This is a genomic window from Sulfurospirillum sp. HTRB-L1 (genome assembly GCF_059415125.1).
In genome coordinates, this window is record NZ_JCAHZR010000002.1 from 457,792 (window position 1) to 513,298 (window position 55,507).

General features: G+C 45.8%; 62 protein-coding genes and 5 tRNA genes (2 of these 67 running past the window's edge). 17 read left to right on the plus strand and 50 right to left on the minus strand.

Annotated elements, in window-relative coordinates:
- Positions 1–854: the 3' portion of a malate synthase G gene (locus AC5SLM_RS05025; RefSeq protein WP_495249837.1), read on the plus strand. Its footprint begins 1,276 nt before the window's first position; only the last 854 of its 2,130 coding nucleotides appear in the window; its start codon lies beyond the left edge, outside the window; it ends in the stop codon at positions 852–854.
- Here the strand turns inward: AC5SLM_RS05025 and AC5SLM_RS05030 are convergent.
- Positions 851–1,297: a rhodanese-like domain-containing protein gene (locus tag AC5SLM_RS05030; protein ID WP_495249838.1), complete on the minus strand. Its 447-nt coding sequence runs from the start codon at positions 1,295–1,297 to the stop codon at positions 851–853. The two genes, AC5SLM_RS05025 and AC5SLM_RS05030, sit on opposite strands and share 4 nt — an antisense overlap.
- Positions 1,298–1,490: 193 nt before the next feature.
- Between AC5SLM_RS05030 and AC5SLM_RS05035 the strand changes: the two genes are divergently transcribed.
- A complete protein-coding gene (locus AC5SLM_RS05035) occupies positions 1,491–1,997 on the plus strand; it encodes a ferritin-like domain-containing protein (RefSeq protein WP_495249839.1) in 507 nt (168 codons plus the stop codon).
- A 23-nt stretch (positions 1,998–2,020) separates the two neighbouring features.
- Here AC5SLM_RS05035 and AC5SLM_RS05040 read toward each other — a convergent pair whose 3' ends face one another.
- The 11 genes from AC5SLM_RS05040 to AC5SLM_RS05090 all read right to left on the minus strand — a co-directional run bounded on the left by AC5SLM_RS05040 (position 2,021) and on the right by AC5SLM_RS05090 (position 9,736).
- Entirely contained in the window at positions 2,021–2,320 is a 300-nt protein-coding gene (locus tag AC5SLM_RS05040) for a c-type cytochrome (protein WP_495249840.1), read from the minus strand.
- 10 nt (positions 2,321–2,330) lie between these two features.
- On the minus strand, positions 2,331–2,672 hold the full coding sequence (locus AC5SLM_RS05045; protein WP_495249841.1) for a hypothetical protein: 342 nt from the start codon (positions 2,670–2,672) through the stop codon (positions 2,331–2,333).
- Between the two features lie 235 nt (positions 2,673–2,907).
- Positions 2,908–3,243, minus strand: a complete 336-nt coding sequence (locus AC5SLM_RS05050; RefSeq protein WP_495249842.1) for a hypothetical protein — start codon at positions 3,241–3,243, stop codon at positions 2,908–2,910.
- Positions 3,222–4,403 (minus strand): sensor histidine kinase, encoded by a 1,182-nt coding sequence (locus AC5SLM_RS05055; RefSeq protein WP_495249843.1) that lies wholly within the window; start codon positions 4,401–4,403, stop codon positions 3,222–3,224. Before AC5SLM_RS05055 ends, AC5SLM_RS05050 begins: the two co-directional genes overlap by 22 nt.
- On the minus strand, positions 4,360–5,028 hold the full coding sequence (locus tag AC5SLM_RS05060; RefSeq protein ID WP_495249844.1) for a response regulator transcription factor: 669 nt from the start codon (positions 5,026–5,028) through the stop codon (positions 4,360–4,362). The genes AC5SLM_RS05055 and AC5SLM_RS05060 overlap by 44 nt, the downstream gene beginning before the upstream one ends.
- On the minus strand, positions 5,028–5,243 hold the full coding sequence (locus tag AC5SLM_RS05065) for a DUF1104 domain-containing protein (protein ID WP_495249845.1): 216 nt from the start codon (positions 5,241–5,243) through the stop codon (positions 5,028–5,030). The genes AC5SLM_RS05060 and AC5SLM_RS05065 overlap by 1 nt, the downstream gene beginning before the upstream one ends.
- Positions 5,236–6,309 carry an AI-2E family transporter gene (locus AC5SLM_RS05070; protein WP_495249846.1) on the minus strand — a complete coding sequence of 358 codons (1,074 nt, stop codon included), beginning with the start codon at positions 6,307–6,309 and terminating at the stop codon, positions 5,236–5,238. The genes AC5SLM_RS05065 and AC5SLM_RS05070 overlap by 8 nt, the downstream gene beginning before the upstream one ends.
- Positions 6,299–6,901: an ABC-type transport auxiliary lipoprotein family protein gene (locus tag AC5SLM_RS05075; protein ID WP_495249847.1), complete on the minus strand. Its 603-nt coding sequence runs from the start codon at positions 6,899–6,901 to the stop codon at positions 6,299–6,301. Before AC5SLM_RS05075 ends, AC5SLM_RS05070 begins: the two co-directional genes overlap by 11 nt.
- A 2-nt stretch (positions 6,902–6,903) precedes the next feature.
- Positions 6,904–7,896, minus strand: a complete 993-nt coding sequence (locus tag AC5SLM_RS05080) for an MlaD family protein (protein ID WP_495249848.1) — start codon at positions 7,894–7,896, stop codon at positions 6,904–6,906.
- A 2-nt stretch (positions 7,897–7,898) separates the two neighbouring features.
- A complete protein-coding gene (locus AC5SLM_RS05085; RefSeq protein ID WP_495249849.1) occupies positions 7,899–8,621 on the minus strand; it encodes an ABC transporter ATP-binding protein in 723 nt (240 codons plus the stop codon).
- On the minus strand, positions 8,618–9,736 hold the full coding sequence (locus tag AC5SLM_RS05090) for an ABC transporter permease (protein ID WP_495249850.1): 1,119 nt from the start codon (positions 9,734–9,736) through the stop codon (positions 8,618–8,620). Before AC5SLM_RS05090 ends, AC5SLM_RS05085 begins: the two co-directional genes overlap by 4 nt.
- 122 nt (positions 9,737–9,858) lie before the next feature.
- Here AC5SLM_RS05090 and msrA point away from each other — a divergent pair, with 122 nt between their 5' ends.
- Complete coding sequence (gene msrA / locus AC5SLM_RS05095; RefSeq protein WP_495249851.1) at positions 9,859–10,386, plus strand: peptide-methionine (S)-S-oxide reductase MsrA; 528 nt, start codon at positions 9,859–9,861, stop codon at positions 10,384–10,386.
- On the opposite strand, the gene AC5SLM_RS05100 is transcribed toward msrA, so the two are convergent.
- Positions 10,383–10,829, minus strand: coding sequence for a bacteriohemerythrin (locus tag AC5SLM_RS05100; protein WP_495249852.1), 447 nt, complete (start codon positions 10,827–10,829; stop codon positions 10,383–10,385). The genes msrA and AC5SLM_RS05100 overlap by 4 nt on opposite strands.
- A gap of 102 nt (positions 10,830–10,931) precedes the next feature.
- Between AC5SLM_RS05100 and AC5SLM_RS05105 the strand changes: the two genes are divergently transcribed.
- Both AC5SLM_RS05105 and AC5SLM_RS05110 read left to right on the plus strand, forming a co-directional pair.
- A complete protein-coding gene (locus AC5SLM_RS05105) occupies positions 10,932–11,426 on the plus strand; it encodes a bacterioferritin (protein ID WP_495249853.1) in 495 nt (164 codons plus the stop codon).
- Between the two features lie 328 nt (positions 11,427–11,754).
- Entirely contained in the window at positions 11,755–12,927 is a 1,173-nt protein-coding gene (locus AC5SLM_RS05110; protein ID WP_495249854.1) for a tyrosine-type recombinase/integrase, read from the plus strand.
- Positions 12,928–12,970: 43 nt separating this feature from the next.
- Here the strand turns inward: AC5SLM_RS05110 and AC5SLM_RS05115 are convergent, their stop codons facing one another.
- The 8 genes from AC5SLM_RS05115 to AC5SLM_RS05150 form a co-directional block, all read right to left on the minus strand.
- Positions 12,971–14,278 carry a hypothetical protein gene (locus AC5SLM_RS05115; RefSeq protein ID WP_495249855.1) on the minus strand — a complete coding sequence of 436 codons (1,308 nt, stop codon included), beginning with the start codon at positions 14,276–14,278 and terminating at the stop codon, positions 12,971–12,973.
- Positions 14,279–14,286: 8 nt separating this feature from the next.
- The gene (locus tag AC5SLM_RS05120; protein WP_495249856.1) at positions 14,287–16,242 is read right to left on the minus strand and encodes a DNA cytosine methyltransferase; all 1,956 of its coding nucleotides are present in this window, start codon (positions 16,240–16,242) and stop codon (positions 14,287–14,289) included.
- Between the two features lie 847 nt (positions 16,243–17,089).
- Entirely contained in the window at positions 17,090–17,683 is a 594-nt protein-coding gene (locus AC5SLM_RS05125) for a YagK/YfjJ domain-containing protein (RefSeq protein WP_495249857.1), read from the minus strand.
- Between the two features lie 490 nt (positions 17,684–18,173).
- The gene (locus AC5SLM_RS05130) at positions 18,174–18,488 is read right to left on the minus strand and encodes a DUF2958 domain-containing protein (protein WP_495249858.1); all 315 of its coding nucleotides are present in this window, start codon (positions 18,486–18,488) and stop codon (positions 18,174–18,176) included.
- Between the two features lies 1 nt (position 18,489).
- The gene (locus AC5SLM_RS05135) at positions 18,490–19,140 is read right to left on the minus strand and encodes a Rad52/Rad22 family DNA repair protein (RefSeq protein WP_495249859.1); all 651 of its coding nucleotides are present in this window, start codon (positions 19,138–19,140) and stop codon (positions 18,490–18,492) included.
- 10 nt (positions 19,141–19,150) lie between these two features.
- Positions 19,151–19,735 (minus strand): siphovirus Gp157 family protein, encoded by a 585-nt coding sequence (locus tag AC5SLM_RS05140; RefSeq protein WP_495249860.1) that lies wholly within the window; start codon positions 19,733–19,735, stop codon positions 19,151–19,153.
- Between the two features lie 10 nt (positions 19,736–19,745).
- Complete coding sequence (locus tag AC5SLM_RS05145; protein ID WP_495249861.1) at positions 19,746–20,561, minus strand: DUF932 domain-containing protein; 816 nt, start codon at positions 20,559–20,561, stop codon at positions 19,746–19,748.
- 116 nt (positions 20,562–20,677) lie between these two features.
- Entirely contained in the window at positions 20,678–20,884 is a 207-nt protein-coding gene (locus AC5SLM_RS05150; RefSeq protein ID WP_495249862.1) for a hypothetical protein, read from the minus strand.
- A 462-nt stretch (positions 20,885–21,346) separates the two neighbouring features.
- On the opposite strand from AC5SLM_RS05150, the gene AC5SLM_RS05155 reads away from it, so the two are divergent.
- A complete protein-coding gene (locus AC5SLM_RS05155; RefSeq protein WP_495249863.1) occupies positions 21,347–21,565 on the plus strand; it encodes a helix-turn-helix domain-containing protein in 219 nt (72 codons plus the stop codon).
- A gap of 33 nt (positions 21,566–21,598) precedes the next feature.
- Entirely contained in the window at positions 21,599–22,429 is an 831-nt protein-coding gene (locus AC5SLM_RS05160; protein ID WP_495249864.1) for a hypothetical protein, read from the plus strand.
- A 37-nt stretch (positions 22,430–22,466) separates the two neighbouring features.
- Here AC5SLM_RS05160 and AC5SLM_RS05165 read toward each other — a convergent pair whose 3' ends face one another.
- From AC5SLM_RS05165 to AC5SLM_RS05190, 6 genes are all read right to left on the minus strand, one after another.
- On the minus strand, positions 22,467–23,642 hold the full coding sequence (locus AC5SLM_RS05165) for a hypothetical protein (protein ID WP_495249865.1): 1,176 nt from the start codon (positions 23,640–23,642) through the stop codon (positions 22,467–22,469).
- 187 nt (positions 23,643–23,829) lie between these two features.
- Positions 23,830–23,914 (minus strand) — tRNA-Leu (locus tag AC5SLM_RS05170).
- Positions 23,915–23,938: 24 nt separating this feature from the next.
- Positions 23,939–24,015 (minus strand) — tRNA-Arg (locus AC5SLM_RS05175).
- Between the two features lie 23 nt (positions 24,016–24,038).
- Positions 24,039–24,115, minus strand: a tRNA-Arg gene (locus AC5SLM_RS05180).
- 19 nt (positions 24,116–24,134) lie between these two features.
- Positions 24,135–24,211 (minus strand) — tRNA-His (locus AC5SLM_RS05185).
- A gap of 22 nt (positions 24,212–24,233) precedes the next feature.
- Positions 24,234–24,311, minus strand: a tRNA-Pro gene (locus AC5SLM_RS05190).
- Positions 24,312–24,539: 228 nt separating this feature from the next.
- Here AC5SLM_RS05190 and phsA point away from each other — a divergent pair.
- The 3 genes from phsA to nrfD (AC5SLM_RS05205) are packed head-to-tail and all read left to right on the plus strand — an operon-like array spanning position 24,540 to position 28,368.
- Entirely contained in the window at positions 24,540–26,828 is a 2,289-nt protein-coding gene (gene phsA, locus AC5SLM_RS05195) for a thiosulfate reductase PhsA (protein ID WP_495249866.1), read from the plus strand.
- A gap of 14 nt (positions 26,829–26,842) precedes the next feature.
- Positions 26,843–27,418, plus strand: coding sequence for a 4Fe-4S dicluster domain-containing protein (locus tag AC5SLM_RS05200; protein WP_495249867.1), 576 nt, complete (start codon positions 26,843–26,845; stop codon positions 27,416–27,418).
- The gene (gene nrfD, locus AC5SLM_RS05205) at positions 27,415–28,368 is read left to right on the plus strand and encodes an NrfD/PsrC family molybdoenzyme membrane anchor subunit (RefSeq protein WP_495249868.1); all 954 of its coding nucleotides are present in this window, start codon (positions 27,415–27,417) and stop codon (positions 28,366–28,368) included. Before AC5SLM_RS05200 ends, nrfD (AC5SLM_RS05205) begins: the two co-directional genes overlap by 4 nt.
- A 66-nt stretch (positions 28,369–28,434) precedes the next feature.
- Here nrfD (AC5SLM_RS05205) and AC5SLM_RS05210 read toward each other — a convergent pair whose 3' ends face one another.
- From AC5SLM_RS05210 to cytX, 10 genes are all read right to left on the minus strand, one after another.
- Complete coding sequence (locus tag AC5SLM_RS05210) at positions 28,435–29,223, minus strand: thiazole synthase (RefSeq protein WP_495249869.1); 789 nt, start codon at positions 29,221–29,223, stop codon at positions 28,435–28,437.
- Between the two features lie 38 nt (positions 29,224–29,261).
- Positions 29,262–30,605, minus strand: coding sequence for an MATE family efflux transporter (locus tag AC5SLM_RS05215; protein ID WP_495249870.1), 1,344 nt, complete (start codon positions 30,603–30,605; stop codon positions 29,262–29,264).
- 20 nt (positions 30,606–30,625) lie between these two features.
- Positions 30,626–31,198, minus strand: a complete 573-nt coding sequence (purN, locus tag AC5SLM_RS05220; RefSeq protein ID WP_495249871.1) for a phosphoribosylglycinamide formyltransferase — start codon at positions 31,196–31,198, stop codon at positions 30,626–30,628.
- Complete coding sequence (locus AC5SLM_RS05225; protein ID WP_495249872.1) at positions 31,180–32,559, minus strand: NAD(P)H-hydrate epimerase; 1,380 nt, start codon at positions 32,557–32,559, stop codon at positions 31,180–31,182. The genes purN and AC5SLM_RS05225 overlap by 19 nt, the downstream gene beginning before the upstream one ends.
- Before the next feature lie 10 nt (positions 32,560–32,569).
- Positions 32,570–34,078: a YifB family Mg chelatase-like AAA ATPase gene (locus AC5SLM_RS05230; RefSeq protein WP_495249873.1), complete on the minus strand. Its 1,509-nt coding sequence runs from the start codon at positions 34,076–34,078 to the stop codon at positions 32,570–32,572.
- Between the two features lie 2 nt (positions 34,079–34,080).
- Entirely contained in the window at positions 34,081–34,596 is a 516-nt protein-coding gene (gene def / locus AC5SLM_RS05235; protein ID WP_495249874.1) for a peptide deformylase, read from the minus strand.
- An 11-nt stretch (positions 34,597–34,607) separates the two neighbouring features.
- A complete protein-coding gene (locus tag AC5SLM_RS05240; protein WP_495249875.1) occupies positions 34,608–35,669 on the minus strand; it encodes a GGDEF domain-containing protein in 1,062 nt (353 codons plus the stop codon).
- Positions 35,670–35,690: 21 nt separating this feature from the next.
- Positions 35,691–36,278 carry an ATP-dependent Clp endopeptidase proteolytic subunit ClpP gene (gene clpP, locus AC5SLM_RS05245; RefSeq protein WP_495249876.1) on the minus strand — a complete coding sequence of 196 codons (588 nt, stop codon included), beginning with the start codon at positions 36,276–36,278 and terminating at the stop codon, positions 35,691–35,693.
- Positions 36,278–37,582 (minus strand): trigger factor, encoded by a 1,305-nt coding sequence (gene tig / locus AC5SLM_RS05250; protein WP_495249877.1) that lies wholly within the window; start codon positions 37,580–37,582, stop codon positions 36,278–36,280. The genes clpP and tig overlap by 1 nt, the downstream gene beginning before the upstream one ends.
- A 69-nt stretch (positions 37,583–37,651) precedes the next feature.
- Positions 37,652–38,878, minus strand: a complete 1,227-nt coding sequence (gene cytX / locus AC5SLM_RS05255) for a putative hydroxymethylpyrimidine transporter CytX (protein ID WP_495249878.1) — start codon at positions 38,876–38,878, stop codon at positions 37,652–37,654.
- Between the two features lie 107 nt (positions 38,879–38,985).
- Here cytX and folE point away from each other — a divergent pair, with 107 nt between their 5' ends.
- The 5 genes from folE (at position 38,986) to AC5SLM_RS05280 (ending at position 44,045) form a co-directional block, all read left to right on the plus strand.
- On the plus strand, positions 38,986–39,564 hold the full coding sequence (gene folE / locus AC5SLM_RS05260) for a GTP cyclohydrolase I FolE (RefSeq protein ID WP_495249879.1): 579 nt from the start codon (positions 38,986–38,988) through the stop codon (positions 39,562–39,564).
- Complete coding sequence (gene fliI, locus AC5SLM_RS05265) at positions 39,565–40,890, plus strand: flagellar protein export ATPase FliI (RefSeq protein WP_495249880.1); 1,326 nt, start codon at positions 39,565–39,567, stop codon at positions 40,888–40,890. It abuts the gene before it with no gap.
- 94 nt (positions 40,891–40,984) lie between these two features.
- Entirely contained in the window at positions 40,985–42,175 is a 1,191-nt protein-coding gene (locus AC5SLM_RS05270; protein ID WP_495249881.1) for a NifS family cysteine desulfurase, read from the plus strand.
- A 10-nt stretch (positions 42,176–42,185) separates the two neighbouring features.
- Positions 42,186–43,175: an iron-sulfur cluster assembly scaffold protein gene (locus AC5SLM_RS05275; protein WP_495249882.1), complete on the plus strand. Its 990-nt coding sequence runs from the start codon at positions 42,186–42,188 to the stop codon at positions 43,173–43,175.
- Positions 43,176–43,193: 18 nt separating this feature from the next.
- The gene (locus AC5SLM_RS05280) at positions 43,194–44,045 is read left to right on the plus strand and encodes a cache domain-containing protein (protein WP_495249883.1); all 852 of its coding nucleotides are present in this window, start codon (positions 43,194–43,196) and stop codon (positions 44,043–44,045) included.
- Here AC5SLM_RS05280 and AC5SLM_RS05285 read toward each other — a convergent pair.
- The 13 genes from AC5SLM_RS05285 to rpsU all read right to left on the minus strand — a co-directional run bounded on the left by AC5SLM_RS05285 (position 44,042) and on the right by rpsU (position 54,253).
- Complete coding sequence (locus AC5SLM_RS05285) at positions 44,042–45,232, minus strand: sensor histidine kinase (RefSeq protein WP_495249884.1); 1,191 nt, start codon at positions 45,230–45,232, stop codon at positions 44,042–44,044. The two genes, AC5SLM_RS05280 and AC5SLM_RS05285, sit on opposite strands and share 4 nt — an antisense overlap.
- Entirely contained in the window at positions 45,213–45,884 is a 672-nt protein-coding gene (locus tag AC5SLM_RS05290; RefSeq protein ID WP_495249885.1) for a response regulator transcription factor, read from the minus strand. Before AC5SLM_RS05290 ends, AC5SLM_RS05285 begins: the two co-directional genes overlap by 20 nt.
- A 31-nt stretch (positions 45,885–45,915) precedes the next feature.
- Positions 45,916–46,887, minus strand: coding sequence for an NrfD/PsrC family molybdoenzyme membrane anchor subunit (nrfD, locus tag AC5SLM_RS05295; RefSeq protein WP_495249886.1), 972 nt, complete (start codon positions 46,885–46,887; stop codon positions 45,916–45,918).
- A complete protein-coding gene (locus AC5SLM_RS05300; protein WP_495249887.1) occupies positions 46,880–47,443 on the minus strand; it encodes a 4Fe-4S dicluster domain-containing protein in 564 nt (187 codons plus the stop codon). The genes nrfD (AC5SLM_RS05295) and AC5SLM_RS05300 overlap by 8 nt, the downstream gene beginning before the upstream one ends.
- A gap of 19 nt (positions 47,444–47,462) precedes the next feature.
- Positions 47,463–48,749: a coproporphyrinogen III oxidase family protein gene (locus AC5SLM_RS05305; protein WP_495249888.1), complete on the minus strand. Its 1,287-nt coding sequence runs from the start codon at positions 48,747–48,749 to the stop codon at positions 47,463–47,465.
- A gap of 119 nt (positions 48,750–48,868) precedes the next feature.
- Entirely contained in the window at positions 48,869–49,735 is an 867-nt protein-coding gene (locus tag AC5SLM_RS05310; RefSeq protein WP_495249889.1) for a radical SAM/SPASM domain-containing protein, read from the minus strand.
- The gene (locus AC5SLM_RS05315) at positions 49,735–50,025 is read right to left on the minus strand and encodes a hypothetical protein (RefSeq protein WP_495249890.1); all 291 of its coding nucleotides are present in this window, start codon (positions 50,023–50,025) and stop codon (positions 49,735–49,737) included. Before AC5SLM_RS05315 ends, AC5SLM_RS05310 begins: the two co-directional genes overlap by 1 nt.
- Positions 50,025–50,522 carry a YajQ family cyclic di-GMP-binding protein gene (locus tag AC5SLM_RS05320; protein ID WP_495249891.1) on the minus strand — a complete coding sequence of 166 codons (498 nt, stop codon included), beginning with the start codon at positions 50,520–50,522 and terminating at the stop codon, positions 50,025–50,027. Before AC5SLM_RS05320 ends, AC5SLM_RS05315 begins: the two co-directional genes overlap by 1 nt.
- Positions 50,500–51,456: a D-2-hydroxyacid dehydrogenase gene (locus tag AC5SLM_RS05325; RefSeq protein WP_495249892.1), complete on the minus strand. Its 957-nt coding sequence runs from the start codon at positions 51,454–51,456 to the stop codon at positions 50,500–50,502. The genes AC5SLM_RS05320 and AC5SLM_RS05325 overlap by 23 nt, the downstream gene beginning before the upstream one ends.
- Positions 51,453–52,637, minus strand: a complete 1,185-nt coding sequence (locus tag AC5SLM_RS05330) for a glutathionylspermidine synthase family protein (RefSeq protein WP_495249893.1) — start codon at positions 52,635–52,637, stop codon at positions 51,453–51,455. The genes AC5SLM_RS05325 and AC5SLM_RS05330 overlap by 4 nt, the downstream gene beginning before the upstream one ends.
- 1 nt (position 52,638) lies before the next feature.
- Positions 52,639–53,238 (minus strand): UPF0323 family lipoprotein, encoded by a 600-nt coding sequence (locus AC5SLM_RS05335; RefSeq protein ID WP_495249894.1) that lies wholly within the window; start codon positions 53,236–53,238, stop codon positions 52,639–52,641.
- Positions 53,235–53,900: an integrase gene (locus AC5SLM_RS05340; RefSeq protein ID WP_495249895.1), complete on the minus strand. Its 666-nt coding sequence runs from the start codon at positions 53,898–53,900 to the stop codon at positions 53,235–53,237. The genes AC5SLM_RS05335 and AC5SLM_RS05340 overlap by 4 nt, the downstream gene beginning before the upstream one ends.
- A gap of 140 nt (positions 53,901–54,040) precedes the next feature.
- Positions 54,041–54,253 carry a 30S ribosomal protein S21 gene (gene rpsU / locus AC5SLM_RS05345; protein ID WP_495249896.1) on the minus strand — a complete coding sequence of 71 codons (213 nt, stop codon included), beginning with the start codon at positions 54,251–54,253 and terminating at the stop codon, positions 54,041–54,043.
- 191 nt (positions 54,254–54,444) lie between these two features.
- Here rpsU and AC5SLM_RS05350 point away from each other — a divergent pair, with 191 nt between their 5' ends.
- Both AC5SLM_RS05350 and ccoG read left to right on the plus strand, forming a co-directional pair.
- Entirely contained in the window at positions 54,445–55,125 is a 681-nt protein-coding gene (locus AC5SLM_RS05350) for a recombinase family protein (protein WP_495249897.1), read from the plus strand.
- Positions 55,122–55,507: the beginning of a cytochrome c oxidase accessory protein CcoG gene (gene ccoG, locus AC5SLM_RS05355; protein WP_495249898.1), read on the plus strand. The gene runs 997 nt beyond the window's last position; 386 of the gene's 1,383 nt are visible here — the first part of the coding sequence; its start codon is at positions 55,122–55,124; the stop codon falls past the right edge of the window. Before AC5SLM_RS05350 ends, ccoG begins: the two co-directional genes overlap by 4 nt.

A 55,507-nucleotide genomic window follows, 5' to 3' on the forward strand; every position in this document is an offset into this window, starting at 1 on the left:
GCACCAGTGTCAACCTTGGCCATTGCGTCAACGCAGCTAAAGAGCGGGTCTTTTTCATCAACACAGGCTTCCTTGACCGCACGGGCGATGAAATCCACACCTGCATGAAACGCGGCCCTGTGCTTTCCAAAGAGGGGCTAAAAAAAGCCTCTTGGCTAGGTGTCTATGAAGCGCAAAATGTCGCCATAGGCCTTGCTAGCGGCTTTGGAGGACGGGCGCAAATTGGCAAAGGCATGTGGACGCTGACTGAAAAAATGCGGCGCATGGTGGAAGAGAAGATTGCCCATGTCCAAAGCGGGGCCTCCACCGCGTGGGTGCCTTCCCCTGTGGCGGCTTGTTTGCACGCGCTCCATTACCACGCCGTAGAGGTATCGCACGTGCAAAAAACCCATAAACACGGTGGAGACTTTTTAGAAGCCTTGCTCACGCCGCCCCTATTGGAGAGCCCTTTAAGTGAGGAGGTTAAACAACATGAGTTAGAAAATGCCGTTCAAAGCATCCTAGGCTACGTGGTACGGTGGGTGGATCAGGGTATCGGGTGCTCCAAAGTTCTTGACCGCAATAACGAAGCCCTCATGGAAGACCGTGCCACCTTGCGCATCAGTTCCCAACTTCTTGCCAACTGGCTCCACCATGGGCTCATTTCCACATCCCAAACCGAAGAAGCCTTTGAGAAAATGGCAGTCGTCGTGGACGCACAAAACGCGAATGACCCCAAGTACCGCTCATTGCTTCGGCCCAACGCCTTTGCCATGCACGCGGCCAAAGCCTTGGTGTACGAGGGTGTCACTCAGCCCAATGGCTATACCGAGTTTATCTTGCACGCGTGGCGAAAACGGGCCAAGGGCGTCTAAAAGGGTTTATGGGTTGGATACCCTCTTCCAACCCAACCGTCCATCCCTTTATCGAGCACCAGGACGTGCTTAAACCCGTACTCTTTCAAGGTGGTTGCTACCAAAAAAGAGCGGATGCTGTTGCGGCACATCACCACCACCTCATCCTCCACATCCAACCCCAGCCCCACCAAGGCTAGCTCCAACCTTCCACGGCTTACATGTAAATACTTTTCCCATACTGGCGCCCCTGTGTATTCCACCTCTTCTTTATCGCGCACGTCCAAAAGGACGAAGGCTTCGTTGTGTTGCATTTTTTGAAATAAAGCGTCTGTGGAGAGGGTTGTTGCTTGGGCGCGGGCCTCTTTGAGTTTGGCTTGAAAGATGCGGTCAAAGGCCGTATCATCCGCTAGCACACCGCTAGTTGCCAACAACACCACTAGCATCATTATTATTTTGCCCATAGAGACTCCTTAAAATAGGATGCTTTCATGGTAATCTACTCCTCCTAAAAAGGGGTTAAAACGCACAGGCAATGCGTACAAATCACTCACTTTTTTGAAATTTTAGGCATTTCTCAAACAGGGGGTAAGTATATCAGGCGGTTATCATGATTTTCCTATACAATCTACCATATCACGCCAAAGGGGGACCACGATGAATGTTTACGAATATGCCATGAAAGTTGAAAAAGAGGGCGAAAAGTACTATCGAGATTTGGCCCAAAAAACAGAAGACATGGGGTTGAAACAGGTGCTGAGCATGCTAGCAGACGAGGAAGTAAAGCATTACGCGACTTTTGAGGCCATGCTAGGGCGCGCGCCACTGCCTTCCACACCCTCGGTAGACATCTTCAAAGGGGCAAAAACCATTTTTCAAAAGATGAAAGCCTCCAACCCTACGGTTGCCTTTACCAAAGAACAAGTTGACTTTTACACCCACGCTTTAGCGCTTGAAGAAAAAAGTTACGCGTTTTATGTCGAAAAGGCGGAGCTTTTAGAAGACGCCGAAGAAAAGGCGGCGTTTTTGCGTATTGCTGAAGAAGAAAAACAGCATGCCACGTTGCTTGAAAACCTCATCGACTACATCACCTATCCAGAACGCTGGATTGAAGATGCAGAGTTTAACCGTTTGAGTGAAACCCGTGCGCCCCTGTCCCTGTAGACACTAACACGGGAAACCCCGTGTTAGTTTTTTAACCCGACCACATACTCAGATACCGCTTGAATTTGCTCGTCTGAGTACGTGGCGATTTGGCCTTTCATGAGGGCTTTCATGGGGCCACCGTAGGTGCCGTCTTTGTAGCCTTTCAAGGCGGCCACATTTTTCTCAACACTCCAATTTGCAATCACTTCACTTTTTCCCAAGGCCTTCTTTTCCGCATTTGCCCCATGGCAAGAGATGCATTTTTGATACAACGCCGCGCCATCGGCCGCCATCAACGAAACACTTGCCAAAAGTCCTAATGTCATTATCCATCGTTTCATCGTTTCCTCCTTAGCGTTCAATAATAATCGTTTTACGTGTGTAGGGTTCGTAACGGTCGTAGTGGCGGTCATACCGACGCTCATTGTAACGGTCGTTAGCATAACGGCGTTTTTGCGGCGCACGCTCCACATACACCACCTCTTTGCGCACCACGGGCTCGTGATGCACTACGACGGGCTGGGTATTTTGCGCGCCAAACAGGTTTCCCATGTTTTGGCCAAGTGTTGGCAAGAGCAATAAAATGCCCGCCCCCATAAGGGCTCCTTGTTCGCGTTTTCCAATCGCATTGGCATTGACAACTGCCAAAGAACTCACTAATAACATCGCTAACGCGGGTTTGAAGAGTTTCATCGCTTCCTCCTTAGGTTTTGATTGTTCGCAGTCTAACACGCCATTGTGAAGTGATTGTGAAGTGGTTACGTAAAATTTACGCACACGCGGTAAAGTTACACCACTTTACATGTAAGGAGTGAAAATGGAGCTTATTATTGGATTGTATTCGGGAGGATTTGCAGGGCTTGTCATCGGCCAACGTCACGCGGTAGGGCTTGGTTTTTTGATGCTTAGTCTCGCGACTGCGCTAACCCTATTTTAACCGCCCCATAAAGGTGTAGGTTTCCCAGTAGGTATCAATCGCCTCTTCTAGGGCTGCTTCGCCAAGGGTCCACGGGGCTTTGATGCCGTATTTCTCCACCAAGCCTTCGGGCAAAAGGGTTTTCTCCTTCATGGGATACATGAGATAATCTTTGAGTGCTGCTTTCACTGACACTTCGGAACTAAACACCAACACATAGCGGTAGAAAAATTTATCAATCCCTACATCTAATTCTTGGTGGCACCCCACACACTCTTTTTCATACACGGTTGCCCCAAGGCTTACATGTAAGGCCAATAGGAGGCCTACCACAAAACGCGTACGCATGTTCCCTCTCCTTTGGTGGATTCAAGGGCAAGGGCAAGCCCGTACTCTTTAGCAATCATCCCCACAATATTTAGCCCGATGCCAAACCCGCCCGCACTCTCATGGCACCGCACGTAACGGTCAAACACACGCGCTAGTTTGGACGCGTCAATCCCAATACCCGTGTCTTTGATTTCCAACACACCCGGTGCAACCCTTACATGTAAGCTTCCGCCCACGCGGTTATATTTGATAGCGTTTGAAAGCAAGTTATCCACTAAACGCGTCAATGCCCCTTGGTCAATCCACAACACCGCAGGGGCTGCGTCCACCTCCCAAGTGATTTTTTTCGCCTCCAGACTAAGGGCAAAATACTCCACCCGCTCTTGCGCTACCACGTCTACTTGCACCTCGCTCTCATGGCGCGCTTGATAGTGTCCAAGGGTCAAATAGGTCAAATCTTGGTACAGGTGCGATACACTCTGCGCGCCCAAGCGAATGCGTTCAAGTTTGCGCGCGGTTTTGGGCTCTAGGGTCTGCAAAGGAATCATCTCGATGTTTGATAAAATGGCGTGAATAGGCGTGTTTAGCTCATGGGTGGTGTCTTTGATAAAGCGGTCCAAAAGCGCGATGGCCTCACGCATAGGACGCAACAACAAGCGCAATAAAAAATACCCTCCAACTGCCAAAAAGAGAAAAATCCCACCGCTAAACCACGCGATGTTCCGCAAGGCTTCGTGGTGCCACGCCCCATCATCTTCCACTTCCAAGACCAAGTATTGCGTCCCTAGATAGTGGGCTTCAGGCTCTTTGATGTAGTGAATCACCCCCTCTTTGAGGTAAATGATGCGCGAGAGCAAGGGGCTTACATGTAAGAGGGAAAAAATCTCCACTGCCGCTCCATCAAAAATCCCTGAGCGAAATGCCTCATGGCGCGGGTATTCTTGGGTTTTATCGAAGGCAACGTGCAAGGCGCGCAAGGCTTTGACGTGCTCATTTGCCAACGCATTAAGCTCACCCCGTTTGAGGCTTAGCATCGCTTCTTTTTGGAGGGCATAATACCCCGCGCCAAACAACCCCAAAATAGTACACGAGAGGGTTAAATACAGTGCCAAAAACGCCACAAGGGTGCGTCTTTCACGCCGTTGTAAGTTTGTATCCCAGTTTTTTGAAACTGACAATTTTTTCTTTTCCAATCAATTTTCGCAGGTTTTTGATGTAGGTGCGAAGGGCCGCCTCACTAGGCGTTTCCTCGTACGACCACAGGGCTTCTTGCAAAGCTTCGTGGCTTAGCACTTCCCCACGGCGTTTTAAAAAATAAGCCAACAATTGAGCTTCTTTGCGCCCAAGGGGATGGATCTGACCCTTTACATGTAAGGCATTTCCCACCGTGTCAAAAGCCACTTCTTCATCCAAAGCCACCACTGCACTGCCCACATGTCCAAATTCACGGCGCAACAAACTGCGAACCCGTAGCAACAACTCCTTAAGGGCAAAGGGTTTGCGAATATAGTCATCGCACCCACTAGCAAACCCGCTCTCCACATCCTCAAGCCCATCCCGCGAAGTGATAAAAATCGCAGGGGTAGCCACCGCGGCCTTTCTTGCTTCCTTTAGGAGGGCAAACCCGTTGATATTGGGCACATTCACATCCAACAACAACACATCAAACTGCTCTTCGTATAAGGCTTCTTGGGCCGCTTCGCCCTCGTACACGCACACCACCTCAAACCCCTCATCCTCCAAAAACTCGCACAAGGTTTGGGAGAGGTTCATGTCATCTTCTAGCAACAATAGCCGTGCCACTAACGCTTCTCTTTCATGGCGCGCTCAAATTGTTGGCGCTCATTGGGCGAAAAGGTGGGCTTGCGGCTTTCGAGTTCTTTTAAAAGCAAGGGGCGCTCATTTGGCTTGACGTACCCGATGAGGGCGATGAGCTCTTGGTTGCTAAGGGCCGAGAAATCTGTCCGCGCCCCAAGGCATCCTAACACCAAGAGGAGTGCTAAGAGGAGTTTACGCATCGTTTTTTAACTTTTTAAGGGGAATCACCGAACTCTCTTCGGCTTTAGCCGCCGCCGTTTCCCCACGGTAATCACTCAAAATCATCGCAATCCACCGCGTACGTGGGTTGGCATCAAGGGCGATTTTCACGCTCATGGTCAACGGAACCGCCAAAAACATCCCCGCTGGCCCCAAAACCCATCCCCAAAAGAGCAATGACATCACGACCACCAAGGTAGAAATCCCAAGTCCACGCCCCAAAAAACGCGGTTCGATGAAATTACCAATGGCAATATTGACCACCACAAACACCGAAAGCACCCACAATGCTGCGCCCACGTCCAATTCTACCAATGTCACCAACACCGCAGGAATCGCCGCTAAAATCGACCCAATGGTAGGGATGTAGTTGAGCAAAAAGGCCAGTAAGCCCCACAACAGTGCGTACTTCACGTCCATCACAGAAAGCACGCTCCCAATGAGCACTCCTGTGACAAAACTCGCCACGGTTTTAATGGCAAGGTAACGTTTGAGGTTTTGGATAAACGTCTCGGCAATGTGCAAGTTTTCAGGATTTTTTTGGGCAAAAAAGCTCACCTTTGCACGCATACTCACCGTCTCAAACAACATAAAAGTCACCATCAAGAAAATCAAAAAAGAGTTGGAAAGAATCTGACTCATAGAGCGCAAAAAGGCTCCCGCTGTCGTGATGGCGCTAGAGGGGTCAAACCCCTGCGGTGGCGCGCTCATGTCGATAGGAACGCCCATGCTCTTTAGCCACCCAATGCCATCATTGACCACAAAAGAGAGTTTGCGCTGAATCTCGGGCAAGGAACTTAAAAAGCCGTTCATGGAATTGCCCACAATCATCCCCACCCCCATCATAATCCCTACCACACCCGCAAGTACAATCAAAAAAGACAAGATGCGTGGCATCCCAAGTTTTTCAAGCAAAAGCAACAAAGGGGCACTAATGATGGCAATAAACACCGCCAATAAAAACGGCACCATAATCACCTGCGCCGCCTTCACCCCTGCAATCACAATCACAAATGCCGCCAACGCCATCAAAGCACTAGGACGCATGGGGTTCTCCTAAAGACGCTAACCATATTGTCAGTTCTCTCACCCACAGTTCAAAGGCACGGTTATACGCCTCCAGTGCACCCGTGGGTGTTTGAACAAGCACAGGCATTTCAATGCGAAACACCCGATGGGCAACCGAAGTATTTTCTGCAACATCCACCACCCGCGCCCTTACATGTAAGCGCACCACAGAGGTGCCATCTTGCAGTAAATACTGTTCAAAGGCGGATACACTGTTTTCCAATACACGCTGTGGGCGTACCTTACTTGTGGTACTCACCACATCTTCAAACAGTTCACTTTGGGCCAGTGCTAGCACCACTAAGCGTTGCATTTGCCTAGAAAGCGGCTCTTCCCAACGGTGATAAGCATACGCATGACGTAAGCCTTCTTGTGTTTGGTAGACCAATTGGGTGGAATCCACATTGCCCGCCATGGGGCGCACTTGGAGTACGTAGGGAAGAGGCTTGGCAAGCACACGCATCGCGTCCACTTCCCCAAGGCGCATTTGCGCCGTGGGCTGGGCAAGGGTGGGCTTTAACGCACAGCCTGTCATAAACAGCACGAGACTCAACACAACAATCCAACGCATGGTCACTCTCCTGGTCCTAGAGGTCTTGGGGCAGAACGGTAGAGCAAATCTGAGGGGCTTTCTTCTAGGCGCTGTGCCAATTGGCGCAACTGTACCATCACGAGTTCAAGTTCATACAAGGTGTGCTGGGCTGGCATGAGGGCATCTTTAACGATGCTTCCCACATCAAACATCCCCGCGCTGGCTTTTTGGTCGATTTTTTCCATCACACCTTGGACACTTTGGGCTGAAGTGCTCACTTTTTCCATCATTGCTACCCCTTGGTTTTCCACCACTTGCGCAAGGGCGTCTGATGCCATCCTTACCCCCTTGGCCGCGTCAATCACTTCTTCTTCAAGCACCACCCCTTGGCGAATCAAGGTGGCAAGATGCTCACGCTCTTTGGCCAACTCTTGCGTAATCGCCGCTAAGGCCTCGGTGCTCTTTGCACTGTTTTCAAGCATTTGTTGGATGTGGCGTATGTTTGTTTCATCAAGCAAAAGGTTGGTTTTTTCCGCTACGCTAGTGGCGTATTCTAAAATGGTTTCTACCTTTTCCATCACCCGCCCAAAAGATTGGTCCACCCGTGAAAACAACGAAGGTTTTGTCAAAATGACACCCATGGTTTTTTCTTCATTGCCCGTGGGTAAAATCGGTGCTTCGCGGGTGCCTCCCTCTAACTGCAAATAGCTAAGTCCCGTAATTCCCTGAGGCTCAATCAGCGCGTACGTATCTGTTTTAATGGGGGTATCGGCTTTGATTTTGATGATGATGCTTACTTCTTCGCTGTTTTGCGGGTTAATAAACAGCCGTTCCACTTCGCCCACATTTACCCCACGAAGCTTCACGGGAGCTTTGTCGTTTAACCCCGCAACAGACTCACGGGTATTGACTTTGTAGTGATCAAAGGCGTCGCCTTGGGCATATTTTCCTTGCCACAAGATAAACCAGACCCCAGCAATCCCTACGCCAAAAACAAACAATCCTAACAGCAAATAGCGTACGCGGTGTTCCATGATTACTCCATAAATCGTTGCATAAGGGCAGGATGCGTGTGCATAAGATCGGCATAGGACCCTTGCGCTTGCACTTTCCCTTCGCCCAAAATCACAAACCTATCTAACACGTGTTCAATCGTATCTTTATCGTGGGTCACCATCACAATCGTCACCCCCAAAAGTTCTCGAAGTTCCAACACCAACGCGTCAAACGCTCTGGCACTTGAGGGGTCTAGCCCCGAAGTTGGCTCATCCAAAAAGAGCAGCTTTGGGTCTAGCGCCAACGCCCGCGCAAGTCCCGCACGCTTTTTCATCCCGCCACTTAGTTCTGCGGGCCACAAGGAGGCGGCGTGCTCGGGCAATCCTACCATCCGAAGCTTCATCCGCGCCATCTCTTCGATGAACGCACGGGGCAGCGGGGTGTATTCTTGCAAAGGAATCATGACATTTTCAAGCACAGTAAGCGAACTAAATAAGGCGCCAAATTGAAACAACACCCCCCACTGAAGACGCAAGGCTTGCTTGGCCGCCTCATCAAGGGAGGCAAGCTCTTCCCCAAGGACACGGATTTGCCCGCTTTTAGGACGGTTGAGCAAAATCATTTCGCGCATCAAGACGGTTTTTCCACTTCCGCTTCCGCCCAAAAGTCCAAAGATTTCCCCTTTCTTTACATGTAAACTCACCCCATCGTGTACCACATGGCTTCCAAAGGCAGTGACCACGTTCTTTACCTCAACCATCATATCTCAAGCTCCGTTAAAAGCACTGAAAATAGGGCATTAAAGGCGATGACCCAAAAAATTGCATCCACAACGCTAATGGTTGTGTATTTTCCCACGCTTTCAGTAGAAGAGCTAATCTCAAACCCCCGATGGCACCCAATCAGCGCGATGATGATGCCAAAAATTGGTGCTTTAACAAGGCCAATGACAACGTGCTTGAGCGCAACCGTCTCTTGAAAACGGTCCACAAATTCTACAAAACTGATTCCAAGTTCTGCGCGCGCTACTAGCATGCCTCCAAAAATGGCCACCGCGTCCCCTAAAAGTACCAACAAAGGCAAGGCTATAATTAGGGCGATTACCCGAGGAAGAACCAAAAACTCCCAGGGGCCAAAGCCCATGGTTTTCATCGCATCCACCTCATCGGTGATTTTCATCACCCCAATTTGGGCCGTAAAGGCCGAAGCACTCCGTCCAGCAATGACAATGGCAACGATCATAGGCGCAAGCTCACGCGTAGCGGCGATACCCACCATCTCCACGATAAAAATATTGGCCCCAAATTTTTCTAACTGCACCGCCCCTTGGTAGGCGATTACCACACCAATAAGCAATGCGGTGATGATGATGATAGGAAGCGCGTTTAAGCCGCTTTGCTCCAAATGGTACAAGGTGGCACGAAAACGGATTTTCTTTGGCGCACGTAACGTTTGCACTAGAGCGTACATGGCGCCTCCTGCAAAGGAAGCAAAGAGTAAAAATGCCCTCCACATGCCCTCCACATGTTTTCCCAGCGCCACAAACGTTTCACTTAGCATGCCAAAAGAAGCCCTAGAAGGCGCCTCCTTATGGAAGTGCGTTTTGCACAAATCAATCAATTTTTCCATCGTGGTTTGCATGCCTACCACCTCGACATGTACCCCCGCCGCTTCAAGACGCGCCTTTACATGTAACCATGCCAAGGCCCCAGCCGTGTCCATGGAAACCACCTGTGAAAAATCAAAGGTTGCTTTTGCTCTCACATGCTTCCATGCCTGCGCGTCAAGCACCGAAGCCACAAACCCATGGGTCCACGCACCTTGACATGCAATACGGTAGCCTGAAGGGGTGGGATGTGAGACAAAAAGCTTTTGCATAAACCGTCTTTTTTGGGATTTGAAAGTATTTTAGCATATTTTAAATCCCGCCATACTATGATGCAAAAGGCTAACGCGTGCTTTTTGTGTAGGATGGTTGACTTTACCTAAAAGGACACTTCATGGATTGCGATGTTATCACCCTGGGGGGTGGCTGTTTTTGGTGCCTTGAGGCCGTTTACGAAGACGTGATTGGTGTCCATGAAGCGCTCAGCGGATACATGGGCGGTACCCAAGAAGAAGCCACCTACGCGCAAGTAAGCACGGGCCAAACGGGGCATGCAGAAGTGGTGCAAGTCTCCTTTAACCCTGATGTCATTTCCCTCGAAAAGATTCTCGCGATTTTTTGGAACATCCACGACCCCACCACACGCAACCAACAAGGGCACGATACAGGCCCGCAATACCGCTCCGTCATCTTCTACCACGACCCACGCCAATACGAATGCGCGCTACGCTCAAGAGAAAAGGCCCAAGGGAAATTTTCAGCGCCCATTGTCACAGACATCGTCCCTGCTATGCCTTTTTACGAGGCAGAAGCGTACCATCGGCACTATTTTAAAAACAATCCCGACGCAGGGTATTGCCGTGCTGTTGTTGTACCCAAAGTGAAAAAGTTTCAACAAACTTATCCCGATTTGCGGCGCTAAAGAGGTGTAATCTCCTCGTCGATAACACCCTTAACCTTAGCGGCTTCTCGACGCTTTTCTTTGCGCCACGCCTCATACTGCATATCGTGCACCAAAATATGCTCCACCAACCATACCCGCACAATCTTTCGCATGGAGGCTTGCATCTCTAAAAACGAGTGGCTTTGTTGCAAAAGGCCGTTCATGGCTTCAATAATGCTCCCGTGTAAAAGACAATGTTCTTCAAACCCCACATAGCCAATCTCTTGCATGTACGCTTCTTCTTCTTTAAAGTGTTTTTGCATGTACATGTAAAAATTTTTAAGCAAGGTACGTATGTTTTCTTTGGTAGCCCGCTGCGGACTAAGGGTGTACACATCCAATGCCAAACGAAACAATTCTTGGTGTTGGGCGTCGAGTTCGGAGTGGTTGACACTGTATTGGGGCTTCCAAGAGGGGAGCATGGGATTCCTTTTATTGGTGAGACATCCTAGAGTATTGTGGGTAAATTTCGCCTTAGAGAGATTATGCTACACTTGCTTGATTACACCCTCAAGGAGACTTCTATGCATAAAAAAAGTATTGAGTTACTCAACGCCGCCGTTGCGGATGAGCTAAGTGCTGTACACCAATACATGTACTTCCACTTCCACTGTGACGACCAAGGTTACACCCTGCTTTCTAACTTATTTAAACGCACTGCCATCGAAGAGATGCTACATGTTGAAAAGTTAGCAGATCGTATTTTATTTTTAAAAGGGGACGTTAGCATGGAGCCCAAAGACCCCGTAAAGCGCATCCAAGACGTTAAAGAGATGCTTGAAATGGCCGTTGTTATGGAAGAAGCCAGCGCGAAAGATTACAATAAAATGGCACAAGCCTGTGCCACGAACGCTGATTCGGTTTCAAAAAAGATTTTTGAAGAGTTGGTTGCCGATGAAGAGCGCCACTACGACGCATACGACCGCGAACTTGACAACCTCAAACGCTTTGGCGACAAATACCTTGCCCTCCAATCCATGGGCGGTGGCACCGAAGCCCCCACTGGACGTCCGCAATAAGCCCCTTGGGTGCCTTACATGTAAGGCACCCAAAAAGACCCAAACACAAATGTAACATAAAAAAAGATTGGTTTTAAAAAGAAGTTTTGTGGTCACCTTTTAAAAAAAGGTGGTGCGGATGAGAGGACTCGAACCTCCACACCGTCAGGCACCAGATCCTAAGTCTAGAATTTAAAGTAATTACAAGTAGCTACAACTACCTATAAAATCCCTATATATTGGGGTTTTATAGGCTTCTATTTATTTCCTCTAAGCTACAAATAGGTACAATTATTTATAAAAATGTGCACCCTAATGTGTACCCTAATTCACTTAGAGAAGGTTTCATATGGCTGACAAGTTTATTAAAGTCAATCTACCCAAAACCGACTGTAGAAATATATACTTCATAGACAATGATGACCTCTTTGGTGGAAGTGAAATTCAGAAAGCCCCTACTTATATTTCAAGAGACTTTAAGCTCGCTCTCCGTGTTACTCATGTGAACAGAAGCGGTGTTAGAATTCAAACCAAAAAGACATTCAATTTTTCTAAAAAAATTACTTTCCTTCAGGCGCTAAGAGAGGTTTCTTCAAAAAGAGAAAGCCTACTTAAAAATCTACAAGAAGGACTGCATAAAGAGACTAAAATCAAAATCCCCACACTTCAGCAAGCATGGGATGATTTTGTGGAAATAAAAAAGAATCAACTTTCTGCAAACACATTAGAGTCATATGTTCTTTCTGTCAACAAATGGATTTTATCAAAACCCGCCCTTGCAAAAGCCTCTATAGATAAAATCACAACTAAGCAACTTCAAAACATTGTTAACGAGATGTTGGACATCGGAAAAAGCCCTCGTACTGCGAAGTCCATCAAGGAGACAATGCGCCCTTTATTTAAGCGCTATGTGCTGGATGGCACTATTGCCATAAACCCTGCGGAGCTTATACAAATACCAAAGTTTGATAACCAGATGAGCATTGACCTTACGGATGAGCAGACAAAGAAACTATACGATGTGCTGTTTAGCTATCCTGTGGAGCCTTTTAGAAGTATATTTGTTTGGCTATCTCATGGTAGAAGGCTAAATGAGGTACTAAGCCTACAGTGGAGTGATATTAATATTGATAATCATACTTATACTATTAGATTTGAGAATAACAAAGTTAGAAAACCTATGACCTATAAACTTAGTGATGACTTGATAAAAACGCTCGAAACCATGGGTATCCAAAAAAGCGGCTTCATTTTTCACGGTTTAACAAATAAAGATAAAAAAATGAACAAAGGAACTGTGAGAAACCACTGGGAGAAAGTGTTAGAAAAAGTAGGAGTTCCTGTGCGAATTCACGACTTGCGCCACATTATAGGAGGGACACTTGTGTCTAATGGAAAAACTTTGGAGCAAGTGGCATCCGTGCTTGGCCACACCTCCATCGGTGTGACCAAGCGCTATTCTAAAGTCCGACAAGAAGTTGCCGCTGAGTCATTGGATGATTTTTTTAAGAGGGTTAGATAATATAAGTTGCGTAGCTGATTTTACTTGCTCAAGTCGATGGAAATTATTCTAGTTCAATTTTAAGCAATTCGCCTAATTCCTTCACCCATAGATGACAAGGCTCGTCAATGGGCGCAATATCTCGCCTTATCTGAGCCAACGACTCTGCATATGCTGTAAACCACTTTCTCCCAAAAACATCAACAGAGCCCCCAGACTTATTAGAAGCATTACAAAATCTATCTATCCAGTCTTTAAATGAAAGAAAACGCACTTCAACCCCGTGAAGCTCAGATATATCTTTGGCTCTGGTCACTATCTCAGAATTCACATCTGGCGATACCGAGGAAACAAATCCTATGAGATTTACCGAGTGATGCAGTAGTATCTTCTCGGCTATTTCCTCAAGCTCATCGCGAAGATAACTTTTTCCATACTTAGCATCCCAGGCCTCTACAATTTCATGTCCATCCAGCAGTTCAATATCTGCAATATTTCCATGCTTCTTATTTGCTGATCTCATTTGCGACAATTGCCTCAGTTCCAATCCAGCAAGTAGATTTTCTTCAATAGCTGCTTGACAAGCAGCATGCATAGCAACTTCGAATAATCTCGCAGAGTAATTTGACTTTGAAATGTGTTTTTCGATTAGTGAGTACACTTTCAAAAAATTGGGAGTGCTATCGTTAAATTGCCTTAACAATTCTAATAATAAATCAACGGAATTGGTGAAATCTTCTGCACTATTAATCAATAGCGAAAGAACATAAGATAGTGTACTCTTTGAATCAAAACCATCTGACTCCATGAGTTCAACTAGTTCTAGCCACTCATCTCTAGCTCCTCGCAATTGCGCCTTGTAAAGTTTTGAATACGGATAATTCTCCGCCAAGCTCCTTGTCATCATAAAACCGTCTGCATTTAGCCTAAGAAGTCCGTATTTTCTTAGAATAGGTGTGACAAAATTCTTGTCCAGCACTCTCATTGAAATACCATCTTTCCATGAAAAATGACCTCTCGAACTGCTCCCTTTGTGCAATCTTATGCTCTGTGCTGGCTCAATTGACTTGATGGTTAGCTGCATAACCGCCAGTGCCACCAATGCTCTGCCAACCTCGCTTGTAATGGAGCCAACGAGAGAATCTATAAGTCCCCTTGTATGGATATTTAACCGAGAGACTGTGACTCTGTTTAACAAAAGGTCATTAATTAGATTATCGAGGTATCCGGAGCTAAATGCATCCTTTATCGTTTTTGATCTAGCTCTAGCATCTTCATCAACAGCACCCTCTCTAAAAACTTCAGTTCTGTCGTTGCGGACAAGTTCCGATCTATCTTCAAATACCTTAAGAAAAATCAAATCATTACTCATTTTGCACCTTATAATAGTTTCGTCTTTCTCTGAAGACTTCTTTTATTGAGTGTCGGGAATACATAAGGGATAAGAAAATAACCCCTATTAATCTGTGGATTTGTGTTATTGCTTCTGATTTCAAAGGCAAGTGCTTTTAGCCTAACAAGTGTTAAATAAAGGCAATCCTTATTAACTTGAAAAATGGATGTAAGATCATCTTCATGAATCTGTTGGCCAACACCTAGCCCCTCAGATAGCCGTCTGACAATGCGCCAAAACACATCAGAATCGGACTCAAGGTGTTTGGAAATATTGCACTTAACAGAAAAACTTCCTCTGTGTTGATAATAACCGAATAGCTGCACCAAATCTTCTTTATACGCATGCTTACTAACAAGATATTCTAGCGACTTCCACAATAAAGTCAACACTTCTGAACGGTCGCACTTTGCTGATAAATAAATATTGTCAACACCAAGGATAGAGGCTATTTCTTTGGAAACAGAAATAACTAGTTCCAAATCGCAGTCCCCATTCTCAGTAGTTGAAATATACAACTTCTTCTTGTCTCGTCTGCAAAACATGGCAACAGAACCCTTGTACTCAGTATTGAGTACTTTAAAAGAAAAGTCATTGGCGAAAGAGACCCATAGAGTTTCTTTCTTAAAAGATGAAAGACTTTGTTCCACATCAAAGCGACCACTAGACTTTAGCTGCTCCAGCTTTTGTGCAGCTTTTTTAAAATAGAGTTTTGTTAAACTAGACTTTCTAGCCCTAAATCCGAGTTGTGTTCCTTCTGCAAGATATTCGATTTTAAACGGAAGTGGAACACTGAAGACTTGATTGAGAATTGACAATGCAAGAATTCTTCCAAATTGTGGCGGAACTGAGTTGCCAAGCTGGTGAATTGCCGTTTGTCGATTTCCAGATAATTCATAATCATCGGGAAATGTTTGGAGTCTCTTTAGCTCATCTAGTGAAAAATGTCTGTTCTTCCAGCTAAATGGGCCAGTATACTGACCGCCTTGAGCCTTGAGCGTGCGAATGGGCATTTTTGGATCAGCCTTATACAGATAATCAGAAAATTTTGTTCTCCAGCCAAAAATAGGATTCGGATGTCCAAGCTTTTCTGTATAGAAACTGTAGTTCAAGCCTGGCGGAATATCTTCCAGGAGATGACCATGTCTTCCATTAATCGCGGGTACTTTTCTCGGATTCGGAATATCCATGATAGCATCTCCAGCTGTATAGTATGGACGGTTGTCTTTTGAATCTGGGCCGTGTGTTGGATACGGGAACTTGTAGTCGCCATCCATGATGCCAACAATAATTAATCTTTCTCTATGTTGAGGAACACCAAAGTCTGCTGAGTCTAGAATCCTCCAAAATAAATTGTAACCAGCACCATTAAAAGCACTGCGAATTAGCTCCCATGGCTTCCCGCCCTGTGCCCCAACTATACGATAAACGTTTTCAAACAGAAAACCTTTTGGCTTGAGGGCCTTTAGTAACCTTACATACTCTTCAAACAGTGTTCCTCGATTGTCATCTAGGGCACACACACCCGCCGCTCTAGCACCCGCCGCAGAAAAAGTCTGGCAAGGCGGTCCGCCAATAATAAAATCGATATCGCCAGCATAGCAACTATAGTCACGAATATCTACACAATTTATGACACTACGACCAAGTCGACCACTCTCAACGTTTTTCTTCAGGGTCCTTACAAACTTCTCTTCTATTTCAACACATTCAACAATGGAAAACCCCATGTCATGAAAAGCGATGTCAAGGCCTCCACCACCGCTAAACAGACTTAAAGTCTTGATTTCTTTTTTGACCGAAGAAGAATACCAATTTCTAAATGCCTCTCCAAAAGCGTCAGGCCATCCGCTGCTCTCGGCGATGTTAAGATAGTCTAAAGCACTAGAGAACCAGCTCTTGTGGTCGCACTTAAACGGTATCGGACTTTCCCTATAGCTCATTAATACTACTCTTAATATATTTATTCAACTTCGTATAACTAATTTCTAATCCACTTACCTTAATAATTTTTCCTACATTAGCCGCATCTACCTCTGCTCCTAATAGCCTCATTTAAATACCTTTCATCTCTTTTATCTCCTCGACCATCTCGAGTCTCTTTATTAAAAATCAAGCGGGACTATTTAATAGGTCAATAAATTTTTGTAACAGTTATTCAAGATTCTCCACCTTCTGATGGCTATATAGATATTCCAGCTATTCTACTTAACTCTACATCTCTCATGCCGCAATACTAACTTATAAAATCCCAATAATATGTAATTTTGTTTTATGGTAACATATCTTTAATAAAATCTCTATTTTTGGACATTAAACCTTAAAGAATTTTTTACTTTTTATCGACCCAATTTTTTGGTTTAAATATTAGTCTTCTAAAAATATCTACAGCCATACTGCGCGCAAGAGTCATGCCCCAATATACTAATACCATCTATGAGCAAACGCTTCTAAATGAAATTATCTATCTTTTTTGTGTCTGATGAAGTCTACGGGTATTTCACTCCTGTCGCTCTCTTATTCTTCCTCGAAATAGCCCCTCGCACAAACGCTCTATCTTTCTCGCTCGTTTTTATCGGGTCAATGCTTTGCTCTTCTTTGCACAAGCAGAGTATAGCCTTCTCATAAAGAATATTTCGCTGAGCATTTATGCTTTACTTAGGATTTCAATAGCCGCCAGAATAAGCTTGGAATAGCCCATAGAAGACCTTATTTATAGGCTTTATTCCACTTTTATCAAATTTGTATTTTCTGTAAAATAGCCCACTTAAAGGCTATTTATAGAACATATTACTTGCCTCTTGGTCTTCCTGCTTTCTTCTTCTCCTTTGGCATAGTTCCTCTTACAAACGCCCTATCTCTACTGTTGCTTTTTACAGACTCAATACTTTGGTTTTCATCGTCTTTACAAAGATACGATAGTACATATTTATCTAAAACCTCTCGCTTTTGCACATCTGTGTGATTTAGCATACCCAATCCCTCATACTCGTATTTTTGGCGATTACAATTAAAGTAGCTGCCTTTGTCGTTCGTTAAGCCTCTCCAGTAATCACCAATCCTATCCCCTAAATAAGCATCCTTTTGCACTTTGTTACCATCGTACAAGAACACTGTATGGAAATGAATACCTTTATCTTCTGTTTGTTCTTTTAAGCACATATAGCCAACTTGATCCTCAAAGAGCAATGGCTTACCTCTTCGATTATTGAACATCCTGTTAAGATCCCTATTGGCCTCATCCAATGTAATACTATCGCTATATGGTTTTTTATAGCTTAAATCCACACGCAACACAAGCAGCTTTGAGTACTTAGCTTGTAGTGCTTCTAGGTACCCTTTTGTGCTTTCTAGTCTTTTATTAACCATTTTACTGTTTGACATTTCATATCCTTTTGTTTTATTTCAATAAAAGGTATGTATACAGATATTTTTATTTGAGCTATTCATGAATGAAGGTCTCAAGGCTATCTCTATGCAATACTCTAAAGAATATATCTACGATAAGTCATTGCTCTATATCTATGATTTATCTATTATTAATTATTTAATAATATTAATAACCTAAAATGGATGATTTTGAATATGGCCAATAAACTGTGTATACAGAATTTAAATAGTTCTGATTTTACGATGATTTATAGTGGGATAAGATATACAAAGTTAGGGAAAAAACAAACACACAGCTAGCCACCCTTGGCAAAGAATCACTTCTTCGCCAAGAGCAGTATGCGTTGTGCTTTTTTCCTAAGTTTTCTGCTAAGTCTTTCTTGAGAGAGCAAAAACTCCAACCCCTGTTCCGTCCATCCGTTGAAGTCCTTTTTTGCCTCTTGTGCAATGTAGTGATAAAAGGCTGTTTTAGTAGAGAGGGTATTCATGGGTGAGTGTGCTTAGATAAAAGAAGAGATAAGGGAGTGGGCGTAAAAGCGGTGTCGTACTCAACAGCCAAGCCAAACAGTCCTCTAACCCCGCCTATCTCTTTGAGGCTAAAATAGCCCAACTCATTTTCAAGTCCTTGCACATAGCCATAGCATGTGTCCATATCATCTTTAAAAAGCTCGATGATAAACCATGTCCAATTCCCATCAGGGGTAAAGAGCTTGACATGGCACAGGGGGTTTTCTTGGTCTTGGGTATCGTAAAGGTTTGGAATGGTGCTAAGGAGCGCTTGTGGTATGAACTCTTTCATCTTAGGCTGCTTGCTGTTCTTTGGGTTTATACCAAAGCCTAGAGACACCATCCCACTTAAACCCGCACGCTTTAATGGTGTCTCTTTTGCTAAAGATATCCTCTCCAATAACCACTAGGTTTTGTCCTTGCTCCATGACGGTTAAGCCAAGGTTGGTAAGCTTTGTGTGCTCTTGTGGGACAAGAGGGCGTGTGTGGTTGGAGGGTTGCGTTTGGGTGTGGTGGTGTTTGCTTTTATCGTAGAGGGAATTCCCAAACTGTGCGCCAAAGCTACGCAAGGCTCTTTTGATGGCATCGGTGACGGCTTCTTTGGCTCCGCCCTCGTGGGCATCACTGAGCATTTTGGCAATACCTGTACCAAACCCCACATCTTCCCTGTGGATGGATGCTACATGCTCTTCTTCCCATACGGTTACTCGCACCACTGCTTTGTAGCACACAACGGTGTTGGCATTAGCATTGGGTTCTTGGGAAACTTCCTCTAGGGATGTTATTTTATAGCTCCAGTTGCCATGGCCAAAGATTCTATTGGCAGTGTCTATGATGTCAAACCCCTCCAAATAGGAGAGGTCAACATTTCCTTTTGAGCGGGTTTTAATACGTGATGCATCAAGCTCTTGGCGCAAGATGCTGTGTTGGGACTGGGTAAACATCGATTCTCCTTTAGGCTGCTTGGGTAAGGCGCAACAGTTCGTCTGCTTGGGTGGTAGCACTGGTGCGTTTTACATTGACTTTAACACGAGCGGGTGTTGTGGCGGTGGTTGTCTCTACGGAGACATAAGCTCCTAGCTCTTCCATTCCTTCTTTTTCCATCACCGCTTTCTTTACTGCCTCTAAGTCTGGTTGGTACTTAATGTATCCAAGGCGCATGATTGCTTCTTGGTCAAGCACCTTGATAGAGGTTTCTGTTTTTACCGATTCTTTGGCAAGGGTGAGCGAGCTGATGATGTTGCCATCTATGCGGTCTATGCCGTTTTCCACAAAGAGGGTGGCAATGAGTTCTCTGGCGGTATCAAAGGAGTCTGATAGCCTCTTTTTGAGCTGTTGTAACTCTTTGATATCCTCTTGCAAGGCATCTATTTTTTCTTTTAGCTCCTGTAGCGACAACCCCACATAATCAGCCCTTCGGTAGTAAGGCTTGGAGGTGTCTTGGAGGATGGAGCGCACATAGTCGGTGAAGAACTGGGTGGACTTGCTTCCCGATAAGCTCTCAATGTGGGTTTGGAGTTGGTAGTTGACCAATTTCATATACGCCTCCTTATGCAGCCATCAAAGGCAGTGTTTTTAGATTAGCCATCATTTGCGCTGTGAGAAAGAGTTCTTTGTTGATTTTCAAATTAGCATCAATAGCGGTAATGGGCTTTGAGGTAAAGGGGCGACCTGTGGTCTTGTTGCTTCCTTTTACGCCACCTCTAATGACTGCCTCTTGAACACGGTTAAAGACACTCCACAAGGAAGGGTTATCATCCTCTTCCCGTTGTACACGCAACAGCTCCATGAAATCTACGGTGTGAATATCCCTATCAAAACGAATATCCACAGCAGCCTTTGCGAAAGAATGCTGTTCGGAATTGGAGAGTTCAATGGCTTTAAACTGGGCAATCTCTTTGTCCATGTGGGACATATGGGAAGTTACTTCCTCAATGGCAAGATGGACTTTTTCGAGGTTAAATCCTGCATGGATGATGGAGTGGTGGGAAAAAGTGTGTGAGGGCACGACCATCATATTAGCGCACACTATACGAAAAATAGCAAGATCAACAATGAATGAGGATGTTCTGTTGTGGGAATTGGTAAGCACTATATCTGCGTACTCTTCCTTGGCATCTGGTCGTAGGAGATTATCAAGGCTACGAAACTGCACGATGTGTTTTTGGTAGCCTTGGTTGAGGCTATTGCGCACTCGGCTTTGGCTTGCCATGATGGGGTAATAGCCCGCATTTCTGAATGTATCTAACACTGAATAGGTGGGTACAAAAGCATACCTGTCCGACACACCCTCAATGGGTGTCTCGGAGAAGATTGAAGGAGCGCAGCCATAGAGCTGTTCGTTTGTTAAGGGGGTAATTTGCATGGTTTAATCCTTTTGCATGGGGTGCAAAAACAGCTACTTGCCATTTTTTTCAAGGGCTTCTTTTAAGATAGCAACAACAGCCATTACCGCAGATAATATGACCGACATAGGAACCATTATGCCTCCTTGAGGGGACAGTAATCTGTGGTATTTGAAGGGGAGAGTGGGAGAGAGCGTTTGTCTTGAAGGGACATTTTAAACTCTTGCTCCATATACATAATCTCCTCTTCGCTAGGCGCATCAAGGGAGTCAAGCCAATCCTCAAGAGGAATATTCCTCTTGGGCTGGTTTACATGTAAGGGGTGGTGTAAGCAATTTTCCATCTTTAACGCCTCCAGTGGGTGAGCTTTGTTTGGAAGTACCTCACAAAACGAATCCACATAAACTTCCATGTAGGAACTCTAAAGGGAAGCTCATTACGGTGCTGTATTCTCTTTCTCCAATCCATTGTATTTCCTCCTGTGGGGATAGTCTAAAGCGGGGGAACTGCCTTAGCTATAGTTGTAATATGTGATTGAAAAAAGTTGGGATTAAAAGACGAAGGCGATGAGGAACTCTAGTCAAAGAATCGGGTAAATTTGTAAGCTTATCTTATATGCTGGCCTTAGAGTATGTGTCTTGGTGGCCCAGTTTTTCTTTTTAACTAGTTCAATCTTCTTTTTAACTAGTTAAAACAGACTTTTGGGTGATTTTATGAATGAGAAAAAAATCACCCCCTTTTTTTTCCTACTCGAAAATATGAGTCTTTGTATAATTCTTCCAGTAAACAGAAAAGGAGTTTGCAAATGAAATCAACATATGAAGAAATTATTCCTCAAGGCGTATTATTTAATTTAAAAGAAATTGAGGAGATGCGTTTAATAAAAGTAAGTACGGCTAAAAAACTAATATCTAGCAACAAGCTGGCAATTATTAAAATAGCATCGAAAATACATATTGCTAGAAATGAGCTTATTAGATATTTGGAAGCTAACACTATATCGAGCGTATTTAAAGAGAACTAAATTTATTAAAATCTATCTAGGGAGCATGAGCACATGAATGAATTGTGTAAAAAAATTTCAAATAAAGGCGAGTATGATTTAATGAAAAATTGGTTCACTACAATAAAAGAAAAGGAGTATAATCAAGTTATTCTACTATTTGCATTTCTTAAAACTACTGAGGTCTCTAAAATTGAGGAAGTTTTTTCATTGCTGAATTTCTCAGAAAAATGTTATAAAATCGCAAGAGTTGATAATTCCGCAGCTATTATTTCATCGGCAACTCAATCGCGCAGAAATCTAGTACTCTACACAAACAGTTTTTTATTGGATGTTGAGCAAATTGCTTGTGAGCACCCTATACTGTTGATCAATTGGATGGATATAACAGGAGAAAATGGTTTTAATTCAGAAAATTTTGTAAGTGATGTATCGAATCCCCCGGCCATAGACTATAATGAAATCCATGGGGCTTATGAAAATTATTTTTATATAAAAAGAAGGGACCCCTTGGAAATAATTAAAGAACCCAGCACTATAGAAATGTTTTTGCGCTTTGCCCTTCCTAGGAATAATTTAGCTCCTAGATATCGAAAAATAAATTCCTATAATAGTAGCAGAACCGATACTACTTATAACTACAAGAATGCCATAGTTTTTTTTATTAAAGAAAAAAAACTAACTGCGAGACTGGCTATTTTGATATATAAGGTCGCTTTTTTAAGGCCTAATGCATCTGATACTATGATTGGAAGATATTATGGTAAAGCATTTGGCTTTAAAGCAAAAAACACGCATGATAAACACAATAATATTATTATGGAAAAATGTTACGACCTGAGCAATGGCTTCAGGGTAGGTTTTTTGAAAGAAATTTGTACTTAGGTGGTGCGGCAGGTAGCATTGCCCAATGACTGGTGTCTTAATTAATAACCAAGGTTTTATACTTCAAGTCTTCAATAAACACCTTCATGAGCGCAAGTCTACTTTCAATTGTTTTAATGCTATAAAATGGTTTATGGTCAACACGACTAGTGTTGTAGATTGTATCGATACATTTTCCATTTTTAAACTCAGGATTCTTTTCACGAAATTCTGAGTATGAGATAACTTTAAACTTAGAATTATCACCCTTGTTCTTATCCTTTTTTATCTCAGTGTCTTCTTTTAAAACTTTTACACCATTGTATTCTGTTAAAATTTCTTGTATTTTTTGCATCGTTGTAGCTTTCTGCTCATCTTTGCTTTCTGAAAAATAGTCATAAATAAAAAAACAATCGGCCCACTCTTTCTGAGTCATGTCCTTAAATTCTTGAAAATCAAGATCATACTCTTGGCTTAAGAGTTCATATGGATTTTTGATTCCAGTTTTTTTGGCGTCATGATCATCTTTAACTTTGCTAACAAATTCTAAAATCTCTTTTTTAGGCAGTGAGATATTTATGACTATTTGCATTTGATTAACTTCGCGCATTCTTCTTTTAAAATTAGTCATAACTTTATTTATTGCAAAATAATCAGTATCTTCATAGCCTGCTTGATATAAAGCATAGCCATCATTGTTTGTAATAAAATTCTCTTTATATCGAGGAGAATCATCCCTTTGTTTTACACTTTCAAGAAAAATTTTGTTGGATATAAAGCTATTTACTTCTGTGTCAGTGCTAAAGAAAAAAGATTCATCATTTATGTATTCTTGCAGGTCAGGAGGCACAACGCATCCATTGTGGTGATACATGTAGTACCCCTCTTCCAGTAGTAGAGAAAAAGAAGCGAGATATGTCATTGATATTCCCCTCATGCTTGTAAAAGGGGATGAATTTTTAAAGTGCGAAAAATAGTCGTACTCGTCGAGTTTTTTTCTGGAAAACAAGAGTATATTTATCAAGTGTTTCCAAGAAGGGGAATTAGTTTTTACTGAAGATTCATCAGTCGAAAGTAATTTATGAATTTTGCCGAGAGCGTCCATTAAATGTAATATCATCTGAACTTCAGCATTTCTCATTCCCATCTCATATGCTATGCAATGAGTAAGTTCATACCCCTTAAAATTTTCTATTTCCTTGTAGGCTTCTGAGTCTCGCAAAATATTTTTCAAAATATTATCCAATCACTATTTGTTTAAAATAAATCAATTTCCGAATAATGCATTTTAATAAAATAAACTTGAGAAGATGTTGATTATGGCATTAATATTTTAAATGTGTACCCTAATGTGTACTTTTGAAGAGTATGAAGATAAAGAGAAAGATTTTGAAATCTCAGTGAAGCCCCTAAAATAGGGGTGGTGCGGATGAGAGGACTCGAACCTCCACACCGTCAGGCACCAGATCCTAAGTCTGGCGTGTCTACCAATTTCACCACATCCGCACATAAAAAAGAAGAACATTTCAGTGGTACGCCCGTCAGGATTCGAACCTGAGACCTACGGCTTAGAAGGCCGTTGCTCTATCCAACTGAGCTACGAGCGCATCTTTCGACTGAAGCGTTAAAATGGTGCGCCCGATAGGAGTCGAACCTATAACCTACAGATCCGAAGTCTGTTGCTCTATCCAATTGAGCTACGAACGCAAACGCGCTTTAGAAAAAATGGGGTGAGTGATGGGGATCGAACCCACGACCCTCAGAACCACAACCTGATGCTCTAACCGACTGAGCTACACTCACCATCTCAAAAAGCCTTAACGAATGGTCGGGGTGAAAGGATTCGAACCTTCGGCCCCTTGGTCCCAAACCAAGTGCGCTAACCAGGCTGCGCTACACCCCGAAAATCGGGACGACATTTCCCGCAGACGTTTTGAGGACGTAATTTTAGACAAATTAAATTTTTTTGTCAAGGATTTTAGTAGCTGACGAAAATATCTTACTATTTTAGTCTATCTTTCGCCAAAAAGCACGATTATTTTGACGAATTAACTTTTTAGATTAAGAATTTACGCTCAGTTTACGCAGCTAGTCTACTATGCCACCATCATATCTTAGAAAAGGATGAAAAATGACTCAAACGCTTAGTAGAAGAGGCTTTTTAAAGCTCTCTTCCGGAGCAGCGGCTGCGGTTGGTCTCTCGACCATTCCAGGGACGCTTGGCGCACTCAGCAAGGACCAAAAAGCCGTCACTGGGAGTGCTAAATTTGTACCCAGTATCTGCGAAATGTGTACCAGTTCTTGCACCATCGAAGCACGCGTAGAAGATGGAAAAGGTGTCTTTATTCGCGGCAATCCCAACGACAGGAGTCGCGGGGGAAGGGTGTGCGCTAGAGGAGGCTCAGGCTTTAATCAGCTGTACGATCCAATGCGCTTAGTGAACCCTATTATGCGTGTAGGTGAGCGGGGCGAAGGAAAGTGGAAGGAAGTCAGTTGGGACGAAGCTTACACTTTTATTGCAAAAAAAATGGACGAAATAAAAGAAAAATATGGGGCCCACACCATGGCATTTACTGCGCGCAGTGGATGGACAAAAGTTTGGTTTCACCACTTGGCGCAAGCTTATGGCTCACCCAATATTTTTGGCCATGAAGCAACCTGTCCATTAGCCTATGGCATGTCAGGTAAAGATGTTTATGGCAGCGGTGTTAACCGCGACTTCTCTAACGCCAAATACATCATCAACATGGGCCACAACGTCTTTGAAGGCATTGTTATCTCCTACGCTCGCCAATACATGAGTGCGATGCAAAAGGGAGCCAAGGTTGTAACCTTTGAACCTAGGCTTTCTGTTATGGCTGCTAAAGCAAGCGAATGGCATGCCATTAAACCAGGGCATGATTATCCGTTTGTGCTAGCGTTTATCAATGTACTTATTAGTGAAAACCTGTACGACAAAAAATTCGTAGAGAAAAACTGCGTAGGCTTTGAAGAACTTAAAGCGTCTGTGGCTGAATATACCCCTGAAAAAATGGCTTCTGAGTGCGACATTCCAGCAGATACCATTCGCCGTATTGCCCGTGAGTTTGCTGCGGCTGCTCCTAGGGCTATCTTTGATTATGGCCACCGTGTTACCCTTTCAGCCCAAGAGCTTGAATTGCGTCGCGCCATGATGATGGTCAACGCACTTGTGGGTGCTGTGGAAAAAGACGGCGGCTACTACTTCCCTAAAAGTGCAAGCCTTTACAACTCTTTCTTGGGCGAAGAAGACCCCAAAGCACCAGGGCTCAAGAAACCAAAATCACCGGCGTATCCCAAGATTGAAATGCCACGCATTGACCGCATTGGCGAAGAAGATTCTGAATTTTTCTTAGCCAGTAAAGGACAGGGGATTACGACATTGGTTCCCAAGGCAGCCTTAGAAGAACTTCCTGGCGTTCCTTATAAAATCCATGGATGGTTCATTGCGCGTAATAACCCTGTCATGAACTATTCAAACCTAGACACCGTTTTAAAGGGTATGAAGGCGATGGATTTGATTGTGGCAGTAGACTATCAAGTTTCTGACACCGCATGGTTTGCTGATGTTGTTCTTCCAGACACTACTTACCTTGAGCGCGATCAAGAACTCACAGCAGGCGGAGGCAAGAACCCAAGCTACAGCATTGGCCGCCAAAAAGTGGTTGACCCTGTTGGAAACTCTAAGCCCACATGGATGATTGCCAAAGAACTTGCCGCCAAAATGAATCTTAGTGACTACTTCCAATGGAAAGACATCGAGGATTACCGCTTGCAACAAGTAGGTGACAACGTTGATCTTTTAGCAGAGCTAAAACTCAAAGGCTTAAAAGGCTACGGCGTTCCGTTGATGCTTCAGGAAAAAGAGAGTGTTGCTAAGTTTGTCAAGCAATTCCCAGGAGCTGCTGCCAAAGTCAACGAAGAGGGCACCTTTGACCTTCCTAAGAAGATTCAACTTTTTAGCCCAAAACTTGAAAAAGTTTCTGGCACAGGCGGGTTAAAATACAACCCCTACAAATACAAAGAGTCTGACGAATTGTATTTCATCAATGGAAAGTCTGCTGTGCGCACCAATGGTGCAGGCGGCAACAACGTATGGCTTAACAACCTCCAAAGCGACGCTGGTGCATGGATTCACCCCAATACTGCCAAAAAATTTGGCATCAAAGATGGTGATGATATCGAACTGTACAACAAATACTCTGCACAGCGCGGCAAAGCGTTGGTCACAGAAGGTATTCGTGAAGACACCGTGTTTGCCTATATGGGATTTGGGCACATAAGCAAAAATTTACGTCACCATAGCAAGGGAATTCATAGCAACGCGCTATACCCCTCCTTTACTGGACAAAATTCCGGTATGGACTTGCATGTTGTTGGCGTCAAAATTAGAAAAGTATAAGGGAGGGAACAGTCATGGCTAAAAAATATGGAATGATTCACGATGAAAATCTGTGCATCGGTTGCCAAGCATGTAATATCGCGTGTCGGTCAGAAAACGACATCCCTGAGAGCGTCTATCGTTTGCAAGTATGGGTCAATGGGCCCAAAAAGCTTGCCAATGGGAATATGTTGTTTGAATTTCACCGCCAATCCTGTGTCCATTGTGATGACACACCTTGTGTAAAAGTGTGCCCTACTGGCGCCTCTTACATTGATGAAAATGGGATTTCTTTGGTCAATATTGATAAATGTGTGGGCTGTTTATACTGTAACGCGGCGTGCCCTTATGATGCCCGTTATGTACATCCTGGACACAAGGCACCTGATAAGTGTACCTTTTGTAAAGAGACACGCCTTGGACGCGGCGAAGAGCCTGCGTGTGTGACCGTATGTCCCACCGACGCGCTTGTCTTTGGTGATATCAATGACCCAACAAGCAAGATCAGCAAAACCCTCTCTGAGCGCGTTACATACCGCCAAAAAGAGAGCCTTGGCACGAAGCCAAAAATGTTTATCGTACCTAATAAGAAGGGAGGAATTCAGTCATGAGTCCAATGTGGGGATCTACCGTACAATACGGCGGCATCGTTTGGCCTTGGCCAATCGCAGTGTACCTCTTTTTAGCAGGTCTTTCAGCAGGTGCGATTATTTCAGCAATCGTTATTAAATGGATGAAAGGGAACGACAGTTCTCCTTGGGATGGTATCATTAAAGCGGGTGCGATTCTTGCGCCCGTGACTATCGGTGCGGGCTTAGTGCTTTTGATTGCTGACCTTACCCGCCCACTTCATTTTTGGAAATTGCTCATTAACTACAACTTTGGTTCCATGATGACTATCGGGGTGTTGGCTTTGTTTGCTTACTTTCCTGTCATCATCGTCTTTTTCTTGGGTATTTTCCGAAAACCGCTCATCGATGAGGGCCCTTTTGGCTTCTTGGCTCCTTTGGCGGATATTGCCAAAAATCAAGCTAAGCTTCTTGAGGTGATTACGCTCATCCTAGCAGTAGGTGTTGGTGCATATACGGGCTTCTTGCTCTCAGCGATGAATGCCTATCCGTTACTTAATACACCGACTTTGCCACTGCTTTTCTTGGCATCGGGTATTTCAGCGGGCATTTCAGCCAACCTTATCGTAGGGCTTATATTCTTCAAAAGCACTACCGGTGAAGAAAATGTTAGCTACTTACACGGGCTAGACTTTAAAGTCATTCTAGCCGAAATGTTCATCCTGGTTGCCCTTTTTAGTGGCATGTACTACCAAGGTGGCGCGGCGGCAAGTGTCGCGGCGGCGGCACTAACAACGGGTGGCTTTGCAACCTTATTTTGGGTAGGTGTTTTTGGGGTTGGTCTTGCGGCTCCAGTAGGACTAAATATCGTCATGCCTCACAGCGTGAAACACTCTACTGCCTTCATCATCTTCAACGCTTTCTTGGTGCTTGCAGGGGTTATGGCACTACGTTTTTACATCCTCTACGCTGGCCAGACATTCGTCGGCTAGCTTCTTAGGAGCCTCCAAGCGAGGCTCCTTTTTCCTCTTTTAAGCTTCTTTCAAAATCAAAACTTCTTAACTTCTTCCAAACTCGATGAGGCCTTCTGTGGGCGAGCTTGCGGTGGCGAAGGGTTTTTTCAAAATGCGTCCGGCTAAAAAGCTTTCGCGCCCTGCAATAACCGCGTGCTTCATGGCGCGTGCCATACGGATGGGGTCCCCAGCTTGGGCAATGGCGGTGTTGGTGAGCACACCATCCGCGCCAATCTCCATCGCAATCGCCGCGTCACTAGCACACCCAATCCCCGCGTCCACAATCACAGGCACCTTGACTGCTTCTTTGATAAACAGCACGTTGTACCTGTTTTGGATGCCCAAACCGCTTCCGATGGGTGCGGCCAATGGCATAACCGCGTGAGAGCCCGCATCTTCAAGGCGTTTGGCCATGATAGGGTCGTCGTTGGTGTAAGTCATGATGGTAAAGCCATCGCGCGCTAACACTTCGCAGGCTTTGAGGGTTTCCATTACATCGGGGTAGAGGGTTTTGGCCGTGTCGCCGATGACTTCGAGTTTAATAAGGTCGATGCCCGTAGCTTCACGCACCATGCGAAACAAGGTGATGGCCTCTTCGGCCGTCGTACATCCTGCGGAATTTGGTAAAAGCTTGATATTGGTATCTTTAAAATAGTCCAACAAATTCTCTTCATTGGGGTTGGTGATATTCACACGGCGCACCGCTACGGTGATGAGTTCTGACCCACTGGCTAACGTCGCGTCTCGCGTGGTTTGAAAGTCGGGGTATTTGCCACTGCCTACGATTAACCGGCTACCTAGCGTCACATTTCCAACCTTTAAGGTATCGTTCATTTTACATCCTTTGTGTTATCTTTACATGTAAGGGATTTTTATACCACACGGGCACTTAAAGCCCTATATGTCACCCACCCCATAAACGCAGCCGCCGAATAGACAATAAAAAAGAACCCAATCCAAATGGCCACATAAGGCATCTGTAGCCACGAAACGATGATGGAAAAAAGGGCGATTTTAGCAAAGATTTGGCGGTACAGTCCCACCGCGACGATGACTTTGGGCTGTTTGATGCCTTGCATGGTCGAAACGCAGGTAAACAAGATGACGTACCCAAAGAAGATAAACACCTCGATGTACAAGTAGGTCATAGCATACTCCACCACCGCTGGCGTGGCATCAAATCGGGAAACCACCCACTCGCCCACCGTGTAGCCTAGCACGACGCCAAGGGCACAGATGGCAAAGCCGTATTTTATGGCCAACACGACGGTTTCTTTCACCCGCGCGTACTGTTTGGCCCCAAAGTTGTTGGACACCAACGAAAGCACTGCGGAGCTGATGCCAAGGGCGGGTAAGAGCATGATTTGTTCCACCCGAAACGCAATCCCATACCCCGCGACCGCTTGGTAGCCGTACTGGGCCACGTAGTAAATGGTAATGACCGAGCCCATGGACATGGTGAGCATATTAAGGCTTGGCGGAAGCCCTTGGGATAAAAAAGTGCGGTAGATGCGAACATCGGGCAAAAACAACCGTGGGCACTGCCACTGAAACATTCCCACTTGGCGCACCTTAACCCCCAAGTACACCACACTCACCCCTTGAATGCACACCGTCGCTAGCGCAATCCCTCCAATGCCAAGGGCAGGCAAAGGACCAAAACCGTAGATAAACAGGGGGTTAAGCATGAGGTTCAAGAAAAACCCCGCGATAAGCATGTTACGGTAGGTTTTCGTGTCGCCAAGGGCCACCAAAATGGCATTAAGCGCGTAGGTTCCCATGAACAACGGCGTGGCCACCAAAATGGTTTGAATATACGTCAGTGCCAAAGGCAAGTAGTTCTCCTGTGCCCCCAACGCGCGCAACACCCACGGTGCACTCCACGCGCCCAACAGGGCTAACACAGAACCTAACACTACCACAAACACCAACCCCTTATGGGCGTACAAAGTGGCTAAAAAAGGGCGTTTTTTCCCTAACGCATTGCCAATGAGCGCCGTGATGGCCGAGCCAAATCCAAAACCCACACCCACGACCGCAAAGTAAAGAAAAAAGCTTACCGAAAGCCCCGCCACCGCTTCTGTGGAAATGAGGCCCGCGTAAAAGGTATCCACCACGTTATAAAGGGTGTTAAATAAAATCCCCGTACTCGCAGGGATAGCAAGCTCTTTGAGCAGTTTGGGGATGGGTTCTGTGATTAAACGATTATCGCGCATGGGGGCTTACATGTAAGGGGTTAACATAAGAGTTTCACCACCGCTTTTGGCAACAGTCGGTGTTCGAGTGAGCGAATCTTTGCTTCAAAGGCTTCGTAAGACATCTCCGCTTCTTTAGCAAACGCTTCTTGCAAGATTATCTCCCCGCCATCAAGCTCTTCACTCACAAAATGCACGCTCACGCCCGCTTCTTTAACCTTCGCTTCGTAGCTTTCCTTGATAGCATTGGCGCCTTTAAACAAAGGCAAGAGCGAAGGGTGCAGGTTGATGGCTTTGACATTTTGGGTAAACACGGGGCTTAGGATGCGCATAAAGCCCGCCAACACCACCAAATCTACATGTGCGTTTTGAATCACCTCCACCACCGCTCCATCAAAGGCCTCGCGGCTTTCAAACAAGGTATGGTCAATCACCACAGGTTCGATGCCGTAGTGGCGAGATTTTTCAATACCCCCCGCGTTGGGTTTGTTTGTTAGCGTGAGCACAACCTTTAACGTTGTGCCACTAAAATTATGCCCATGCAAGGTTCTAAGCAACGACTCAAGATTGCTCCCCTTTCCACTAAACAACACCGCTAGCCGTTTTTCAGGCATGCCACTCCTTCAATCAAACGCTCAGGGGTGAGCGCGTATGTATTTCCCTCATAGGCTTGCGCGGCTAACGCATGGGCTAACACTGCGGTGATAGCGGCTTCTTTAGGCCCATAACCTTGTGCCAAAAGTGCTCCTATCATGCCCGCTAGCACATCACCACTTCCCCCTTTAGAAAGAGCAGGAGAGCCAAAAGGACAGAGGTAAACTTCCCCCTTATAGGCGACTAACGTATGCACTCCTTTGAGCACTAACACGCTCTTGGTTCCAAGGGAAAACTGGCGCGCAAGGGAAATGCGGTTTGCCTGGACTTTCTCCACGTCTACTACTCCTAACCCAACGCGCTTCATTAACGCGCAAAATTCTTTAGGATGGGGAGTAAACACCACTGGCTTTGTGTGGTGGTACAGTGCTTTTACCATGGCCCTATCGCATACGTCTGCATCGGCCACTACCGCGCACGCACTTTCCACAAGTAAGGTCTTAAGGGTTGCTTCTTCAAGTGCCTCTCCAAGGCCCATTCCTGCAACAATTGCTGTGGCTTTAGGGGGTAGTGTGGCAGTTTTCATGAGACGAGGAGGCAAGGAGGCTTCGCCCAAATAACTCGCCAACCCCGCCCCAAAAGAAAATGCAGCCATGGCCGCCAAGATGCCCGCCCCTTCTTTTTCGCCGCCCACGACCAGCACGTGACCAAAATCTCCTTTGTGAGACACGGGATTGGTGCGGTGGGGTAAGTGCATGTCTTGGGCACTTAAGACCTGTGTTTGGCTTGGAACTTCGTACATGTAACGGGGCACACCAAGTTCGGCCACCACTATCTTACCCACCACGCCTTTGGCATTTTCTAAAAACAACACTTCTTTGAGCGCGCCCATTGTCACGGTCACATCTGCTTGAAACACACCCACACCCAGTCCCAGTCCCGTGGGGATATCGCAAGCAATCTTGCGGGCATCTTGCGCGTTGAGGGCTTCTATTAATGCCACCATGGGCGCATCTAGGGGGCGGGTTTGACCGCTTCCAAAAAGTGCATCCACCACCACATCTGCGGCTTCTACCTTCTCAATAACCTTTACATGTAAGGCTTTTGCACGAGCATATTGCAGCTTTGCTAGTGGGGATTTCACGCCAAGGGGAAGCATCACGCTAACCTCGCACGCCCCACACAAAAGCCGTGCACACGCTAAGCCATCCGCACCGTTGTTCCCAGGGCCACACACGATGAGCACTGAGGCGTGGGGTTGTTCCAAGACTGCGTTGCAAAGCGCGAGGGCAGCGTGTTCCATCAGTACTTCTTCGCTCAATCCAAACACTTCACCACACCGCTTATCTAACGCTTCGACGTGTTCATAAAGAGGGTACATGGGTTTCCTTTTAACGTTGACGAAAGCTAAGTGCCTCTAAAATATGGGCATCCATGAGCTCCCCACTTCCCTCCAAATCTGCAATCGTGCGTGCGACTTTAAGGGTTTTATTGATGGCGCGATGGCTAAGACCATAACGTGAAGCCGCTTTTTCCAAGACGGCTTTTGCCGCTGGGGCGAGCAAACAAACACGCACCAACTCCTGATCATTAAGTTTACCATTAAGTTCTTGTTGTCCACGCGCTTTTTGCCGAGTAAACGCTTCAAGCACGTGTTGGTGTAAGGTTGCCGAAGAGACCGATGTGCTTCCACGCTCCTCGTCCATTTGCACGTACAAATCAATGCGATCCAAAAGCGGACCAGAAAGGCGCGCTTTGTAGCGGGCTATTTCCACCTCCGAGCATCGGCACGGTTTTGCCAAGCTAAAGCGATGGCCACACGGGCAGGGGTTTTGAGCGGCCACAAACAGGAACTTTGTTGGGTACGTCACCTTAGTGTTGACGCGCGAAATAAGCACCTTCCCATCTTCCAAAGGTTCGCGCAAACTCTCCAACACCTGCTTCGTAAAATGGGGGAATTCATCAAAAAACAAAATCCCATGATGGGCTAGTGCCACCTCGCCTATCCTGGCTTGGCCGCTTCCACCCCCAAAAATCGAAGGGCGCGAGGAGGTGTGATGGGGGCTTCTAAAGGGGCGCAAGGTGTCAAACTCTGCATCTTCCCCGTCCAAAGAGCGGTGCGCTGTTGTTTCAAGCACCTCGCTCACACTCATGGGTGGTAAAATGTAGCGCAACCGCTTAGCGCTCATGCTTTTACCACATCCTGGACTCCCCTCAAACAAGATGTTATGCATCCCCGCAGCGGCAATGAGTGCGGCGCGCTTGGCACGTTCTTGACCTCGAATGTCGGCAAAGTCCAGGAGGTATTGGGTATTGTGCACATAAGGCGCACCTTCAATCCACACAGGGTTTGCAAAAAGCGGATGGGTGTTTACATGTAAGGCATTTTCTTGGGTGTTTGGGTCTTGAAAAAACCCCATAGCCTCACTTAAGGAACCCACGGCATACACTTCAAGTCCGGGGATTTGCGAGGCACGCTTGGCGATGCTTAGAGGCACGAGTACTTTTGCGTTTTCCACCGCCGAAGCAAGAGAGAGGAGAAGGGAGAACAAGGTTGCTGTGGATTTAACTACCCCATCAAGCCCAAGCTCCCCAAAGACAAAAAAATCTCCAAAATCGACCCGCTCTTTTTGCAACACAATTAATAAGGCGATGCCAAGGTCAAAATGGCTACCTTCTTTGCGCAAATCCGAAGGCGAAAGGTTGATGGTAATTTTTTGGGCAGGAAAGGCAAACCCCACGCCCAAAAGGGCGGATTTAATGCGGTCTTTGCTTTCTTGAATGGCTTGCGAAGGAAGGCCTACGATGGAAAACCCGGGCAACGCGCGCACAAAGGCGGATTCCACCTCTACCACATGCGCCGTGTTGGCATCTAGCGTGGCACACCCAAGGCGTTTCACGTTTACACCTTTTCGCGTTGGCGTTTTTTAAACTCTTTGTCAAATTTTTTACGCTTGAGATAGGAAATCTTTTCAATAAATAATTTTCCCGCCAAATGGTCCATCTCGTGCTGCATCGCAATGGCCCACAAATCTTCCAAGGCTTCTTCAATCACTTCGCCAAAACGGTTTTGGTAGCGCACGGTAATCGCCTTAGCACGCTCCACTTCCTCATAAAACTCAGGCACACTCAAGCACCCTTCTTTGTACACCGTTGTTCCACTTTTCTCGACAATAACAGGGTTGATGACCTCTTTAAGCTCGGCCTTGTCTTGAAAACCTTCTTCGTTGACAAGGTTGATAATGAGCACATTCAACGGCACCGCTACTTGGATGGCCGCAAGACCGATGCCATCTTTTGCCAACATGGTTTCGTACATATTATCAAGCAACATGTGCAAGGAGGCATCAAACGCTTCCACGGGGCGAGAAATTTCCCATAAACGCTTATCAGGGTACGTAATCACTTCCAAAACCACTATGCCGTCCTTTACAGTGTGCCCACAGCGTATGCTTCTTGGTCGCGTCCACTCAAAGGCAGGGCATCCAGTGCCGCAATCAAGCTCTCATCAACGCCCTTATCGCCTTGAAGTTCTACAATCGCTAGTTCAATATCAATATCCAATTCCATTTCTCCAATAAAAAAACTGGTCGCATAAATCAACTCCGCAATGCGTTCGCAAGCTTTTTTACCACTTTCAATATTGGTGTGTTTCATCACCATAGCAAAAACACCCTCGCCATAATGGGCCACAACGTCGCTTCGTCTGGATGTTTTGAGCAACAGCTTTGAAATATTGCGCAACAACACCGCGCGGTCTTTTGAGTTAATAATGCGACTAAGCGCTGCATCTTTGACTTTAAGAAGCATCAAGGTGCTTGAGTAGCCATACTTTTTGATGCTTTCTTTTTCGCTCTCAAGGGTTTTAATCAAATAGCGTTTGTTATAAATCCCATAGCGCGTGTCAAAAATTGCTTCTTGTTCGATGGATTTTAGGGTTGCGCCCGCTTTTTCATAGCCGTCTTTCAATCCCGCAAGTTGGCGCTCCATCAAAGAGCTCAACTTGCTTAAATCCCCGCCAAACGTAGTGATAACATTCTGAACAGAAAGTTGGCTCGTATTGATTGCCAACTCATCTTGACGTTTTTTTACCAAACCTTTCATGACAGTCAGGTTCTTGTAAATCGTCGCGATTCCTTGGAGCATTCCTTTGATTTGAGAAAACCCTTCTTTGATTTCCCGCTCAATCTTGGCGCGTTGCTCATCGTCATTGGCCGTATCTGCTTCTAGTAACTCGTTAATCCGTTTACGAAAAGAGAGGGGTTTTTGCTCAAGCAGTTTTTCAAAATAAATCTGAAAATTTGCAGGAGTGGGAGGAACATTTTCTTCAATGAGTTGCTTTAAAACATAGTGGGAAAACTTCTCCAAGTCACTTCCCTCAGGAGAAGCGGGGACAGGAGCGGTGGTTTCGGCTGGCTTTACGGGCTCTGGGTCTTTTACTGTTGCTCTTGTGAGCGTGCCACGAATCTTATTTTTATCCAATCGAACCATCGCTTCTCTCTCCTTAAGTGCCTATTTAAAGCTTTTTTCCAACACTTTATCAATCAATCCATACTCTTTGGCTTCTTTGGCGCTCATGAAAAAGTCACGATCGGTATCTTTGGCAATCTTCGCCACACGTTGATTTGTATTTTTTGCCAAAATATCATTAAGCGTGCTTTTAAGACGCAAAATCTCACGGGTTTGAATCTCAATATCCGTCGCCTGCCCTTGCGCACCGCCTAAAGGCTGGTGAATCATGATGCGTGCATTGGGAAGCCCATAGCGCTTACCCTTGGCGCCGCAACTAAGCAAAAAGGCGCCCATAGACGCCGCTTGACCGATGCAAATCGTACAAACATCGGGCTTGATATAATTCATCGTGTCGTAGATGCTAAACCCGCTGGTGACAACGCCACCTGGAGAGTTGATGTACAAGTAGATGTCTTTATCAGGATCCTCTGCTTCCAAAAAAAGCAGTTGCGCCACGATGCTAGAAGCGACAGGATCGTTGATTTCGCCACTGAGCATAATGATGCGGTCTTTTAAAAGCCGAGAATAAATATCGTAACTACGCTCGCCACGTCCTGTTTTTTCAACAACATAAGGAATGTAGCTCATTACTTCGCCTTGCTCTCTTTGTCAAAGAGTTTTGTAAAGAGTTTGTCTTCAATCATGGCCATCTTCACTGCAGGAAGCACGCCTTGGTTTTTGTACATCTCTACATACTGCTTGGGGTCTTGGCCTTGTTGCATTGCTTCGTAATAAAGGGTTTGAAGCACTTCTTGGTCGGCTACAGAAATGTCATTGATTTTTGCAAGTTCATCGACAATAAAGGTCAACTTAACACTTTTTGTCGCCTCAACACGGAAGGTTTCGCGTTTTTCTTGTACTTTATCTGGGTTGCTTCGGAACTCTTCTAGCTCCTCTTCGGTAAAGTTTTGCCATTGGCTTCTAAACTGCAAGTCAATCTCTTGCTCAACAATATTTTCAGGAAGGTCAAAAACAAGTTTTTCAACGACGGCTTCAATAAATTTTGGCTTAAGTTCGTCGCCAATGAGTTTAGAGATTTTTTCGTTCTTGATTTGGTCTTTGATGCGCTGCTCCAACACCTCAACCGTTACATTTTCTTCACCAGGAAGTAAGCGTTTTAGGGTTTCTTCATCGGGGGTTTTGGAAACGACTTTACCCTGAATCTCGTGAAGTTTCACTTTAAACACCGCCTCTTTTCCAGCCAAGTGTTTTGCACCGTACTCAGCAGGAAAATTAACAACCACATCACGCGCTTCGCCTGCTTTTAATCCCACCATGCCTTCTTCAAACCCAGGGATGAATTGGTTGCTGCCAATATCAAGCAAGTACCCTTCGGCTTTTCCGCCCTCAAAGGCTTCGCCGTCGATAAATCCTTCAAAATCAAACAAGGCTGTGTCACCTTTTTCAAGGGCACGGTCTTCTTCGATTTTTTTCAAAGGCGCTACCATTTCAAGCAATTTTTCCACACGCTCACCAATCTCTTTTTTGGTCACTTTAGGCGTGGCGTACTCAGGGATACACGCTTCGTAGCCTTCCACCGCAACTTCGGGTCTAAAGGAGATTTTAATCTCCACATCAAGACCATCTTCAGCGCGTTCAAATTTGCTCACTTGAGGTTCGCCTACGATGTTTTTAGCGTCTTTTTCCAATGTTTTGAGGCTTTCATCAAGCAATCTTTGAAGCGCTTCTTGTTCTGCGTCTTGTTGAATTTTATCACCAAAGCGCTTCATCACGACAGCCATCGGTACTTTTCCTGCTCTAAATCCGTCAACTTTTGCATCTTTAGCGACTGATTTGGCGATTTTCTCTTGCTTTTTCGCAAGCTGTTCTTTGCTAATCTTTGCCGCAGCAATTGCATTCGCACCGTCTGTCATTTTCGCTGTAACTTCCATAGAGTCCCTTTTTTTCAAAAAAATTTTTTATAATATAGCAGATTTTTGCTTATCGTTGGATAATTCCAGTTATCCTCTCTCTTGGCCCTGTAGATTCCACGCGTTCACACTCTTTTTTGCCACCGCGAACACCAAGGCGGTAAAAAGCATGGTTGGAAGCACTGCACCAATGCTTAAATCCATTCCCTTAAACCCATAATACGCCCCAACGCCCACTATCCAAACCACTAACGCGTTTACATGTAAGACCAAGTTTGGATTAACAACCCGTGTTTGAAAAAAGAAATAATCACACAGCACAATCGCGAACAAAGGCCCAAACACCGACCCAATGGCGTACAAAAAATGCTCATACTGATGCATGGGCACCCACAAGGCCAAACACATCCCCACAAACGCCATGGCCAAAGCCGCGTAACGCTCATTGATACGGGGAAAAATGGCCGTGGTACTCACCCCCGCAGAATAAGCATCCAAAAAGGTGGTTGTCACGGTTGAGAGCACCACGATACCCAAGGCAAACAGTCCCAAATTTGCCGCAAGCATCATCGCGGAAGGATCCGCACTGCCAGCGTACAATGCGGCGCCCAAGCCAATAACATACATCAACGTGCTTCCCAGAAAATACCCCGTCGTAGCACTCCAAACCCCTTTGGTTTTATCCTTTGCAAAACGGGTGTAATCGGCAATGAGCGGAAGCCAAGAAAGAGGCATAATAATGCTAAGTTCTAACGCTATTCCCATGGAAAAAGGGGCAGAAGCCACAGAAGAGGCTGTGCCATCAATAGCCTTACCAAAAACCACATAAGCGAGCACTAACGTGAGGGCAAACAACAAAACAACCGCGAGAACATTGAGTTTTGTAAATCCTTGTGCCCCTAGCCAAATCCACGCCATAATCGCCACACCAAGGGCTAAAGACCATGCCAAAGGGCTACTAACGTCTAACAATAACACACCAATTTCATTGGCTGCATTTGCGCCGGCGATAATCATGATTGCCGTCCAACCGATGAGCTGCAAGATGTTCAGTACCGCAAAAAGCCAAGAGCCTGCAAGCCCAAAACTCATGCGCGTGCTAACCATGGAAGCAAGCCCGCTTTGCGCGCCGATTGTGCCGCCAAGGTAGAGCAGCCCCGCTCCGATTAAATGGCCCACCACAATCCCCATGAGCGCGGAGGAAAACCCCAGAGGAGCCAACAACCCTCCCGTCATAATCTCTGCAATCGAAACAGAAGCGCCAAACCACAATACCAACAATGTAAAATTGCCAAATTTTTCACGTTTTGGGTGCATTATTTTCCTTTGGATTCCTTACATGTAAAGAGGAGGATTATACTCTTTTTAGAAACTAAAAAGGAAGCATCCGCTACAATAATGCTCTTTTCAATCCAAGGACCCTCATGGACACCCAAGCCAAATTTGAAGAAGCCGTTCGTACGATTTTAACCCTTGTGGGCGAAGATATTTCCCGCGAAGGGCTAGAAAAAACACCCACACGTGTCTTTAAAGCCTTTGAATTCATGACCCAAGGGTACGCCCAAGACCCCAAACAAGTCCTTGGCGATGCCCTCTTTGAAAGCAGCAACGACGAAATGGTACTTATCCGCGATATCGAATTTTACTCCATGTGTGAACACCACCTACTGCCCATCATCGGAAGAGCGCACGTGGCGTACATTCCCAATGGCAAAGTGGTAGGGCTTTCTAAGATTCCTCGCATGGTAGACATTTTTGCCAGACGCCTGCAAATCCAAGAGCAACTCACCGAACAAATCGCTGGGGCTATTCACGATGTCATCAAACCCAAAGGGGTTGGCGTGGTGCTCCAAGCACGGCACATGTGCATGGAAATGCGCGGGGTTGAGAAAATCAACTCCACCACCACCACCTCCGCCTTACGTGGCTCTTTTTTAAAAAACCCCGACACCCGCCGCGAATTTTTCTCCCTTATCAATTCCCCTCAAGGGATTCGCTACTAAATGAGCCTTTTAAACCTCAAATCCAAACTCCAAAACTGCGCTTCCCTTTCGCCTATCTTTGGCACCATTACCAACATCAGTGCCACCACCATTGAAGTGGCGGGGCTGCGCCCAAGCATCGGCGATATTGTACGCTTGGTCTCACGGGATGGCTTACGCAGGGAGCTTGGCATGGTCACGGAGATTAAAAGTAACCGTTTTTTTATCTCCCCTTTTGGCTTTGTGGAAGGGTTTAAGACAGGTGACAAGGTTTTTATCAGCGAACAAGGGATGATGATTCCTGTAGGGGAAGGACTACTAGGACGCGTAGTAGACCCTTTTGTCAACCCCAAAGACAGCAAAGGGCCCATCCAAAGCGCAACCTATGCTTCGATTATCAAACCGCCGCTAGAAGCCATGAAGCGTGGGCTGATTGATGAGCCTTTTGAAGTGGGAGTAAAAACCATCGACGGGCTTTTAACCTGTGGAAAGGGCCAAAAAGTAGGCATTTTCGCAGGCAGTGGCGTGGGCAAATCTACCCTTATGGGAATGATTGTGCGCGGATCCAAGGCGCCCGTTAAGGTTGTCGCACTCATCGGAGAGCGGGGACGCGAGGTGCCTGAATTTATCCAAAAAAGCCTTGGGGGTGACCTCACCAACACGGTGATTGTGGTGGCCACCAGTGATGATTCCCCTCTCATGCGCAAATACGGCGCCTTTTCTGCCATGACCATTGCGGAGTATTTTAAAGACCAAGGGCACGATGTCCTGTTTTTGATGGATTCTGTAACCCGTTTTGCCATGGCCCAGCGGGAGATTGGCCTTGCCCTTGGGGAACCTCCTACCTCTAAAGGTTACCCGCCTTCTGTACTCACCCTCCTCCCCCAGCTCATGGAGCGGGCAGGCAAAGAAGAGGGCAAGGGGTCTATTACCGCATTTTTTACCGTCCTTGTGGAGGGCGATGACATGAGTGACCCCATCGCCGACCAAAGCCGTAGTATTTTAGATGGGCACATTGTGCTCAGTCGGGAACTTGCAGATCTTGGCATTTACCCGCCGATTAACATTCAAAATAGCGCCTCACGCGTTATGGGAGATGTGATTACCCCCGAACACCAACGCCATGCCACGCGCTTTCGTCGCTTGAGCTCCTTGATTAAAGAAAATGAGATTCTCATACGTATTGGAGCCTACCAAAAGGGAGCAGATAAAGACCTTGATAGCGCTATTGAAAAACGCACCTTCATGGAACAGTTTATGCAACAAAACCCTAAAGACGCTGTCCCTTTTGGTACGATGATTCAAGAGTTACAAAAGATTGGCTCTCAGGCCAATGGGTCCACTTAAAGAGTTTTTAATGAAGAGTATTCTACCATTCGGAAAAGATTAATAAGATAAAAAATATCCTATTTAGGTAAATAGGTTTTTAGGAGTAATTTTGATGAGAGTCTATCTTGACAACAACGCTACTACGATGGTCGACCCGCTCGTCTTTGACGCGATGAAGCCTTATTTTTGTGATATTTATGGCAATCCAAACTCCTTGCATGCCTTTGGAAGCGACTCGCACCCTGCTTTGCGCAAAGCAATGAACCAACTCTATGCGGGCATCAACGCCAAAGACAGTGACGATGTGGTGGTCACCTCTTGCGCTACGGAGAGTATTAACTGGGTGATTAAGGGTGTCTATTATGATTACATTCTCAACGGCCCCAAAGACACCATTATCACAAGCGAAGTAGAGCACCCTGCGGTGATTTCAGCCTGTAAATTTTTAGAAAGCTTGGGTGTTAACATCGTTTACTTACCCGTCAACAACCAAGGCGTCGTTGAGGTTGCCTCCCTTAAAGAACACATCACCGACACCACAGCACTTGTTTCCATCATGTGGGCTAACAACGAAACGGGCATGATTTTCCCCATCCAAGAAATGGCCGCCATTGCCCACGAGCACGGGGCTTTGTTTCACACAGATGGAGTACAAGCCATCGGAAAGATTCCCGTGGACGTGCAAGCAAGCGGGGTAGATTTCTTGAGCTTTTCTGCCCACAAATTTCATGGCCCAAAGGGCGTGGGCGGCTTGTACCTTAAAGACGGACAAAAGCTCACAAGCTTGATGCACGGAGGCGAACATATGGGTGGACGCCGCAGTGGGACCCTTAATGTTCCTGGCATCATCGGCATGGGCGAAGCCATGGAGCTTGCCAACGCCCACCTTGATGTTGAAAATGGCACCGTGCGCAAACTCCGCGACACCCTCGAAGATGCTATTTTAAAACTCCCTGATGTTTTTGTTGTGGGAGAAAGAAATGAGCGCACACCCAATACTATCTTGGTCAGTGTTAAGGGAATCGAAGGCGAGGCCATGTTATGGGATTTGAACCAAAAAGGCATCGCCGCAAGCACAGGAAGTGCGTGTGCGAGTGAGAACTTAGAATCCAACCCTGTCATGGAAGCCATCGGCGCGGAAGCGGACTTGGCACACACGGCCCTTCGGCTCTCTCTTTCACGGTTTACTACACAAGAAGATATTGATTACACGATTGACGTGCTCAAAGCTGCCGTTGTTCGGCTTCGCGCGATTTCTAGCACTTACTCTTACGCGCCTTCATGGCATAAAAGCGGATTATAAAGGATATATTATGGCAAAAAACAGTTTGATTGGCGGCTCCATCTGGGAAGAATACAGCCAAAAAGTACAAGACTTGATGAACAACCCTAAGAACATGGGACAAGTCACCGAAGAAGAAGCGGCGGCAATGGGTGGGAAGCTCATTGTGGCGGACTTTGGTGCAGAATCCTGTGGGGACGCGGTGCGCCTTTACTGGGTTGTAAATGAAACAACCAATGTCATCATGGAGGCAAAATTCAAAAGCTTTGGCTGTGGTACAGCGATTGCAAGTTCTGACACCATGGCAGAACTGTGCAAAGGAAAGACCGTAGATGAGGCAGTTAAAATCACCAATATTGACGTGGAAAAATCCATGCGTGATGACCCCAATATCCCTGCCGTTCCGCCTCAAAAAATGCACTGCTCGGTCATGGCCTATGATGTCATCAAAGCCGCGGCCGCTTCCTACAAGGGGATTAATCCTGAAGATTTTGAAGATGAAATCATCGTGTGCGAGTGCGCGCGCGTAAGCCTTGGCACCATCAAAGAAGTCATCAAGCTCAACGACCTTAAAACCGTTGAAGACATCACCAATTACACCAAGGCAGGGGCATTTTGCAAATCTTGCATCAAGCCTGGCGGCCACGAAGACCGTGAGCATTACCTTGTAGACATCCTTAAAGACACACGTGCTGAGATGGAACATGACAAACTCAAAGCCCAAGCGGATGCAAAAGTCTCAGGAACGGGTGAGATGGTTCTTTTTGACCAACTCACCGTCGTAGGACAACTCAAGGCGGTTGAAACCATCATTGATGCGGACATTCGCCCTATGCTAATGATGGACGGGGGCAACTTGGAGATTATCGACATCAAATCTGCCGAGGAAAACATCGACATTTACATTCGTTATTTAGGCGCTTGTAGCGGATGCGCAAGCAGTTCCTCTGGAACCTTGTATGCGATAGAGTCCGTCTTGCGTGATAAGCTCTCTCCCGCCATTCGCGTCATGCCCATCTAAGGAACTCGCATCAAGCCTTTGTTGCGTTTTATCTTTACATGTAGCACTGTTTTCATCGTCTTGTTGGTACTGTACACAGGGTATCAGTACCAACAAGAACTCACCCACAACGGTGCCAAACGCTACCTTAATCATCAGATTTTACTCTTTTCCAAAACCCTTGAGGAAGAAAAAAGCCTCGCCCTTTCCATGGCCGTGCTGCTTTCTCAAAACCCTTTGGTTGTCGAGTGTATTAAAACAAAAGACAAAGAAGGGTGCTTGTCTATCGTCAACGACACCTTGCGCTCTTTAGCCCCCCTCACCCACTACACCATCCGTATCCACATGCACACGGCGGATTTTAAAAGTTTGTTGCGTGCTTGGAATTTAGAACGCAGTGGTGATAGTCTGGAATCGTTTCGCCACTCTTTGCTACAGGCAAAGGAAACCAAAGGGCCACTTTCAGGCATCGAAGCAGGAAGGGAGGGGCTTTTCTTGCGGGGCGTTTCGCCCATCTTTGAAAACGAAGACTACGTTGGGTCCATTGAAGTGATTTTTGACTTCAAACATATCACCAACTTTTTAGGCCATCAAGGTGTGGATTTTTACGTCTTGCTGGATAAAAAAACCGCCAGCCTTTCCAATGTTTTTCACCCGCATCAAATGAATCTTTTGGAACAGTTTATCATCATCAACAAAGAAGCAAATTTCAACAAAGCCTACCTCATCAATACCCTAGACCTCACCCGCACCTCCATCACCCAGCGGCATGATCACTATTTTGCCTCTTTGCCTATTCATGACATTTCAGGAAAAGAAGTGGGGTATTATGTCCTAAGCCTCAACACAGAACGTCAAGCAGAATGGGGAAAAGTTACCCAACGCTTTTAGGCAAGGGGTGCTTCTTTGGATTCGAGTTTATCTAGCCAACGCTCTTCGTACAAAGGCAAAAGGTACAAAAAGGTGCTTCCCCGTGCTAGCACCGAACTGACGTGGTAGGTAATGCCGTATTTTTGACAAATATTTTTGACAATACTCAAACCCAGTCCAAATCCCCCTTGCACCAAATCTTCTCGCTCAAAGCGTTCAAAAATTCGCTTGGTGTCTTTGATGCCTTTGCCAAAATCTTCCACCCGAAACGAAGCCTTGCCCTCTTTTTCTTCCAACTCAATCAGCACGCTTGAGGCAGGGTTGGAGTATTTGATGGCATTGGAAATGGTGTTGTCAATCACCCGTTGCAGTTCGATTTTATTCATAAAAACAATCAATTTTGGCGCAATCGTCGCCTTGAGTAAAATCTGTTTTGCCTTGGCAATATCCTCAAAAAAGCGCACCCGCTCAAAAAGGTAATGGGACAAATCCACCACTTCAGGATTGAAGCTAGAGCGTGTATGTTTGATGTAGTACTCCACGTCTTCGTAGGTCATTTGCATCTGTTTTGTCGCTGCTTTCATGCGCCCAATGTACTTGGATTCTGGCTGGGTTGCTTCTAGTAATTCCAAGTTAATATGAATCACCCCTAGCGGCGTTTTAAGCTCATGCATGGCGTCGTTAAAAAACGTATTCATGTAATTTTGGGTCTCTTGGTAGGGCTTAATACTGTGTAAAATCATAAAATGCGCCGTCACATACAACACGCACAAGGTCAGCAGTAAAATAATCGTGCCCATAAGGATAATCTTTGTGTTGCTCACAGGCATCGCCACAATCAAATACAAGGCATTTACAGGGTTATTGTCTAAAACCGTTTGGTAGTAAAAAAATCCCCCTTCGCTTCGCGTCGTAAACGCAAAGGTGGAAGGCTCTTGGGTGAGGGTCGAATACAAAATATTGCGCGAAGTATCGTAAAGGCCAAAGGTATACACCACAGAACTTGGAACCTTTACATGTAAGGGTTTTTGGCCCTCGTAAGTTTCAATGGCATTGCGAATCAACGTGGACCATTGCATCAATTCGATACTGTTGTTGGTGTGTTGCTCTTTAAGGGTGAGCTGCAACACTTGAAAGCCGGGCACACAAAAAAGTAGCCCAATGAGCAACGTGTACATCAGGGGGGATTTAAGACTCTGTTTTAACATGGATCTTGTACCCTAGCCCCCGAAATGATTCAATAAATTCTGGCGTGGTTTTTTGGCGGATTTTGCGCACGTGCATCCGAATGTCTGCGTGGTGAATCGCCTTGCCTTCCCACACCTCTTCGCGCAACATTTCGATGCTCGCATACGCGTTTTTGTTGCGCACAAGGTACAAAATAAGCTCTTTCTCTTTGGCTGTTAGGCTTACTTCTTTCCCTGATTTATACAACACACCTTCCACAATGTCGAAGGTGTATTCCTTGTCAATCTCCACGCAATTTTTATTGTTCGTGGGGTAAAACGTGTTAATCAGCCCAAGCACACGGTATTTAAGCTCTACCAAGTCAAAGGGTTTTTTGAGGTACTCGTTACAGCCAAGCTCATAGCCAATCGCCACATTATCAATATCCACAAGCGAGGTAATAATCATAATCGGCACTTTAATCTGTGACTCTTTCACATAGCGGATAATCTCATGGCCACTGACCTCAGGCACCTTGATGTCTAAAATCAGCAAGTAATAGGTTTTTTCATAAATGCTATCAAGGGCATCGGCGCCATTGTCAAAATCATCCACCTCAAAACCTAGCATTTCAAGGTATTCTTTGATACTTTCACGGTAGTTGTAATCGTCTTCAAGCAGAAGAATCTTCATTGGCTTTTTCCTAAGGTGTTGTATCGATTTTTTAGACGCCAGTAAAGGTTTGGCCTGCGTAAACTATGTAGTATCGTAGCAGAAAAACGCCCAAAAGCACAATCATCGAATTAGCGACAATAAACCCCATGCGGTACGCATGGTTACGCAGTGCTGTAAAGGCGATGGTGAGGGGTGTTAGCAATCCAATCCCCAATACGCCACACCAAAAAATCCACGCCAAATACCCCTGTGTCAGTGCCGATTTTGCAGCAATAACGCCCGCCTCGCCGCTGTAGAGCATTCCGATAAACAGCATGATAAGCAAAGGAATTTCGCTCATCACCGCGCGCATGTCAAGCACAAGGAGGTATTTGACACTTTCAGGATTTAACGAACTTTTGAAAAACAAAAGGCCCACCAAGATGTTAGAAGCGATGCCCGCCGAAATGCCTGAGGTTAGAAACAAAATTGGTAAGATAGGATTGTTCCACATGGGTAGCGCCTGGATGGCCGAGAGCAAAAACCCCGTGTACGCCCCCACAGCCAAAGCAAAGGCAAACAAAAAATACTCCAACTCCTTCGCGCGATGGGAAAACGAACGAATAAAGGTAATCAGCGGCAAAAACACGCGCAACGGCTGGATTTGCTTCACATTTTCTTCAAAAATCATAAGGGTAAAGAGCAAGGTAAGTGGGGTATAACACAGTAAAATAATCACCCCAAGAGACATGACCGAAGTGGGATTGTAATACACCAAAAGCCAAAAAAACGACAGAGGTTTTCCAAGGTCAAACACCAACAAAACCAACCCAAGGATAATCGCACAAGGAGCAATCAATGCGCCCGCCTTGACCATCGCATCCCAAATAGAGTTTGTACTGTGTTCGTGCCGATTCCACTTAACTAACAGCGCCACGAGCATCGACCCCGCGCTTAAGCCTGCTAAAAACAGATACACCGCGATGGGCCATGGCCAGTGGACAACTTCATGCTGGGCCATACTTCCCCACACACTATTCATGGCGCACCCCTTTGTGGTTAGGAATCATCACCACCTTGGGTTTGGTGCCAAGGTGTGCCTTGGGATACACGCTAACGTTGCGCCGTAACTTCTGAGCGGGCGCGCTTTGAGGGTCGTTGATGTCACCAAAGGCCAAAGCGTCAGTGGGGCACACTTCCACACAAGCGGGCAATTCACCCTTTAAAATACGCGAAGAATAACAAAAATCACATTTTTGTAAGGCTTTGGTTAGGGGGTCGGTATAGCGCGCGCCATAAGGGCAAGCAAGCGCGCAGTACTTGCACGAAACACACCGTTTCTCATCCACAAGAACGATGCCATCGCGCATTTGAAAGGTAGCGTGGGTTGGACACACTTCCACGCAAGGGGCATTGTCACACATCACGCAAGAGCGTCTTGTAAAATCCATCGTGTGGTCTTGTGCTCTCATGGAAACAACCACTTGCAGCCTGTACACATCTTCGGGGATTTTGTTTTCAGCCCTACACGCCACACTGCACGCTTGGCACCCGATACACAGGTTTTCATCATGCACAAGTCGGTAGGCTTTTTTCATGGGTTACTCCATTTTACAACTACAGGTTCACGATCTTTTCCAATGCTGCTTGAGGGCGAAACATGGCACGCACACGGTCCATTCCTGAGTAAAACTCTCGCATCAATACCAAACACACATACGCCCCAAATTCGGTGGGGACAATCACGCCATTAGAAACCTCAATCGCCCCTGCGAGTTTTAGCATCGCAATCTCTTTACCCATCACGCGCTCAAGATTGGTGTGCAAGGTGTGATTGAAGGTGTCAATATGCACCATCCCATCAAACAAAGAGGTCATAAACTGGTATTGCACCCGTTGTTTTGGTGTAAATGGACACGAGGCGATGACCGCACTTTCTTCGTTGGCAATCTTTTGCATGTATTGGTCCAAGTCAAAGGCGTTTACATGTAACGTCCCATCTAAAAAGCTAAAAGAGCCGCTTCCTACGCCCACGTATTCGCTGTGGCTTCCTACGTATTCGTCACTTAATTGCTCTTCTTGGCGCGAAAACGCCCATCCGTTAATGGGGCGGTATTGGTTCATGGCGCCACGAATCAGCTCAAAAAAGCGGTATTCATTGTCACTTTTTTGGCCATCAAAGGCTTTTGAGATAGATTTTTTCATCAAGCTTGACTGCATGAGCGGATAGGTTGTGATTTGGTCAATATCAAGGGCTTGGGCGGTAATGACATCGCGCAAAACGATTTCTTCTGTTTGCCCAGGAAAATTAAAAATAAGGTCAATGCTTGTGGTAGGTAAAACCCCTCCTATGCGCAGAAGTTTTTCTTGAATCTCATCCCCTGAGCCAAACTTTTCGTACCGTCCAATGCGCTTTAAAATCCCATCATCAAAACTTTGAACACCAATAGACAAGCGATCAATCAAGCCACGAAAACGCCGCAAGCTGTTAGGTGCGATGTGGTTAGGGTCACTTTCGCATGAGACCTCTTTGATGCTAAATAAACTTTTCGCATATTCAAGGGTCTTAATCAATTCTGCCTCGTTAATGAGTGTCGTACCCCCGCCCACGTATAAGGTTTCAAAATCATACCCTTGCTCTTTGACTTTTCGCAATTCGTGGCGCACAAAGGAAAAATACTGCAGGGCTTTTTCTTCATTGTAATAAAACTTATGAAAGGAGCAATAGGAGCAAAACGTATGGCAAAAAGGAATGTGGATATAGAGCATATAGGTATGTCCAGGTTTTGCCTTGCGTTTAACTTCTTCTTTAACGGGTGTAATGACCAAGTGATTTGCGAGGGATTTTCGCATGATTTTTTCAGCCCAAAATACGGTGGATGATTGAACAAAATTTAATGACATTGTCTTTGTCTCCTTTGTTTGCCGTCATTGTAACGAGCCTGTGTAAATTGAGTGTAAATTTCAGTTCCTATAAGAGCCTAAAGTGCGCAAATAACACCAAGCCCCGCAAAAACTCTATTTCATAAAAAACGTTTTCGAAAATCACACCGCTGACACAGGGCCTCTACTGCTTTTTTTTCGCTAAAACCGTGACGGATTGCTTGGGCTTTGGGGCTGTGCAACACCGCCTCCAAAGGCGTGGTCAATACGTTGCCAAGGGCCAACACGCCCTCGCCATCCAAACAACAAGGCACCACGGTGCCATCGCTTAAAATCCCAATGTGTGAGCGCAATCCATGGCAAGGCCCATCGGGAACTTCGGGTGCATCCAAAGCAGGCCATGTAAAATACTTGTCTACATGTAAACGGATTTTTTCATCAAGACGGTACGTACCTTCTTGCAAGGCCTGTGCGTCTAATTTTACCTGAAGCGTATGATAAAAAGAGTGAGAAATAAACGCATAAAGTTCTTGCGTAAAACGATGGTCTTTAGCGTCCCCTTGCTGGTTCCACAGCCGCAAATTCACAAAAGGCTTAGGAGCGTGATGGCGCTTATACGTGCACCATGCCAACACTTCGTCCATGTATTTTTTGAAAGCCAAAGGCTTTTGGCGTGAGGCACTGTTGAGGGAAATATTAAGTTGGCGCAGTGCGGGGTGGCATAACAAGGTTGGCGAATGTTTGTGCAAATGAAAGCCGCTTGTCACAAGGTCTACCCCAAACCCGTACTGTTGCGCGATGTCCATATAGCGGGGCAAGGCTTCGAGGGTTAAAGGGTCACCCAAAACATGAAAGGCAAGATTTTTCGTGTAAGGAACTAACTGCACTAACACACGTTCCATGTCCGCACATTCCATCACACGGATTTTTTTGGGGCGTGAGGGACAAAAGTGGCAGGCTAATCCGCACCCGTTTGTGAGTTCAATATAGACTTTTTGGAAACGCATCACGCATCACAGCACAAAGAACGCGCCACATACCACCGTGCAATTTCATGGGAAGAAAAAGAAATCTCTTGCTGGTCTTTAGGGATGCTCGCTTGCCGCATTTTACTGCTAATAACACCCGTTAGCAAATACCCAAACACGCCAAAAAGTACTCCAAAACTCCAGTGAAATTGCCACCAACCCCACGCAACAAGAGCCCAAGGGCCCGCCAAAAGGGCTACGGTAATGCCAAGAACTGCGGCTTTACATGTAAGGCGTTTTGGCGTGGGGGTGGGCTCAAGGATGTGCATTAGGCGAAGTTTGTAAAAGAAAGCGGAAGGTCTAGCTCCATGCCTTTAACCACACGGATGCACTCTTGCAAATCATCCAATGACTTGCCCGTAATGCGCAGTTCTTCTCCGCGAATAGCCGCTTGGACTTTGAGTTTTTGTGTTTTAATCTCTTTGGTGATTTTTTTGGCATCTTCACTAGAGATGGTGTCGATAATCTGCAAGGTGAGTTTTGTGTTGCCACCACCCACGGTTTCGCGCTTCAGCTCTTTAATGGCTTGGGCCACAATGCCACGCTTGATGAGCTTTGAAATCACAATCTCCTTCATGGCCTCAGCCTTGGAGTCGCTTGTGCTCACTAGCGCAATCACCTTACCTTTTTCGTTATAGTCAATCTCCGCCAAAAGGCCTTTAAAATCGTACCGGTTTGCCACTTCTTTCTTTGCTTGTTCGAGGGCATTTTTTAACTCTTGTTTGTCCACTTCTGCGGTAATGTCAAAACTGTGTTCTTTCGCCATGAAAACTCCTTAAAAATGTTTCTATGTTTTTTGCCACCAGCCCCAACAAGGTGGTGCGCGCTTCTACGCTTGCCCATGCCACATGGGGCGTGAGCACCAAACGTTCTTTACATGTAAGGCTTCGCAAAGGCGCCTCAGGGTCCATGGGTTCAACAGCCAACACATCAAACCCTGCGTAAATCTTTTGCGCCTCAAGGGCTTCTTTGAGCGCCACCTCATCCACAATCCCCCCGCGTCCTACGTTAATCAAAAGTGCGTCTTGGCGCATGCATGCCAACTCTTTTTTGCCTATCAAACCCTTTGTATGGGCATTAAAAGGGGCATGAATGCTCACGATGTCGCACTCTCTAAGCAAGGCTTCAAGCGCAAGGTGCGGGTATGGACCTTGGGTATTTTTCCCCGAAGCGGAGTGGTAACACACCGTTGCCCCAAAGGCTTCTGCGATGCGCGCCACTTGCCGCCCAATTTCCCCAAGGCCAATAATGCCCCAGATTTTGCCATGAATCTCGCGAATCGGATTGTCGATGTGGGTAAAAATAGGGCTTTGCACCCAACCGTCTTGTTTGACAAATCCATCATAATAACTCACGTGTGTTAGGAGTTCTAACACTAACGCAAAGGTGTGTTGGGCTACCGAGTGGGTCGAATACCCCGCCACATTTTTTACCTCGATACCCAACTCTTTGGCCGCTTCCAGGTCGATGTTGTCCGTGCCTGTTGCAGTGATACAAATGAGTTTTAGCATTGGGCACGCTTCCATCACCGCCTTGCCAATTTTCACCTTGTTTGTGATGGCAATCGTTGCGCCTTGAAGGTGCGACGCGCACTCTTGGGGCAAGGTGGTCTCATAACGCACCATTTCCCCAAAGGGTTCAAAAATCTTTAAATCCGCGTCTTTTCCTAATGTTTTTGCGTCGAGTAAAACCAATTTCATGCGTGCTCCTTGATGATGTGCCCAACAAATTTGGAATAATTATCCAAAATCTCTCCGCCACGACGAAAGCCTAGCCCGCACCCTTCGTAGGCAAAAAATACCCCCGCTTGGTAACACTGCCCTTGCGCGTCTTTTGCAAAGGGTTCGTACGCTTGGTAGATGACAGGATGGTGCCCGTAAATGCCCTCTTTTCCCTCTAACCGCTTCCCTTTTGCATCTAGTATTTCCACGTTTGCTCCCTCACGCCCAAACATAGGTTTTTTCACTTGTTTGACACCTAAGGGCTCAAAGGAGGTTTCTAACAACAAGGGGTGATTGGGAAACAAATCCCACAAAATCTTGAGTATTCCCTTACTTTGAAATAACAATGTGTATGCGGGGTTTAAAATGATGGCCTTTTGGTTTGCCATAATGGCTTCGAGGCTCAGTGCCAAATCGCCCTCATCTTGAGCAATATTTTCCCAAGGAATGAGCTTAAACCAATACTCAAAGGCTTCATCGCCCTTAAAAATTCCCTCTTCATCGTTAAAGCCAACCGCGTCAACAAAGGCAAAGTCCGTATGAAACCCCGCTTCTTTAGCCGCAGCTTGGAGCAGTTTTGTGGTCACCTCATCTTCAATACTTCCACCTATGCACGAAAAGAGGATTTTCCACCCCTCGTAATACTTCCCAAACTCCGCAGTCTCGCCCTCAAGAACAACAAGGCGTTTGAAATTTTCTTTAAGGGCTTCATAGAGCGTGTTAAACTGGGCCGCCTCATCAAGGCCATTGTATTTTAGGTGCGCCCATTGGATAATAGCAGTTTCATACAGTGCCGTAGGCGTATCGGCGTTGAATTCGATGAGTTTAAGGGGAACACCCCCCACTCCGCCACACAGGTCAAAACGGCCGTACAAATGCCAATGTACAGCATTTTCCCACGAACGCTTAATGGTGGTAACAAGGTTAAAAGGAATGCCAAGTTCGTGAAACAATTCATGCGCAATCACATACTCCGCAGCTTCGCTCATCATCCCATGCAACGTGTTGACCGCGTCATAATACGCTTCCGCCTCAGCCTTACTCACACACACAAGGGTATCGGTGAGGTACGCTGTATCATCAGGGTCTTTGTGCCACCAAAAGCCAATAGACTCTAAAAAGGCTTTCTCTAGAGGCTTTACACGGCAGGTTTCAACCACCCTACCCTCCACTTACGGAACCTGTTTGGCTTGTACTGCCGCTTGCACCAAAAAAACCCGTGCGTTTTGGCACGGCACTAGCAGTGCTAGTGGCGCGTGCTTTTTGAAAGCTATTCACGCTGCGGCTGTACGTTTGTGGGTTTTTGTAGGCACTTTGGCGCCTTTGCTGGTAGGCAGGAGTGTTAAACAACCGTCCCCCAATCCAACTTCCAATCATCGCCCCCGCCATGCTTGCTAACACAATTTCGCCAAGTCCCATGGAACCAGAACTTAACTTCTCGTTTGTTAGTGCCGAGGTACCCGCGTCAATCTTCTTGGCTTCTTGTGCCACCAACGCTTCAAGTTCTGCATCGCTCAAGATGCGTTCATTCCCATCCAAAGTGCGCAAAATCACCCGCGTCACATCACTGGGATACTCATCTAAAATAGTATACCCACCATCAGGTTCTTCGCCAATCACCACAAACGCACCTTGGGCTTGGCTTGCTTGCGTAAACGCTGCTTCGTCTTTTTTTTGCTCACACCCTTGCAAGCCCATCACCACTAACGCACCCACACCGCCGGCAATGGCGTAGTCTGAAACCTTCCGAATAAATTTCATGCTTTTCCTAAAATCTCTTTAAGTTTTTTTCCACGTCTGATAAACAAGGTTCCCTTATCTTCCCTCACGTCATCGCAAAAGCCTACCTTTTCAAGAATAGCCATGCTGATTTTTTTCTGCTTTTTTTCAGACATCCCTTTTTTTTCCATAGAAAGAGTCAGGTTAACCCACTCCTGAGGCGCAGGCTGACCTAACATCTCTTTTTCATAGGGTGTTAGTTCTTCAAAATCTGCGTCAATGGTTTCATTTTTCATCATCGGCAAGGCTTTTTCAAGCAAGGGACGGGTGGCAAGGGAGAGAATGGCTTTGAGCTGTTTATCGCGCTCTTTGTAAATACGCTCCACCTCTTCTTTGGAGTGCACTAACAAGGCTTCTTTTTCCGCAATCAAGCGTTCTTTATCTTCTTCAAGCTTTTTAACAAGGGTTTTGAATTCGCCCACTTGTTCCTTCAAGAGTTCCACGTAGCGATCTTCTTGAGGGGAAGGTTTAGGGGAGGCGGACCTAGAAGGAGACGCAACAGGTTTTGCTTCGTCTTCAAGGAGCACCTGCTTCACACCTGCTTCGCTCACGCTTTTTAACGTGCCTCGCCGAATGCGATTATAGATTGCTTCTTTGGTGATACCTAGAATCTCTGAAGCTTCTGCAACCGTGAATTTCGCCATGGAGTCTCCTTTGTGTCGTTCAAAACCATCGCCTAACGCGTTAGGAGGTTATTATACGCAAGAAGTCTAAAAAAGGGTTAAAAGAAGGGTATTTGGAACTAACAGAAGTGTTATGGGGCCGTGATGGCCCCATACGTTGATTAGAGTCGTGACTCGTAACGTCGTAGCATGTACAATCGTTTTAGCATTTTCTTGCGCGCGCTGATTTTCTGTTTCTTGCGAATTTCTGTCATCGGCTCAAAAAACTGTCGTGCTCGTGTTTCTGTAACCACAAGATTGCGATCAGTTTGCTTTTTAAACTTTCGGTATGCTTCGTCAAACGAATCATTTGGATGCACTTTGATTCCTGGCATCTGGCTCTCACCACCTTTCAAATGATTTTGGAGGCGTATTGTACCCAAAAAGCATGTTTTACGCAACCGCTTTTTTTGCGCACACAGATTTGATATTATTTTCGCCAAAATGGCGAGAATTTAGTAGAATTACTTGACTTTATACGCCATCTCTAGGTATACTTCTTCACTTGTGATAAAAAGGTGACATCATGGCTATTGCACTTCTTAAAAATATGACCCAAAAGGTCAATATCGTTGAACAGCAGCAAAGCGTTTTAAAGTATGCGGCCGCCCATGGGATTCCGATTCATTCTACGGAAATCGAAACATCCGATGCGTCTTTGGCCCTGGAAGAGCGCAAAGAGTTTAAAGGGTTTTTACGTTCACTTAACAACAATGAAACCCTTCTTGTGTACGATGTTTGGGCCCTAACCACCAAGGTAGACGAACTTGCCAAGGTCTTTGAATGCCTCATCAAGCGCGACATCGTCTTACATGTATGTAATACAGACGAGGTTATCTCAAGCACCCTGCCCGCACTCAATGCACTTTCTGTTCTTGCACGCATCCGCGAAGAGGGCATCAACCCCCAAGAGCAAACTTCCCAAGGGCGACCAAAAGGGCGCATGTCCCAGTCAAAATTTGACACCTACCGCGCCAAAGTCATTGAATTTCTCGAAGAGGGTATTTCCGTCAGCGAAATCGCCAAACTCTTACATGTAAGCCGTAGCTCTTTAAAAGATTATATCAATTCACGTGGCCTTAAAGAATTGGCAAAAACGAAAAAAAAGCTTCTGCACGCCCTACCTACCAAGCTACCCATTAAAGAAAAAAAGACAGAAAAAGAGTGTGAACTTATTGCCCAATTATCCCAAGGAGTAGCCTCATGAACCCCTCTTGCACCACAGATTGCAATACTGTATTTTATAACAAAAAACGTTATGTCACCTTTGGCATCATCTCCCTTATTGCGCTGACACTGCCTTTTATCACCATCAAGGGAAACCATCTCTTTTTGCTGAGTTTTGATAAAAAGCAGTTGCATTTATTTTTTACCACCTTTGACATGCAAGAGCTTTATTTGATGCCGTTCATTCTTATATTGCTATTTCTGGGTGTCTTCCTTGTCACAACCCTTGGTGGAAGGGTGTGGTGCGGATGGGCATGTCCTCAAACGATTTTTCGCACCCTTTACCGCGATTTGATTGAAACAAAACTTCTGGGGATTCGTCAAAATATTGCCAACAAGCAAAAAGGGTTAGCTAAAGGACA

Bases quoted from the DNA above. Each gene is read 5' to 3' on its own strand.
- AC5SLM_RS05200 (WP_495249867.1), top strand. From the start codon at position 26,843: ATGGCTAAAAAATATGGAATGATTCACGATGAAAATCTGTGCATCGGT.
- AC5SLM_RS05285 (WP_495249884.1), bottom strand. From the start codon at position 45,232: ATGTTAAAACAGAGTCTTAAATCCCCCCTGATGTACACGTTGCTCATT.
- AC5SLM_RS05105 (WP_495249853.1), top strand. From the start codon at position 10,932: ATGCATAAAAAAAGTATTGAGTTACTCAACGCCGCCGTTGCGGATGAG.
- fliI (WP_495249880.1), top strand. From the start codon at position 39,565: ATGAGCCTTTTAAACCTCAAATCCAAACTCCAAAACTGCGCTTCCCTT.
- AC5SLM_RS05145 (WP_495249861.1), bottom strand. From the start codon at position 20,561: ATGCAAATTACCCCCTTAACAAACGAACAGCTCTATGGCTGCGCTCCT.
- purN (WP_495249871.1), bottom strand. From the start codon at position 31,198: ATGCCTGAAAAACGGCTAGCGGTGTTGTTTAGTGGAAAGGGGAGCAAT.
- AC5SLM_RS05160 (WP_495249864.1), top strand. From the start codon at position 21,599: ATGAATGAATTGTGTAAAAAAATTTCAAATAAAGGCGAGTATGATTTA.
- AC5SLM_RS05075 (WP_495249847.1), bottom strand. From the start codon at position 6,901: ATGCGTTGGATTGTTGTGTTGAGTCTCGTGCTGTTTATGACAGGCTGT.
- nrfD (WP_495249886.1), bottom strand. From the start codon at position 46,887: ATGAATAGTGTGTGGGGAAGTATGGCCCAGCATGAAGTTGTCCACTGG.
- AC5SLM_RS05135 (WP_495249859.1), bottom strand. From the start codon at position 19,140: ATGTTTACCCAGTCCCAACACAGCATCTTGCGCCAAGAGCTTGATGCA.
- AC5SLM_RS05030 (WP_495249838.1), bottom strand. From the start codon at position 1,297: ATGGGCAAAATAATAATGATGCTAGTGGTGTTGTTGGCAACTAGCGGT.
- msrA (WP_495249851.1), top strand. From the start codon at position 9,859: ATGGATTGCGATGTTATCACCCTGGGGGGTGGCTGTTTTTGGTGCCTT.
- clpP (WP_495249876.1), bottom strand. From the start codon at position 36,278: ATGAGCTACATTCCTTATGTTGTTGAAAAAACAGGACGTGGCGAGCGT.
- AC5SLM_RS05110 (WP_495249854.1), top strand. From the start codon at position 11,755: ATGGCTGACAAGTTTATTAAAGTCAATCTACCCAAAACCGACTGTAGA.
- AC5SLM_RS05210 (WP_495249869.1), bottom strand. From the start codon at position 29,223: ATGAACGATACCTTAAAGGTTGGAAATGTGACGCTAGGTAGCCGGTTA.
- AC5SLM_RS05065 (WP_495249845.1), bottom strand. From the start codon at position 5,243: ATGCGTAAACTCCTCTTAGCACTCCTCTTGGTGTTAGGATGCCTTGGG.
- AC5SLM_RS05325 (WP_495249892.1), bottom strand. From the start codon at position 51,456: ATGAAATTGGTTTTACTCGACGCAAAAACATTAGGAAAAGACGCGGAT.
- folE (WP_495249879.1), top strand. From the start codon at position 38,986: ATGGACACCCAAGCCAAATTTGAAGAAGCCGTTCGTACGATTTTAACC.
- AC5SLM_RS05350 (WP_495249897.1), top strand. From the start codon at position 54,445: ATGGCTATTGCACTTCTTAAAAATATGACCCAAAAGGTCAATATCGTT.
- AC5SLM_RS05340 (WP_495249895.1), bottom strand. From the start codon at position 53,900: ATGGCGAAATTCACGGTTGCAGAAGCTTCAGAGATTCTAGGTATCACC.
- AC5SLM_RS05275 (WP_495249882.1), top strand. From the start codon at position 42,186: ATGGCAAAAAACAGTTTGATTGGCGGCTCCATCTGGGAAGAATACAGC.
- AC5SLM_RS05290 (WP_495249885.1), bottom strand. From the start codon at position 45,884: ATGAAGATTCTTCTGCTTGAAGACGATTACAACTACCGTGAAAGTATC.
- AC5SLM_RS05070 (WP_495249846.1), bottom strand. From the start codon at position 6,309: ATGCGTCCTAGTGCTTTGATGGCGTTGGCGGCATTTGTGATTGTGATT.
- AC5SLM_RS05035 (WP_495249839.1), top strand. From the start codon at position 1,491: ATGAATGTTTACGAATATGCCATGAAAGTTGAAAAAGAGGGCGAAAAG.
- AC5SLM_RS05300 (WP_495249887.1), bottom strand. From the start codon at position 47,443: ATGAAAAAAGCCTACCGACTTGTGCATGATGAAAACCTGTGTATCGGG.
- AC5SLM_RS05045 (WP_495249841.1), bottom strand. From the start codon at position 2,672: ATGAAACTCTTCAAACCCGCGTTAGCGATGTTATTAGTGAGTTCTTTG.
- AC5SLM_RS05040 (WP_495249840.1), bottom strand. From the start codon at position 2,320: ATGAAACGATGGATAATGACATTAGGACTTTTGGCAAGTGTTTCGTTG.
- AC5SLM_RS05150 (WP_495249862.1), bottom strand. From the start codon at position 20,884: ATGGAAAATTGCTTACACCACCCCTTACATGTAAACCAGCCCAAGAGG.
- AC5SLM_RS05130 (WP_495249858.1), bottom strand. From the start codon at position 18,488: ATGAAAGAGTTCATACCACAAGCGCTCCTTAGCACCATTCCAAACCTT.
- AC5SLM_RS05270 (WP_495249881.1), top strand. From the start codon at position 40,985: ATGAGAGTCTATCTTGACAACAACGCTACTACGATGGTCGACCCGCTC.
- AC5SLM_RS05125 (WP_495249857.1), bottom strand. From the start codon at position 17,683: ATGTCAAACAGTAAAATGGTTAATAAAAGACTAGAAAGCACAAAAGGG.
- AC5SLM_RS05155 (WP_495249863.1), top strand. From the start codon at position 21,347: ATGAAATCAACATATGAAGAAATTATTCCTCAAGGCGTATTATTTAAT.
- AC5SLM_RS05100 (WP_495249852.1), bottom strand. From the start codon at position 10,829: ATGCTCCCCTCTTGGAAGCCCCAATACAGTGTCAACCACTCCGAACTC.
- nrfD (WP_495249868.1), top strand. From the start codon at position 27,415: ATGAGTCCAATGTGGGGATCTACCGTACAATACGGCGGCATCGTTTGG.
- AC5SLM_RS05315 (WP_495249890.1), bottom strand. From the start codon at position 50,025: ATGCACATCCTTGAGCCCACCCCCACGCCAAAACGCCTTACATGTAAA.
- AC5SLM_RS05085 (WP_495249849.1), bottom strand. From the start codon at position 8,621: ATGATGGTTGAGGTAAAGAACGTGGTCACTGCCTTTGGAAGCCATGTG.
- AC5SLM_RS05305 (WP_495249888.1), bottom strand. From the start codon at position 48,749: ATGTCATTAAATTTTGTTCAATCATCCACCGTATTTTGGGCTGAAAAA.
- AC5SLM_RS05215 (WP_495249870.1), bottom strand. From the start codon at position 30,605: ATGCGCGATAATCGTTTAATCACAGAACCCATCCCCAAACTGCTCAAA.
- AC5SLM_RS05335 (WP_495249894.1), bottom strand. From the start codon at position 53,238: ATGAAATTTATTCGGAAGGTTTCAGACTACGCCATTGCCGGCGGTGTG.
- AC5SLM_RS05320 (WP_495249891.1), bottom strand. From the start codon at position 50,522: ATGGCGAAAGAACACAGTTTTGACATTACCGCAGAAGTGGACAAACAA.
- AC5SLM_RS05120 (WP_495249856.1), bottom strand. From the start codon at position 16,242: ATGAGCTATAGGGAAAGTCCGATACCGTTTAAGTGCGACCACAAGAGC.
- AC5SLM_RS05050 (WP_495249842.1), bottom strand. From the start codon at position 3,243: ATGCGTACGCGTTTTGTGGTAGGCCTCCTATTGGCCTTACATGTAAGC.
- AC5SLM_RS05240 (WP_495249875.1), bottom strand. From the start codon at position 35,669: ATGGTTCGATTGGATAAAAATAAGATTCGTGGCACGCTCACAAGAGCA.
- cytX (WP_495249878.1), bottom strand. From the start codon at position 38,878: ATGCACCCAAAACGTGAAAAATTTGGCAATTTTACATTGTTGGTATTG.
- phsA (WP_495249866.1), top strand. From the start codon at position 24,540: ATGACTCAAACGCTTAGTAGAAGAGGCTTTTTAAAGCTCTCTTCCGGA.
- tig (WP_495249877.1), bottom strand. From the start codon at position 37,582: ATGGAAGTTACAGCGAAAATGACAGACGGTGCGAATGCAATTGCTGCG.
- AC5SLM_RS05225 (WP_495249872.1), bottom strand. From the start codon at position 32,559: ATGTACCCTCTTTATGAACACGTCGAAGCGTTAGATAAGCGGTGTGGT.
- AC5SLM_RS05115 (WP_495249855.1), bottom strand. From the start codon at position 14,278: ATGAGTAATGATTTGATTTTTCTTAAGGTATTTGAAGATAGATCGGAA.
- AC5SLM_RS05080 (WP_495249848.1), bottom strand. From the start codon at position 7,896: ATGGAACACCGCGTACGCTATTTGCTGTTAGGATTGTTTGTTTTTGGC.
- AC5SLM_RS05140 (WP_495249860.1), bottom strand. From the start codon at position 19,735: ATGAAATTGGTCAACTACCAACTCCAAACCCACATTGAGAGCTTATCG.
- rpsU (WP_495249896.1), bottom strand. From the start codon at position 54,253: ATGCCAGGAATCAAAGTGCATCCAAATGATTCGTTTGACGAAGCATAC.
- AC5SLM_RS05090 (WP_495249850.1), bottom strand. From the start codon at position 9,736: ATGCAAAAGCTTTTTGTCTCACATCCCACCCCTTCAGGCTACCGTATT.
- AC5SLM_RS05310 (WP_495249889.1), bottom strand. From the start codon at position 49,735: ATGCGTTTCCAAAAAGTCTATATTGAACTCACAAACGGGTGCGGATTA.